Origin of the sequence: Spirillospora sp. NPDC047418, assembly GCF_040643275.1 — a bacterium.
Classification (GTDB): Bacteria; Actinomycetota; Actinomycetes; order Streptosporangiales; family Streptosporangiaceae; genus Spirillospora.
Genome location: NZ_JBEYTW010000058.1, coordinates 1 through 53062 on the forward strand (window position 1 = coordinate 1; position 53062 = coordinate 53062).

Annotated in this window: 48 protein-coding genes; 21 read left to right on the top strand and 27 right to left on the bottom strand. The window is 70.6% G+C overall.

Annotated elements, in window-relative coordinates; all coding sequences use genetic code 11:
- Positions 1 to 447: 447 nt before the first annotated feature.
- The 4 genes from ABZ806_RS29370 to ABZ806_RS29385 form a co-directional block, all read right to left on the bottom strand.
- Positions 448 to 912 (bottom strand): tyrosine-type recombinase/integrase, encoded by a 465-nt coding sequence (locus tag ABZ806_RS29370; protein WP_500220655.1) that lies wholly within the window; start codon positions 910 to 912, stop codon positions 448 to 450.
- A 182-nt stretch (positions 913 to 1094) separates the two neighbouring features.
- Positions 1095 to 1394, bottom strand: a complete 300-nt coding sequence (locus tag ABZ806_RS29375; RefSeq protein WP_500220656.1) for a hypothetical protein — start codon at positions 1392 to 1394, stop codon at positions 1095 to 1097.
- Positions 1395 to 1617: 223 nt separating this feature from the next.
- On the bottom strand, positions 1618 to 2106 hold the full coding sequence (locus tag ABZ806_RS29380; protein ID WP_500220657.1) for a hypothetical protein: 489 nt from the start codon (positions 2104 to 2106) through the stop codon (positions 1618 to 1620).
- A 319-nt stretch (positions 2107 to 2425) separates the two neighbouring features.
- Positions 2426 to 3112: an SDR family NAD(P)-dependent oxidoreductase gene (locus tag ABZ806_RS29385; protein WP_500220658.1), complete on the bottom strand. Its 687-nt coding sequence runs from the start codon at positions 3110 to 3112 to the stop codon at positions 2426 to 2428.
- Between the two features lie 138 nt (positions 3113 to 3250).
- Between ABZ806_RS29385 and ABZ806_RS29390 the strand changes: the two genes are divergently transcribed.
- Complete coding sequence (locus ABZ806_RS29390) at positions 3251 to 4138, top strand: helix-turn-helix domain-containing protein (protein ID WP_500220659.1); 888 nt, start codon at positions 3251 to 3253, stop codon at positions 4136 to 4138.
- 255 nt (positions 4139 to 4393) lie between these two features.
- Here ABZ806_RS29390 and ABZ806_RS29395 read toward each other — a convergent pair whose 3' ends face one another.
- The 3 genes from ABZ806_RS29395 to ABZ806_RS29405 form a co-directional block, all read right to left on the bottom strand.
- Positions 4394 to 4861 carry an IS110 family transposase gene (locus ABZ806_RS29395; protein WP_500220660.1) on the bottom strand — a complete coding sequence of 156 codons (468 nt, stop codon included), beginning with the start codon at positions 4859 to 4861 and terminating at the stop codon, positions 4394 to 4396.
- Between the two features lie 175 nt (positions 4862 to 5036).
- Entirely contained in the window at positions 5037 to 5687 is a 651-nt protein-coding gene (locus tag ABZ806_RS29400) for a DUF998 domain-containing protein (protein ID WP_500220661.1), read from the bottom strand.
- A gap of 140 nt (positions 5688 to 5827) precedes the next feature.
- Positions 5828 to 6397 carry an Imm21 family immunity protein gene (locus tag ABZ806_RS29405; protein WP_500220662.1) on the bottom strand — a complete coding sequence of 190 codons (570 nt, stop codon included), beginning with the start codon at positions 6395 to 6397 and terminating at the stop codon, positions 5828 to 5830.
- 388 nt (positions 6398 to 6785) lie between these two features.
- Between ABZ806_RS29405 and ABZ806_RS29410 the strand changes: the two genes are divergently transcribed.
- From ABZ806_RS29410 to ABZ806_RS29420, 3 genes are all read left to right on the top strand, one after another.
- Entirely contained in the window at positions 6786 to 7037 is a 252-nt protein-coding gene (locus ABZ806_RS29410; RefSeq protein ID WP_500220663.1) for an MmcQ/YjbR family DNA-binding protein, read from the top strand.
- A 37-nt stretch (positions 7038 to 7074) separates the two neighbouring features.
- The gene (locus ABZ806_RS29415) at positions 7075 to 7410 is read left to right on the top strand and encodes an MmcQ/YjbR family DNA-binding protein (protein ID WP_500220664.1); all 336 of its coding nucleotides are present in this window, start codon (positions 7075 to 7077) and stop codon (positions 7408 to 7410) included.
- A 69-nt stretch (positions 7411 to 7479) separates the two neighbouring features.
- Complete coding sequence (locus tag ABZ806_RS29420; RefSeq protein ID WP_500220665.1) at positions 7480 to 7896, top strand: PPOX class F420-dependent oxidoreductase; 417 nt, start codon at positions 7480 to 7482, stop codon at positions 7894 to 7896.
- Between the two features lie 261 nt (positions 7897 to 8157).
- Here the strand turns inward: ABZ806_RS29420 and ABZ806_RS29425 are convergent, their stop codons facing one another.
- Positions 8158 to 8727: a hypothetical protein gene (locus ABZ806_RS29425; RefSeq protein ID WP_500220666.1), complete on the bottom strand. Its 570-nt coding sequence runs from the start codon at positions 8725 to 8727 to the stop codon at positions 8158 to 8160.
- A gap of 198 nt (positions 8728 to 8925) precedes the next feature.
- On the opposite strand from ABZ806_RS29425, the gene ABZ806_RS29430 reads away from it, so the two are divergent.
- Positions 8926 to 9441, top strand: a complete 516-nt coding sequence (locus ABZ806_RS29430; protein ID WP_500220667.1) for an effector-associated constant component EACC1 — start codon at positions 8926 to 8928, stop codon at positions 9439 to 9441.
- 4 nt (positions 9442 to 9445) lie between these two features.
- Entirely contained in the window at positions 9446 to 10819 is a 1374-nt protein-coding gene (locus ABZ806_RS29435; protein WP_500220668.1) for a caspase family protein, read from the top strand.
- A gap of 33 nt (positions 10820 to 10852) precedes the next feature.
- On the opposite strand, the gene ABZ806_RS29440 is transcribed toward ABZ806_RS29435, so the two are convergent.
- On the bottom strand, positions 10853 to 11842 hold the full coding sequence (locus ABZ806_RS29440) for an ArsR/SmtB family transcription factor (RefSeq protein ID WP_500220669.1): 990 nt from the start codon (positions 11840 to 11842) through the stop codon (positions 10853 to 10855).
- Positions 11843 to 12340: 498 nt separating this feature from the next.
- Between ABZ806_RS29440 and ABZ806_RS29445 the strand changes: the two genes are divergently transcribed.
- Together ABZ806_RS29445 and ABZ806_RS29450 are read left to right on the top strand one after the other, a co-directional pair.
- Positions 12341 to 13327, top strand: a complete 987-nt coding sequence (locus ABZ806_RS29445; RefSeq protein ID WP_500220670.1) for an alpha/beta hydrolase — start codon at positions 12341 to 12343, stop codon at positions 13325 to 13327.
- Positions 13328 to 13410: 83 nt separating this feature from the next.
- The gene (locus tag ABZ806_RS29450) at positions 13411 to 14133 is read left to right on the top strand and encodes a C39 family peptidase (protein ID WP_500220671.1); all 723 of its coding nucleotides are present in this window, start codon (positions 13411 to 13413) and stop codon (positions 14131 to 14133) included.
- 372 nt (positions 14134 to 14505) lie between these two features.
- On the opposite strand, the gene ABZ806_RS29455 is transcribed toward ABZ806_RS29450, so the two are convergent.
- The 5 genes from ABZ806_RS29455 to ABZ806_RS29475 form a co-directional block, all read right to left on the bottom strand.
- Complete coding sequence (locus ABZ806_RS29455) at positions 14506 to 16479, bottom strand: DUF6461 domain-containing protein (protein WP_500220672.1); 1974 nt, start codon at positions 16477 to 16479, stop codon at positions 14506 to 14508.
- A gap of 377 nt (positions 16480 to 16856) precedes the next feature.
- On the bottom strand, positions 16857 to 17450 hold the full coding sequence (locus tag ABZ806_RS29460) for an ASCH domain-containing protein (RefSeq protein ID WP_500220673.1): 594 nt from the start codon (positions 17448 to 17450) through the stop codon (positions 16857 to 16859).
- A gap of 42 nt (positions 17451 to 17492) precedes the next feature.
- A complete protein-coding gene (locus tag ABZ806_RS29465; protein WP_500220674.1) occupies positions 17493 to 18464 on the bottom strand; it encodes a hypothetical protein in 972 nt (323 codons plus the stop codon).
- A 36-nt stretch (positions 18465 to 18500) separates the two neighbouring features.
- Entirely contained in the window at positions 18501 to 18920 is a 420-nt protein-coding gene (locus tag ABZ806_RS29470) for a hypothetical protein (RefSeq protein ID WP_500220675.1), read from the bottom strand.
- A gap of 184 nt (positions 18921 to 19104) precedes the next feature.
- Entirely contained in the window at positions 19105 to 19443 is a 339-nt protein-coding gene (locus ABZ806_RS29475) for an ArsR/SmtB family transcription factor (protein ID WP_500220676.1), read from the bottom strand.
- Positions 19444 to 19497: 54 nt separating this feature from the next.
- On the opposite strand from ABZ806_RS29475, the gene ABZ806_RS29480 reads away from it, so the two are divergent.
- From ABZ806_RS29480 to ABZ806_RS29505, 6 genes are all read left to right on the top strand, one after another.
- The gene (locus tag ABZ806_RS29480) at positions 19498 to 20262 is read left to right on the top strand and encodes an SDR family NAD(P)-dependent oxidoreductase (RefSeq protein WP_500220677.1); all 765 of its coding nucleotides are present in this window, start codon (positions 19498 to 19500) and stop codon (positions 20260 to 20262) included.
- 235 nt (positions 20263 to 20497) lie between these two features.
- On the top strand, positions 20498 to 21349 hold the full coding sequence (locus ABZ806_RS29485; RefSeq protein ID WP_500220678.1) for a sigma-70 family RNA polymerase sigma factor: 852 nt from the start codon (positions 20498 to 20500) through the stop codon (positions 21347 to 21349).
- A gap of 2 nt (positions 21350 to 21351) precedes the next feature.
- Positions 21352 to 21702 (top strand): DoxX family protein, encoded by a 351-nt coding sequence (locus tag ABZ806_RS29490; RefSeq protein ID WP_500220679.1) that lies wholly within the window; start codon positions 21352 to 21354, stop codon positions 21700 to 21702.
- A 200-nt stretch (positions 21703 to 21902) separates the two neighbouring features.
- Positions 21903 to 23090 (top strand): RNA-guided endonuclease InsQ/TnpB family protein, encoded by a 1188-nt coding sequence (locus ABZ806_RS29495; RefSeq protein ID WP_500220680.1) that lies wholly within the window; start codon positions 21903 to 21905, stop codon positions 23088 to 23090.
- 98 nt (positions 23091 to 23188) lie between these two features.
- The gene (locus ABZ806_RS29500; RefSeq protein WP_500220681.1) at positions 23189 to 26245 is read left to right on the top strand and encodes an NACHT domain-containing protein; all 3057 of its coding nucleotides are present in this window, start codon (positions 23189 to 23191) and stop codon (positions 26243 to 26245) included.
- 96 nt (positions 26246 to 26341) lie between these two features.
- A complete protein-coding gene (locus tag ABZ806_RS29505; protein WP_500220682.1) occupies positions 26342 to 31102 on the top strand; it encodes a HEAT repeat domain-containing protein in 4761 nt (1586 codons plus the stop codon).
- A gap of 10 nt (positions 31103 to 31112) precedes the next feature.
- Here ABZ806_RS29505 and ABZ806_RS29510 read toward each other — a convergent pair whose 3' ends face one another.
- The 12 genes from ABZ806_RS29510 to ABZ806_RS29565 form a co-directional block, all read right to left on the bottom strand.
- Positions 31113 to 32003, bottom strand: a complete 891-nt coding sequence (locus ABZ806_RS29510) for a formylglycine-generating enzyme family protein (RefSeq protein ID WP_500220683.1) — start codon at positions 32001 to 32003, stop codon at positions 31113 to 31115.
- A 58-nt stretch (positions 32004 to 32061) separates the two neighbouring features.
- Positions 32062 to 34437, bottom strand: a complete 2376-nt coding sequence (locus ABZ806_RS29515; protein ID WP_500220684.1) for a family 20 glycosylhydrolase — start codon at positions 34435 to 34437, stop codon at positions 32062 to 32064.
- 57 nt (positions 34438 to 34494) lie between these two features.
- Positions 34495 to 35487, bottom strand: coding sequence for an aliphatic sulfonate ABC transporter substrate-binding protein (locus ABZ806_RS29520; RefSeq protein WP_500220685.1), 993 nt, complete (start codon positions 35485 to 35487; stop codon positions 34495 to 34497).
- On the bottom strand, positions 35484 to 36260 hold the full coding sequence (locus ABZ806_RS29525) for an ABC transporter ATP-binding protein (RefSeq protein WP_500220686.1): 777 nt from the start codon (positions 36258 to 36260) through the stop codon (positions 35484 to 35486). The genes ABZ806_RS29520 and ABZ806_RS29525 overlap by 4 nt, the downstream gene beginning before the upstream one ends.
- Complete coding sequence (locus ABZ806_RS29530; RefSeq protein WP_500220687.1) at positions 36257 to 37069, bottom strand: ABC transporter permease; 813 nt, start codon at positions 37067 to 37069, stop codon at positions 36257 to 36259. The genes ABZ806_RS29525 and ABZ806_RS29530 overlap by 4 nt, the downstream gene beginning before the upstream one ends.
- Entirely contained in the window at positions 37069 to 38538 is a 1470-nt protein-coding gene (locus tag ABZ806_RS29535) for a sulfatase family protein (protein ID WP_500220688.1), read from the bottom strand. Before ABZ806_RS29535 ends, ABZ806_RS29530 begins: the two co-directional genes overlap by 1 nt.
- Positions 38539 to 38632: 94 nt before the next feature.
- The gene (locus ABZ806_RS29540) at positions 38633 to 39802 is read right to left on the bottom strand and encodes an ROK family transcriptional regulator (protein WP_500220689.1); all 1170 of its coding nucleotides are present in this window, start codon (positions 39800 to 39802) and stop codon (positions 38633 to 38635) included.
- A 74-nt stretch (positions 39803 to 39876) separates the two neighbouring features.
- Positions 39877 to 40998: a serine hydrolase domain-containing protein gene (locus tag ABZ806_RS29545; protein ID WP_500220690.1), complete on the bottom strand. Its 1122-nt coding sequence runs from the start codon at positions 40996 to 40998 to the stop codon at positions 39877 to 39879.
- A 62-nt stretch (positions 40999 to 41060) separates the two neighbouring features.
- A complete protein-coding gene (locus ABZ806_RS29550) occupies positions 41061 to 42314 on the bottom strand; it encodes an MFS transporter (RefSeq protein WP_500220691.1) in 1254 nt (417 codons plus the stop codon).
- Complete coding sequence (locus ABZ806_RS29555; protein ID WP_500220692.1) at positions 42311 to 43762, bottom strand: aldehyde dehydrogenase; 1452 nt, start codon at positions 43760 to 43762, stop codon at positions 42311 to 42313. The genes ABZ806_RS29550 and ABZ806_RS29555 overlap by 4 nt, the downstream gene beginning before the upstream one ends.
- A gap of 13 nt (positions 43763 to 43775) precedes the next feature.
- The gene (locus ABZ806_RS29560) at positions 43776 to 44015 is read right to left on the bottom strand and encodes a tautomerase family protein (protein WP_500220693.1); all 240 of its coding nucleotides are present in this window, start codon (positions 44013 to 44015) and stop codon (positions 43776 to 43778) included.
- A 12-nt stretch (positions 44016 to 44027) separates the two neighbouring features.
- Positions 44028 to 45086, bottom strand: coding sequence for an amidohydrolase family protein (locus ABZ806_RS29565; protein ID WP_500220694.1), 1059 nt, complete (start codon positions 45084 to 45086; stop codon positions 44028 to 44030).
- A gap of 223 nt (positions 45087 to 45309) precedes the next feature.
- Here ABZ806_RS29565 and ABZ806_RS29570 point away from each other — a divergent pair, with 223 nt between their 5' ends.
- From ABZ806_RS29570 to ABZ806_RS29595, 6 genes are read left to right on the top strand one after another with little or no spacing between them, the layout of a single operon-like run.
- Positions 45310 to 45729, top strand: a complete 420-nt coding sequence (locus tag ABZ806_RS29570) for a RidA family protein (protein ID WP_500220695.1) — start codon at positions 45310 to 45312, stop codon at positions 45727 to 45729.
- Between the two features lie 14 nt (positions 45730 to 45743).
- Positions 45744 to 46262, top strand: a complete 519-nt coding sequence (locus ABZ806_RS29575) for a 3-hydroxyanthranilate 3,4-dioxygenase (protein WP_500220696.1) — start codon at positions 45744 to 45746, stop codon at positions 46260 to 46262.
- 51 nt (positions 46263 to 46313) lie between these two features.
- Positions 46314 to 47537, top strand: coding sequence for a 4-hydroxybenzoate 3-monooxygenase (locus ABZ806_RS29580; protein ID WP_500220697.1), 1224 nt, complete (start codon positions 46314 to 46316; stop codon positions 47535 to 47537).
- Positions 47534 to 48313, top strand: coding sequence for a 2-keto-4-pentenoate hydratase (locus ABZ806_RS29585; protein WP_500220698.1), 780 nt, complete (start codon positions 47534 to 47536; stop codon positions 48311 to 48313). The genes ABZ806_RS29580 and ABZ806_RS29585 overlap by 4 nt, the downstream gene beginning before the upstream one ends.
- Positions 48303 to 49283, top strand: a complete 981-nt coding sequence (locus tag ABZ806_RS29590) for an ABC transporter substrate-binding protein (RefSeq protein WP_500220699.1) — start codon at positions 48303 to 48305, stop codon at positions 49281 to 49283. The genes ABZ806_RS29585 and ABZ806_RS29590 overlap by 11 nt, the downstream gene beginning before the upstream one ends.
- Positions 49264 to 50160, top strand: coding sequence for an MBL fold metallo-hydrolase (locus ABZ806_RS29595; protein WP_500220700.1), 897 nt, complete (start codon positions 49264 to 49266; stop codon positions 50158 to 50160). The genes ABZ806_RS29590 and ABZ806_RS29595 overlap by 20 nt, the downstream gene beginning before the upstream one ends.
- A 65-nt stretch (positions 50161 to 50225) precedes the next feature.
- On the opposite strand, the gene ABZ806_RS29600 is transcribed toward ABZ806_RS29595, so the two are convergent.
- Positions 50226 to 51215: an ABC transporter substrate-binding protein gene (locus ABZ806_RS29600; protein WP_500220701.1), complete on the bottom strand. Its 990-nt coding sequence runs from the start codon at positions 51213 to 51215 to the stop codon at positions 50226 to 50228.
- Between the two features lie 124 nt (positions 51216 to 51339).
- On the opposite strand from ABZ806_RS29600, the gene ABZ806_RS29605 reads away from it, so the two are divergent.
- Entirely contained in the window at positions 51340 to 52962 is a 1623-nt protein-coding gene (locus ABZ806_RS29605; protein ID WP_500220702.1) for an amidohydrolase, read from the top strand.
- The last annotated feature ends 100 nt before the right edge of the window (positions 52963 to 53062 follow it).

Sequence of the window (53062 nt, forward strand, 5' to 3'; positions counted from 1 at the left end):
GCAGGCTCCGCTGCAGCCCCGGCAAGGCCGGCCACCTGGTCAAAGCCATTGCCGTCCTTCAGAACTACGAAGCCACCCGAGGATGAAAAAGGCTCCTTGGAGGTCGAAGTAGAGTGCCTGGTATCGGACGTTTCCGGCTTTTGTGACACGTACCCGCGTGCTGCCCATTTTGGATGGCCTCCGATCTGGCTCCCGTGGCAATCTCATGTCAATGGATCAGCTGTGACGCATTGACGTGATCTTGGATCGCATGACATGCGATCAGGTCGCTGACCTGGACTTTAGCCGAGAATGAACCAGAGTGCCAACGTCTAAAATGGACGATAATTGTTTTTCCCAAGCTGACAGCGCGGGTTCGATTCCCGTCACCCGCTCCCACGATGAAGGCCCAGGTCACTGACATGTCAATGACTCTGGGCCTCTTCTGTTCATCGGCCACCGTGCCCGCTACGTGCCCGATCCCTTGGGCTTGCGCCGCTTCTTGTCCTTGTTGCTCTTCTTGAGGTTCCGCTTGGCAATCTTGCCGAGCGAGGAGGCCATCTGCTGGCCCCGATCCTGCCGCGCGTGCAGGTAGACCTGTGTGGTGCGCGTGGACGAGTGCCCCATCCGATTCATCAGCTCGGCCAGCGACGCCCCCGACTCGGCCGCGTAGGTGTTGCCCGTGTGGCGGAGGTCATGGACGTGGATCGCACCGAACTCCAGCTCTGCCTTCTTGGAGAGGTTGCTCCGCCGGAGCTGGCCGCCCCGGATGCCGATGAACATGAAGCCCTTGGGGCTGGGCTGGGCGTACTCGTCCAGGTGCTTGCGCAGGTCGGGAATGATCAGGTCGGGCAGAGCGACCGTGCGCCGGCAAGCCTCCGACTTCGGCGTCCCCTTCACCAGCGGCCCCAGCTCATAGGTGGTTTCGTCCACCCGGACCGTCCCGGCGTCGAGGTCAAGGAGCGGTGGCGCTCGGGCTGCTGCGCGGTCTCGCGCCTGGTCGCCCGGAGTGTGCGGCGTGGGGGCCGGTCGCCGGGCGAGCGCGCCGGGTCGCGCATCGCGACGTGACCGCCGGCCTGCCCCGCACTCGTCACGGGGGCGCACCGCCGCCTATCTCAATCCCCGAAGAAGCAGAGCTGGTTATGTCCGTGCTGGCTTGTGAACTCGCACAGTCGCTTGAGGTCGTCTCGAACCTCGGGGACCAAGGGGCTGTTCTCGGGCAGGCGGTCAAGCTCTGCGAGCAGTGAATGCACCTGGGAGCTGTTGAACATTGTGTCGGCGTATGGCAACAGGTGCCCGAGCGGCGGGACCGAGTCCCGGTCCAGCTCCCAGATCCACGCGATGTCGACGCCGTGACTGCCTTGCGCAACGGCCTCGTCGAGCCGCAAGACACGGTAGTCGATCACGGTCGTCATCGTCCCACGGGGGATCCTGGGGCGGCGAGCGAGAACCAGGGGGCTGCGCCGCCGCTTGGACTCCCGCGGGCCGGAGGGTACGCCCGCGCGAATCTGTCTGCCACGGAGTGTGCGCCGTTCGTGTGGGAGCACCCCCCAGACCGGTGCCTTCATGCTGCTGCTCGCCGAACGGGCCTCCCGAAGCCAGACGACGAGGAGCGTGGGGCGGCGGCAGTCGCGAAGCTCAGGGGGAAGTGTCGCCTCCGAGTGGTCTTCGAGTGTCAGCCGCAATCGTGAAGCCCGACAGCTCATCCCAGGGCACCGCCGCCCAGAGGCTCTCCAGCGCCGTCCATATCCGATCGACCAACGGCCAATCCGGATGTTCACCGCTCAAAGTGACGATCGCCAAGAGATTGCTACCCCACACGCCATGGTCGTCATCCGGGTCCGCTGCGATCACTTGTTCGGCGATGAACCGCACGCCAACATGGATCTCAAGCAAGAGATAGTCAGCTGTAGGCCCCTCCCGCTCGGTCCCTGTGACCAGCCTGAAGCTATGGATGGCATCGGCCTCGGGGCCTAGCCACTCGCCCGGTTGGGGCTCTGGAGGGCCCAGGTGTTCCCCAAGTAGAGGCGGCCCGTTCTCCAGCACAGCATCAAGAACACGGTCCATGGCCGCCGCGCCGGTCTCCTCCTCTGCTCCCTTGCAGAAGAACATGAGCTGGTAGGCCATGCACGCACCTTGATCATCACGCTGTCCGCCAGGTTGGTCTACAGCCTTCCATGCGTTGCCCGGTCGCGGCGGAGCCTTGCTCGGCATGGACGCCCAGTACGGGCACTCGCCGCCGTACCGCTTGTGCTCTACCAGCGCCACGCTCAGGCCGCCGCGAACGGCGCGAACGGCGGGAACGGCGCGTGCGGCTGCGTTCTCCCCAACCGGGCCGCCCCACCGATCACCACAACATCAAATGTCTCTTCTGCCGCGCATTGAGCGCACACCAAGGATCGGCATAACTCAATTTCGCGGGCCCGACCGGCCTGCGTGTCAGCACCTACCAGGGCAGTACGCCGTTCTCATCCTGGAAGGTTCCCGTCGGTCCGTCCGCGTCGAGGGTCGCCAGATTCACTACGGTCTTGGCGCTCTCTTCGGGGGGCCTTCCGATTCCGAAGGCCGCGGTCATGTCCGTGGCGGTGGGGCCGGGCTCCAGCGCGTTGAACTTGATGCCCGGATGGGACTTGGCGTACTGGACCGTCAGCATGGTGGCCGCCGCCTTGGACGCGGAGTAAAGAGCGACCGGGATGTGGAACTCGGGCCGGTCGGGATTGGTCACCGCCCAGAACGACCCGGCACTGCTCGAAACTGTGACGACGGTGGGGTTGGAGGACTTGCGCAGCAGGGGGAGCGCCGCCTCGGTAACCCGCACGATTCCCACCGCGTTGGTGTCGAAGGCTTGCAGTGCCGAGGGGCCGTCGAGGTCTCCGGCCGCCAGGATGCCCGCGTTGTTCACCAGGACGTCGAGCCGGCCCTCGGCCGCACCGATCGTCGCCAGCGCGTTGTTCACCGACGTGTCGTCGGTCACGTCGAGTTGAACGAATCGCGCGCCGATCGCTGCTGCGGCCTTCTCTCCCCGTTGGATGTCGCGCGCGCCGATGTAGACGATGTGGCCCAATTCCAGAAGCTGTTTTGCTGTCTCGAAACCGATGCCCTTGTTGGCCCCGGTGATCAATGTGACGGTCATGGGTCGCCTTCCTTGATTACGTGGCCCGAGTGGCCGTCAGGAACGCTATGCGGGCCTGCTCGCCGGTCCCAGAGCCCTGCCGAGCCTGGGGTGTGACAGGGCCCCCTCACCGGCCGGACGGCGATTTAGGCTGGTCGCATGAGCGAGAAGACGAACGCCCTCGGTGCGTACCTGCGCGCTCGCCGCGAGCTGGTGACGCCTGAGCAGGCGGGCATCCCCGACCTCGGTGGACGGCGCGTGCCCGGTCTGCGGCGGGAGGAGGTCGCCATGCTCGCCGGCATCAGCGCCGACTACTACCTGCGGTTGGAGCGGGGCCGCGACCGCAACCCGTCGGTGCAGGTGCTCGAGGCGATCGCGCGCGTGCTGGAGCTCGACGACGACCACTTCGCCCACCTGCTGACCTTGGTCTCCGAAGCGCCCCGTCAGCGCAGGCGCCGCCCGCGCAGGGAGACCGTCCCGCCCGGCGTGCGCAAGCTCCTGGACGCCCTCGTCCAGCCCGCCTTCATCGAAGGCCGCTACTTCGACGTCCTGGCCTCGAACGCGCTCGCCAGGGCCCTCGATCCCCGCCTCGTCGTGGGCGGCAACCAGCTGAGGGACATGTTCCTGGACACCGGCCAGCAGAGGCTGTACCCGGAGTGGGAGAACGTCACGGAGTGCTTCGTCGCCAACCTGCGGCAGTCCGTGGGCAACGACACCGACGATCCCCGCTTTGCCGACCTCGTCGGAGAGCTATCCCTGGCGAGCCCCCGATTTCGCCGGCTCTGGGCCCGGCATGAAGTGCGCGGACAGTACGGGACGCCGATCCGGCTCGATCATCCGCAGGTCGGAGCACTCACCCTCAACAGGGAGCGGCTGAGCGTGGCCGGGGCCGAGACCTTGAAACTCGTCATCTACCACCCCGACCCCGACTCCGACGACGCGGACAAGCTGGCCCTCCTGGCCTCGGCGGACCTGCCCGCACGCACACCGGACGGCAAGGTTTCCGCCGCCGCGATACGTGAGGCGGACCGCGCCGCGTTCGGGTGAACCCGTCCGGGCGCCGGACGCGACGCACGGCGCGATCGCGGAGCATTTCTCATCAACGCTCTGAGGTGGGGGCACCTGTGGAAACCATCGGCATCGTGGGCGCGGGCGAGGTCGGAAGCCAGATCGCGCGCGGCAACAGCGAACGGATGGGCGTGCGCGAGAGCCTTGCGGCCGCCGTCGGCGTGAGCGCGAGCGCCAGGACGGCGTGGGCGTCGCGTCCGGCCAGGTTGGTGGATCGGTCGCCGGCGAAGGCGGTCAGAAAGGCCGGGAAGGTCGGGAAGTACTCGCGCGGCAGCGACCGCGGCGGGTCGGATGCGCGGGTGCGGCGCCAGATCGCGTCCTGATGAGCACGGGCCAGCGCCGCGATGGCGCGGGCGCTGGCTCGGTGTCGTCGGACATAGGCCGGTGAGCGTGGACGTGGACGTGGGCGTCGGTGCGCAGGATGCCCGCCAGCGTCATCGCGTCGATGTGGTCGGACTTCTTGCGGGCGGCCGAGTGGCGCTCGCGATAGCGGGCCACCGCCATCGGGTTGATGGCGAACACCTTACGGCCCGTGCTCCGCAGCGCCGCCGCCAGCAATCCACGCGGGGTCTCGATCGCCGCCGGGATCGGATCGTCAGGGTCGTCTCCGACGTCGGCGAGTAGCTTCAGCAGCTCCCGGAACCCCTCGGCGCTGTCGTCGATCCGGCGTTTGGCCGGCAGCCAGCCGGCCTCGTCCACCACGGCGACGTCGTGCTGGTCCTCGGCCCAGTCGATTCCGCAGAACGCTTTTCACCCCGGCGCCCCCCTCGATCACCCCTGTGACCTGTCGGTGCAGGTGTGAGCTTCCCCCCGCCGCTCCGCCCGGCAGCCGGGGCGCTCGGAGGCGTTGGCCAGCGGCACGGCGGCGGGTGCTGCGTCATCCGTCTCGTCCTGTTTTGGGGCGTCGTGTGCGAGAGAGAAGGCGCAGCGCCAGTGTGGTCTGCCAGGTCCATGCCGTCGTCAGGGCAATGCGTTGGAACAATCCGGCCACGTCGCCCAGTTTCCCCGTCTGGCCGAAGGCAGCGCTGGAGACGAGCATGGTGACGGCGAAGCCAACGCCGCTGAGAATGCAGTAGAGCTTCCATCGGGCTGAACCCTGGCGGGCGAATGCGAAGCATGCCGCGGTGAGCATGGCGAATCCGGCCAGTGAGACGTAATCGTGAAGAGCGCCATGCGTGGTGGCGCTTGGTATCCGGTCGGGGGTCCCGGCCGGATAGCCCCCGACCGGATCGGTCACGAAGATGCCCGCGCCGAGCAGTGCGGTTCCCCAAAGGCCGATCAGAAGCGGTTTCCAGGTCGAGCGCGTGGACACGTGCTGCACGCCCGCGGAGAACACGATTGTGAGCGCGGCGGCGACAAAGAAGTTGACGGTCTGCGTCCAACCGTACTCGCCGAGAGCAAGTGAACTGACGGGATGGCGCAGCGGGTCGTAACCCGTGCGAAGGGTGCCTTCGGCGAGGTAGGCGAGGGTGAAGAGTGGGCCCGCGATTGCTCCGCAGACCAATGACACCCGTGATCGGATCTGCATGATGTCAACGTACGTTGACGGCGTAATGAGTGTCAACCTGGGTTGACTTTCTGTCGCACCTTGCGCGCCGTTCGCGCGAACGAGCACCCCAGGCCGGTCGGCGCGGAGTGCTCTGGCTTGCTGAGACTCGTAATGAACCGTCAAGGACCTTCTCGACCGGGAGGCTCAGTCGGCCTGCCGCTGAGAAGATCCAGTTGAACCAGCCCGATCATCGTGTCATCGTCAGGTTCGACCGAGGCGTGGCGAACGCTGTAACAACCTGGTGCAAGGTCGATGACCAAGTGCTCATCAGCAAGATGGGCAAAGACATCGGCGCCAGGGTAAGCCGAGTCGAAGAGTACGACCGGTCCCGGGACGTTCCAACGCACTTCGCTTTGCCAACTGGCCATGGACAAGGCCGCATCGACCGAGCCAAGCAGTGCGGCCTCCGAGTTGGCCCCTTCCCAGCGCACAAATACCGATCGCTCCTGTAGGAAGGTCGTCGGATCCGGGACCTCGCCAAAGACCAAGGCCTCTGAGTGTGCGAGCGGCAGGATGCCAAGGTAATCACCGACTTCGCAGGCACGGCCGTAGTCCCCCCAGCCAGATGAGTCATCGGCGTCCGGATCCTCGGGAGCTGAACGCCACAGAGACAGATCTTGCTGCGGGACCGCGACCAGCGGGCCGCCATTCGATTCGACCCACATCTTTGTGTACTCATCACCGCGCACATCGTGGAGAGTAGAGGACGCTCACGCCGAGATGCCTCTACAGTGACCGGTGCTGTCGCTGCGTCCACCTTGAGACCGCGGGTACCGGCGACCCCGCCGTCTCGTCCCGTCCCGCTCCTGGTCGGTCTGGACGAGCGCGTGGAGCCCGTCCGCGATCGCGCGGTCAGCGCCGGACGACCGGTCATCGGTGATCGCCGCCTTGAGAACGGCCCACCGAAGCGAGGGCAGTACGGTCGTGTGGGTGTCTGTGTCACCCGGTCTGAGGGCCAGCGGATCCTTTGCGCACACATGACCGCTTCCCGCGCGGATGCACCAACAGGCGGGTATGGGGTGAGCGGGGATGAATGCCTGTGAAGCGTTCGGTGCCGTAGTTGGGTGACGGTGGGCAGTGAGCGTGCCGGCGTTGCGCGCGGTACTTGCAGCCCCGGAGGAGGCTGGTGACCGAGGTACCCGTCCGGCCGGTGGTGATCTTGAGGTCGCGGGCCACCACATGAACAAGCGGCACTGGATCACGCTCGGGCCGGGCGATGCGATCGACAAGAAGCTGGTGAAGGAGTTGGTCGAGTTGTACCGGTTGGTGGTCGCCAATCTGCCCAAGTCGCGTCGGCCGGTCGACCCGGCGCAGTTCGGCACCGTGTGAGTCGGCCATGGCCATCACCGGCAATCGGCTTCAGCAGTTGGCTCGCAGCACGGCCGGCGAGCTTCCGGGCGTCAGTCACGGACGGCCGTTCACCGACAAGCTGGACGTCTACAAGGTGGCGGGGAAGGTCTTCCTCATCGTCACCGACGACCCGCGCGAGCAGATCATCACCGTGAAGGCCGACCCCGAGTACGCGCGGTCGCTGCGGCAGCGGCACGAATCGATCACAGTGGGCCGGTACCTGAACAAGAGGCACTGGATCTCCCTGGCCGCGGGACGGGAGATCACCGCCACGCTGGTCAAGGACCTGGTTGAGGACTCCTATGAGCTGGTCGCGTCGGTGTCCGCCCGCCGCCGCACCAGGGCTGGGTGAGCGACCACTGAGCGCTCCGCGGGTATCCGCCTCGGGGTGCACCGAAGGAAGGGGAGGCCGATGCACACCATGTCGACACAGGAGTGGCACGAGTTCGTCAGGCGTGGGGCCCGCACGGGGAAGCTCTCCACGGTCGGACTTGACGGCACGCCGCACATCACGCCCGTTTGGTACGTCTTCGACGGTGAGGCGTTCGCGTTCACCACCAACGGTGAAGCGGCGAAGACGCGCAACCTGCGACGTGATCCGCGCGCTGCGCTGTGCGTCGACGACGATGCCCCTCCCTTCGCCTACGTCGAGGCCCGCGGCGAAGTGACCTTGAGCGAGGACCTGGACGAACTGGTCGATGTCGCCACCCGGGCCGGCGCCCGGTACGCGGGCCCGGACCAGGCCGAAGAACTCGGCAAGCGCAACGGGGTGCCCGGCGAGGTCGTCGTCCGGCTGCGTCCCACGAAGGTCATCGCCTACGCCGGGATCACCGAATAAGGGGGCCGGCGAGCACTGCGCACAGGCAGCGTCGGTCCGGCCGACGCCCAGGCGAACTGACCGCCCAGCACTTCCAGGCCTGTCTTTTGGTTCGGTCTTGACCTGAAATGTGGCACCGTCGCCGTAATCGAGGTGCTCGAACGGCTATCTCCTGAGCCCAGCCTCCTGTCGAGAGTTGAACGACAAGTAGTTCGCCTTCCGGGGTGTGCCGGGGGTCGGTTTCTGCCATCCGCTTCACTGGGGAGTTCAGGCCGGGGCTCTCTATCGGGTCACTCGCCTCATGCACTTACTGCCGCACTCGCACACCCAGGAGTGAACGCTGAGCGGAGTCAGGTCGGGCAGTTCTCCGCCGACCAGGTCACCCGAGAACCAGCCAAGGAGGAACTCGGTGACCGTCCCGCCGACCACCCGGTGGTCATGGTGACGCGGCCACAATGCCACCGGCCACTGGTCGGGCTCACCCTCGGTGAGCCAGCCTAGATGGTCGCCATCGATCGTGTTTCCCCATGCCAGAAACCCGCCGGGCTCCGGCCAGGCCGCGAAGGGGTTGTCCTCAGGCCAATTCGAGCGGAACATGCGGTACTGGTCGCCCATCCTTCGCGCTATCGCGCCCGCGAAGAGCCCGTGCCCGTTCCGCCGGGGGTCTGCCACTCCCAACCACTTGGAGAATTCACTGGACCCATAGGTGTCGATGAGCGCCACGTAGTCTGTCGGCAACCTGGTGCCCAGGTCGGTGAACACCTCGTCCCAGGTGCCCAGCGCGAACAACCGGTCAGGCGGTTCGGGAACGAGGGCGATTAGGCGCTCCAGCGCACTCTGATCTGCACTCATGAGCCGGACTTTAACGGGCCTATCCGACAGAGCCGCGGGGCTGTTGGGGCGGAGGACCGGGGGTGATTGTCGGGTTTCTGCGGGGTTTCGGGTTGCGTTTGCGCGGTCGGGCGTCAGGGCGTGGTGGGGGTTGGGGCGTTGGCGATCAGGGTGGCTGCGTGGGGGTCGGCGGCGTAGCGGGCCGCGTGGAGTCTGTCGGTGGCTGCGGCGAGCGCGCTTGAGGGGATTGGCGGCCCGTCGCGGCGTTCACCAGGCGGCAGCGGTGGTGCCGGCCTCTGCCTGCTTGCCGAGATCCGCTTAAGAGTCGGCGCCTCAGCTGGCATGGTGGGTGCCATGGGTGCGACGAATCCGAGGTCTTCCGAGTTGAGGCTGACAGTCGCCGGGGAAGCCTCCCAAGAACACCTACGCGGCCTACGCGATTGGCTGGCCCACGAGGAAGCGCTCCGCGGCCGTCTGGAGTTGCGCGGCGATGCGCCGAGCCCCGGCCATATGGGTGCGGCCCTGGATGTGCTGGTGGTGGCTCTCGGTTCGGGTGGTGCGGGCGCCGTACTGGCTCGTTCCGTGACGACCTGGCTGGTACAGCGTCGAGTCGACGTCAAGGTCACAGTGAAGTCACCGGACGGAGGCCACCTCGAGGTTGACGTCAAGCGGGCGGCCGATCCCGAACGGGTGATCGCCGAGTTGCACACGCTGCTGGCCCGACCGGAAGACTGAGTACATGTCGGACCCCTGGATTCCTGAGGGGCTCTCCTCCCGCGTACTGCTGATAGGCGTACCCGACTACCAGTCCGCCGATCTGCCGGCGATTCCCGCCGTGCGGCGCAATCTCGGCGCACTGAAGGAGGCTTTGTCGGGCGAACGCGGCCTGCTTCTGCCGAGCCATTGCCGCGTCCTGGGTGGGAACGGCGACGCCATCGACCAAGGTTTGATCGGCAGGGAACTCTCCCTCGCCCGACGTGAAGCCGAGGACCTGCTGCTGGTGTACTACGCCGGCCACGGTCTACTCGACGAGGACGGGCTCCTGCATCTGGCGCTCGCGGGCACCGAACCCGAAAACGTCGGCTTTACCGCCCTTTCGTTCAATCTGGTGAAACGAGAGCTGGCCCAGGCTCGGGCCAAGGCCAGGGTCCTCCTACTGGACTGCTGCTTCTCGGGACGAGCTGTGGCCGCGATGAGTGCTCCGCAGAATCTCCTCTCCGGTCAACTCGATCTGAATGGCACGTACACGCTCACGTCCACCACGGCGACCGCACCTTCTCACGCCCCGCCCGGCGCGCCCTACACCGCTTTCACCGGAGCCCTGCTGAATGCTCTGAACACCCCTGAGGCGCTCACCCTGGACGGGATCTACCAGCACGTGGACCGGGAGTTGAGCAGTGGGGGCCTGCCCCGCCCGCAGGCGCGCTCAGTCAACGCGGCCAGCAACCTTGTTCTTGCCCGCGGGCCAATTCGGAGAAGTGCGCCAGTGGCGCCTTCACCCCCGCCCGGCCCAGCGGAAGTGCGCTTCAGCGGCAAACCAGACCGGACCGGCCGAATCGCAAAGAGACTTGCCAGTCTGGTGATCACCGTGTTCGCCATCTGGCTAGGCTATATGAGCTGGACGCGAAGTGAATACGGAGGATTGATCTTCCCGGTCGTCATGCTGCCCATAGCGTTTGTTTTCGTCTGGGTTACGTATGCCAAGTACATGTCCTTGACCATCGACAGTGTCGGCGTAACGATCGAGAGACCCGGATCGCGTCCGAGTCACATTCCTTGGCAGAATGTCTCCTATGTCGGCATGCTGCACAACTATGCCTACGATACAAGAGATAAGGGCGTTGAAACAGCACAGAAAATCTTGATTATCCGGCCGTGGCAGCATTCCGACCTGTCACTTAAGGGAACCGTGGTCTCTTCAAATTTCAACTGGAACAAGGTCGCGCGTTCTCTCCTGAGGATCGGGTATATCGGCTGCGAGCTCGACGACATCGACGCTGATCCGGTCTGGCTCCGACAAGCCGTCGAGCGCCTCGGCGGCCTGGAATACCGAACCGACCACGAACTCCGTGATCTCGACCCGAGACTCAATTTCCCGGTGCCTCTCTGGTAAGACCTGAAGAGGTCGGTTGGCCGGCCGACGTGGTCAGGGAGGCATCAGGAGGTGCCGGCCTCGGCTGGTCAGGCGGTGCCTGACGTGGGTGCCGTCCCGTTCGCTGTGGACCAGGCCGGCGTCCCGCAGCACCTTCAGGTGACCGCTCACGGTGGACGCGGGCATGCCCAGCCGGACGGCGACGGCCCCCGTCGTGAACCTGACGGTCAGGGCGCTGAGCACGCGGGCCCGGCCGCTGCCCAACAGGGCGGCGAGGGCGTCCGCGTGGCGGGTGGCGGTGCCGGACTCCCGCGGCTCGCCGCGGATCGGATAGACCACGACCGGCGGCAGGCTGGGGTCGGCGATGGCGATCGGCGTGGTGTGGCAGAAGAAGGACGGGATCAGCCGGACGCCGCGTCCGTTCAGGCGCAGTTCGGCGTTCACCGGGTACGGCGCCGTGAGGACGGGGTCTCGCCACACGAACGGTGTCAGCGTCTCCAGCATCGCCACCGTTCCGCCCTCCAGCGTCTCCATTCGCCGTTCCCAATCGGTGGCGACGGTGGCCTCGACCTCGCTCCAGTCCGGTGCGATCAGCCGGGTGTGGAAGTGCAGGACGGCGTCCGCGACCTGGTCGAGCAGGGCGCGGTCGCCCGAGGCGAGCCGCCGGGTCCAGCCGGGGAGCGTCCGGTAGCGGGCCGCCTCGCGCAGTTCGCGGGCCAGGCGGGCACCGGGCGTGGCGCGCAGCGTCCGCAGCGCGGACGCCATCCCCTCCTCCGACTCGGTGGGGGTCAGAAAGTCGGGAAAATACGCGGCGTCGGCGGGCGCCAGGTCCCGGAGCAGCCGGGACGCCGCGCGCAGGTCGTCGTCCCGCAGCCGTTCCACCGCCCGGCGCCGCCACGGGTGCAGCCGCCGGGGCAGCCGGGCCAGGGACGTGGTGAGGACGTGGAGCCCGAGGAACGCCTCCCATATCGGATCGGCGGATCTCGCGAGCTGCACGTGCCGAAAATCGCGGTCGGTGAAGTGAATGCGCAGGACGCCGCCCATCGCCCAAGATTAAAGAGCGGCGGTCACGAGGGGATTTCGACTGGGCCCGAATACCTCCGCCGCCTTCCGTTTGCCGGGCACTTACCATCCGCTGCGTGCTGATTCGTCTCCCGAGTGCCGATACGGAACCGCCAGTGAAAGAGCCCCGAGGCGGCGGATCCGCGCGCGTCCTGCCGGGTCGCCGTCTCCGCTGCCCGGGGCACCGCCGCTGCCGAGGTCCGCCGCTCCCGACCGGGGCTCCCGACCGAGGCTCCGCGCATCTGGCGGCGCGTGCCCGCACGCCGGGCGGTGCGTGCCCGCGGGCCGCCGCCATCGTCCGGTCCGCCTCTCATTCTCGGGCCGGACGGCCATTCTCGGGGGCGTGCATGAGCCGTCCGACCGACCTCGGCGGCCACATCCCTGGATTCTTCGCGGTCGCCTCCGGGGCGCGACTTCCGGAGTTCCGCCATACCGATCTTCTTCCGACCGGAGCAAGGAAATCCCCACCAGGAGGTTCGGGTGAGCCAATCGAACATGTCCCGCCGGCAGGTGCTGAAGACCGCGGGCGGCGTGACCGCCGCGGCCGCGCTCGGCGGTGCGGGAGTCATCGGATCCGCCACCGCGGCCCACGCGGCCGGTGACGGGTTCGGCCTGCGGATCGTCGAACGCAACGAGAGCGACCCCCGCATGAAGTACTACCGTTTCGCCACTGACGCGATCGGGTGGAACCCAGGGGTCAACGTCCTCCTCCCCAGTGACTATTCGAGCGGGCGGCGCTACCCCGTCCTGTACCTGTTCCATGGCGGCGGCCTCGACCAGGACTTCATCGCCTTCGACCGATGGGGCATCCGCCCCATCACCGTCGGCAAGCCCGTCATCATCGTCATGCCCGACGGAGGGCACGCCGGCTGGTACAGCAATCCCGTCTCCTCCAACGTCGGTCCCCGCAACTGGGAGACGTTCCACATCGCCCAGCTCCTGCCCTGGATCGACGCGAACTTCCGCACCTACGCCGAGTACAACGGACGCGCGGTCTCCGGCTTCTCCATGGGCGGCTTCGGCGCGCTGAAGTACGCGGCGAAGTACTACGGCCACTTCGCGTCCGTCAGCGCCCACTCCGGACCCGCGAGCCTGCGCCGGGACGCGGGCCTCGTCGTGCACTGGGCGAACGTCAGCTCCGCGGTCGCCGACCTCGCGGGCGGCACCGTGTACGGGGCGCCGCTGTGGGACGAGGCCAGGGTCACCGCCGACAACCCCGTGGAGCGCATCCCCAGCTACCACAACAAGCGGATCTTCCTGGTCGCCGGGACCAGCCCCGACCCGGTGAACTGGGCCGACTACGTCAACGAGACCCAGGTGCTCGCCGGCCAGCGGGAGTTCCGCGCCCGCCTCGGCGAGGCCGGCATCCCGCACGAATGGCACGAGGAGCCCGGCGGTCACGTCCTCCGCGAGGGCATGTTCCGCCGCGACCTCGACGGCATCATCGGCCGGCTCCGCAAGGCGTGACCAGCCGTTCCCGGACGTCCCCGGCCCCTGTTCCCCCCGCCCCTCCTCGTGACGCCCTCACGACGATCGCCCCAGGAGCCCTGATGCGCAGGAGACTCGTCCCACCCGCCCTAGGTACCGCCATCGCGACCGCCGCCGTCCTCACCGGCCTGGCCGGGCCGGCCACCGCGCAGGAGCCCCCGCCCCCCGCCCTGGTGGTCGTGGCCGGCCATGCGACCTCCGCCGGAACGGCCCTGGTCGCCGGCCAGAACAGGCCGGGAACCCGGCTGCACGTCGAGCCCGCGCGGACCACCGCCGTCCACACGCTGGAGATCGACTACCAGGTCCAGGAGACCGGCTACTGGTGCGGGCCCGCGGCCACCCGCATCGCCCTCTCCGCACGTGTCGCGCCGCCGAGCCAGGCGACGCTGGCCGCCGAACTCGGCACCACGCAGAACGGCACGGACCACATCAGCCAGGTGACATGGGTGCTCAACGCCCGCCTCGGCACGGGCTGGTACGAAACCAAGGAGATGCCCAACGACCCGCCCACACAGGCGCAGCGCGACCTGCTGTGGCGGGACGTCGTGCTCGACATCGACAACAACTATCCGATCGTCGCGAACATCGTGGCCCCGCCCGGCAACCAGCCGCCCGGCTACCCGTCCAACCAGACGATCTACCACTACTTCACCGTGATCGGCTACGACGACGTGCAGCGCACCGTCCTCATCGCCGACCCCGCCTCGTTCAGTGGCTACCAGATCTACTGGCTCTCGTTCAACCAACTCGCGACCCTGATCCCACCAAAGGGCTACGCAGCCTGACCCGCTGACCCGCTGATCCACTGACCCGCGGCCTCGCCACCCGGCCTTCCGGCCGCAGACCGGCGAGACCGCGGGTAGCGGGAGAGGCCGTGATCTCCGTCCGCAGAGCCCACCCGGACGGCACCGCTCGACACACCCGACGCGGTAATGACCGGGGTCCGGCGCCCGGTGTTCGCCGCACACAAGCTGCGCCTCCACTACGCGGCCGTGGACGGGGCTCAGAACTGACGCACGGTGGACCCGATCGGACTGGTCACGCTCCGCGGCCAGGGCCCCTGTCGGCCACCAGGTCCAACTCGCCGAACCCGCAGGGGCAGCCGTCCCCTCCCGCCAAGGCCGCGGTGAGAACGGTACGTGGCTCGGCGGTGGTGGTTAGGGCGTGGTGGGGTTGGTGATTTGGGCCTGGGTGTTGGTGATCAGGGTGGCTGCGTGGGGGCCGGCGGTGTAGCGGGCCGCTTCGATGGTGTCGGTGGCTGCGGCGAGCGCGTCGGGGTTGGTCGCGTGGTGCAGGGCCAGCCATGCCCAGCGGTGTTCGCCGTCGTGGAGTTGGGAACGGCGGGCGCGCAGGTGTGCCTCGGGGGTCAGGGTGCGGGCGGCGATGCTGGCGGTGATGTCGGGGTCTTCGTCGAGCCCCGCGTAGTGGGTTGCTTGAGCGGCGGCCCACCAGGCCAGGTCCCGCAGGGCCGGTTCGGGTAGCCCGGTCAGTGCTTCGGCGGCGGGGCCGAGCGGGTTGCCGGGTCTCGGACGGCTCGCGTACAGCGGGGGCAGGTCCGGCACGATCCGGAAGGCTATGTCGGTGGCTTCGATGCGGGCCAGGTCGTCGGCGGTGATGCCGTGGCCGGTGAACCGCTGCACCGCCACCAGGCCCATCATGTCCGTGCCGCGGTGGAAGTCGGCGAAGTCGAGGTCGGCGAGTGTCGCGGCGAGTTGCGGTGGCGCGTCCAGGCCGCCGAGAGGTTCCTCCGACAGCAGGACTTCGCCGTGCTCGGCGAACGACAGACGGGTCAGCGCATTGACGTTCCAGTACATGCTCGCGGCCCGTCCACCGGCGGATGCCCGGGTCAGGACGGGCTCGGTCGAGCCCTGCCAGCCGTCGTACTCCACGGCGAGTACGGCGCCGCCGATGTCCAGCACCGCGACCCAGGGATCAATCGACCGCCGGTGCATGAGGTCTTCGTTGATGCCCCGCAGCGACTCCGGGCGGGCCGGGTCGGCGTTGAAGGCGCGCAGGACGTCCGCGATGTCCGCACCGGTCACCACCGTGACCGTCGCGGCCACGGACAGGGAGCTGCGCTCCAGCCACCGGTACTTGGTTTCGGGCAGTTCGGGACGCACCGGTTCCGGCTCGCCGCGCAGCCGGTGGCCGAGCCGGTCGGTACGGGCGTAGACGGTCTCGGGTGCGGCGGGCGCCTCCCACACCATCAGTTGGTAGCTCTCGGTCCCGTCGGCGTCGTCCCGGCTGCGGGCGTGGACCCGCAGCCGGTAGTCGCCCGGCCAGGGCGGGGTGGCCCTGCGCAGTTGCCACTCGACCGCCTGGGCTCCGACCACCGAGGCGGCGCCGGCGGACGCCCGCCAGCTGACCTCGACGATCTCGTCCCAGTCGGTCGCGACGTCCTGCGGCGGCCCCTTCAGGACGCTCAACAGGATCCGGACGTTTCCGGTCTCGGTACCGGTGCGGATCACCGCGCCGCCCGCAACGACCGCGACCAGGCCGTTGCCGCCGAAGTCGGCGTCCGGGACGGCACCGTCCTCCAGCAGCGCGAACCGGTGCCCCGACACCGGCGCCGACCCGGACGACATCGAGGGCAGCGAGTAGTCCGCCCGCGCCTTGGCGAGCACTGCGGCGGCGTAGCCTGGCGGCATCGACGCTTCGCGCAGCAGCAGTGCCGCGGTGCCCATCGCGACGCCGAGCACCGCCGGAGGTTCGAAGGCCCAGGGCTGGACGCCCACCCGGCGCAGGACGGCGGCGGCAGTGGACACTGCCAGCGCAAGCCGTGCCGTCCCATGCGCCGCGGCTATCCGCTGCTCGTCGGCGATCCCCGGATCGACCTCCAGCAGGACGGCCACGCGGGGGTGGGTGGTCAGCCGACGGGCCAGAGTGGCGACCAGCGGCACCGCGCCCGGCCGGACCTGGTCCAGCATGGCCGCCCCGTTGACCGCCTCGCTCGTCCCGCCCATGGTCATCACAGCGAAGTTGCCGGTGAACGGCTCCCCGAGAAGGCCGGTCAGATCCGGGATGCCGACCAGGTCCAGCTCCGGCACGGTCAGTTCCAGCGCGCCGAGCACGCGTTCGACCAGCAACGGTGGCAACGAGCCGAGCGCGTCCCGGACGGGTGAATCGCCCATTCCGGGCCGACCTCCGGACTGGAACTGACCCACAGCCCCATGCCCGATGGCCGCCCCCCGGATCGGCCACAGGCCATCGGCGGTCGCCCGCAACCGGCCGAACTCGGCCGCCGGCCCCTGCGGAGTACGGGCGACGACCAGCGGAATCGCCGCGGCGACCGGCCCGGCCAACCCGTCGAGCACGGCATCCGGAACCTCGACCACAGCACCCCCGACCGTCAACACGTACAAGACGGACGGAACTCTAACTGCCGCCATCCGTCCGATAGCCCCGTTCGCGGTACCTGGCCGCTTCCGGCGCGGCGTCGTGTCCAGGCCAAGCCGGAGACCTTGTCATCGAAGTGCGCCAAAGCGCTAATAGCCGCGTCCGGAACGGATCATTCGCTCAAAGAGCGTAGGTAAGCCATGAGGGCCTTGCCGCGGGGGGAGAGGCGGTAGCCGGTCTCCATGCTTTCGGTGAGGCCGAGGGCTTTGAGGCGGCGGACGTCGGCCTTGAAAGGGAGTTTGTCGCGGCCCAAGTGTTCGGCCAGGTCCAGGGCGCGCAGGCCGGGGTGTTCTTCGATGAGGCGAAGGACCTCGCGGGTCCAGGGGGCGCGGCGGCTGCGGGCGTCGACGGCGTCCAGGGCGGTTTTGAGATCGGCCAGTTCCTGATCGGTGAGGTCGTCGTTCGCGGCCAGTTCCGATCGTGGATCGGGGCCGCTTAGGTGGAGCATGACCCGGTGGTACGCGCCCTCCTTGCGGCTCTTGGACAGGGCCGTGAGCAGCGCCGCGCGGCTGGTGAAACCCGAACGGAGAGCGTCCTCCTCGGTGATCTCCTCGGGCGTGACGACCGTGACCGAGTCGATGACGATGACCCCCACCCAGGTGCGCTGGGTACTCCCCGCGCGGACCCGGGGCTCGGCCCACACCCGGAACACCCGGTCGACCCGCCCGCCCGCGATCCCCTCAAGAACCTCACGCCTGAACAGCATCGTTCCCTCCCCGGTGCCGTTTTGTGCTTTGGCTAATGGTGCTCACTGGTCGATGAGATAGGACTGGATTTCCGAAAACCAGGTGGGCTTGGCTCCGTTGACGGCCATGAAGTAATGCAGGATGGCGTTGTTCGACGCCAGACATTGTCTGATCTTCGACATCTCTTGGGGGGTGGGGTGGTAGGAATCGTATCGGTTCGGGTGCCGGGTGAATTCTTTAGTGAGGAAAAATTCTTGCCGATATGCTGAGATTGGGCCGGGCAGTGCTATGACCGCCTCGCCTGCGTTGACCTTCTTGCTCTCCCTGTCTCGAACCAGATCCACTCCGATGTGATAAACGAACAGCCTACCTCCGTCCAGGTTGCGGCCTACCTGCATGGCGGCTTTCGGCAGCCTCAGGTCGAGTTTGAATCTGTCGGCTTCGTCCGGCCCTATCTCTTGACTGAGCGGGACTTCCATCTCTTGTCCCGGCGTTGGGTGGACGGGCATGGTGAGGCCGTATGTTGCGGATACGTCGAGTCCGCCGCCCTGGCTGAAGCACACTTCGATGAGCGAGAATTTTCGGATACTGACCAGTGCCCGCTTGATCACGCTTCGCCGACTGCCCGAATTGAGTAACTTTATGTCCAGGGAGACGGGTTCTCCGCCTACCTTCGGTGTGTCGACCAGCATGTCGACGATCTCGATTTTCGGCGCCGGGACGTTCGTCTTCGACGGAGCGGAGATGCCGAGCTCGGGCTGGCTAGGATCGTCGGCCAGCTTTTCCCGCACATAGAATGCACCGGGGATGACAATGGCTACAAGGGCGGCGAAGGCCACTGCGCCCAGAAAGTTCGGATTGGCGAGGAAGGTCAGCCGTCCAGGCGGCGAATGGTTGTGCCCGGTTGACCGCGTGTTGATGTTCACGTCTCCGCCGACGTCCTTGACCTGGAAGACGCTGTCCGCCACATCGCTGCGATAGACGCCCTGAACCGGTGTCGGCTCGTCTTCCGGGGGACTCGGCGGGTCGGTCAACGCGCACCCGCCCGGGTCAGGCTCCCTGGAGCGCCCTCATCGGTCCGCGTCAACGTCACCACCGACTCCTTCTACTTGGGTCACATCGCCGGATACCTGGGACTCGACCACCGATTGCCCGCCAGGGCCCGATGCCGGTGCGACACCGCCGGGAGCACGTGTCGGATGTGGCGATGCGGGCGCGTTGCCGATACGCACGCTCCCACCTACGCCGCGGATCTGGGTGACACTGCCGCCGACCGTCGTTCCCTCGACACGCTGGCCCGACCGCGCGACCTCATCGGTCGCTCTGCTGGACGAGGCGCCATAGATCGCGACGCCCAAGCCCGCCAACCCGACGATAATCCCGGTGACACTGGCCAGCTTGTCAGCCTTGTCCAGGCCCACCGCCGCGAAATGCCACGCCAGCCCCACCGAAGCTGCGGCAGCGACGTTTCCCCCGCTCCACGTCAGCACCCGTCTCCTCATGCAGTAATGGTCGCGCCTCCCCTACTTCGCTTACCTTGCCCCGGCCAGAGTCGGTCACGGAGCTGAACCCGCAAATTCAGCATCACCGTGCTCACTGGCCGCTCGGTGTGGGCGCTGCTCCATCAGTTGCGGCAGCATCCTCGAATCGGCGGTGTGGTCTCTCAGGGGCGTTTCAGCCGTCCGTGTGGACGTGGGCGCCGACGTCGTCGTTGTGGGCCGCGTCGAGGACGGCGGCGAGGAGGCCGGGGAAGCGGACGTCCAGGTCGCCGCGGCGCAGTTCGACAAAGCAGCGGGTGCCCTCTTGGCGGGTGCGGGTGAGGCCGGCGTCGCGCAGCACCCGGAGGTGGTGGCTCAGCGTCGATTTGGCGACCGGAGCGCGCAACTCGCCCCATCCCCGCTCGCGGCCATCGGACAGCACCCGTACCAGGCCGACCCGGATCGGGTCGCTGAGCGCCCCCAGCACCGCGACGAGAGTGATCTCGTCCGGTTCGGGATGCCGTGCCTGCTTCATGGGCACGATGGTAGCTTGTTCGACGTTCTACGAACATCGAACAAAGGAGGGTGCATGACGGGTCGGCCGCATGGCGACTTCACCGGAAGGGTGATCGTCGTCACGGGTGCGGGATCGGGTATCGGCCGCGCCGCCGCACGCGCCTTCGCCGGCGCCGGAGCCCGGGTGCTCGGTGTCGGGCGGCGCCCTGAAGCGCTGGAGGAGACCGCCGCCGGGCACGAGGAGGTCGCCGTCCACGCGGCGGACCTGCGCGCGCCCGAGACGGCTCGGCAGGTGATCGACGCCGCGGTCGGACGGTGGGGCCAGGTGGACGTCCTGGTCAACAATGCCGGCGCCACCAAGGTGATGGCGTTGGCCGACACCACCCACGCCGGCGTCCGGGAACTGTTCGACCTCAACGTCACCGCGCCCAGCCTGCTCGCCCAGGCCGCCCTGCCGCACCTGCGCCGCAGCACCGGCTCGATCGTCAACATCTCCAGCACCTACGGCCACCGGCCCCTGCCGGGCGCCGCGCACTATGCCGCGTCCAAGGCGGCCCTGGAACACCTCACCCGCTGCTGGGCGGTCGAACTGGCCGCCGACCGGGTACGCGTCAACGCCCTCGCCCCCGGCCCCACCGAGAGCGGGGCACTGGCCGCGGCCGGACTCGACGAGCAGGCCATCGCCCAGATCAAGGCCGAGGAGACCGCCCGCATCCCGCTGGGCCGCCGGGGCGAACCCGCCGAGGTCGCAGCGTGGATCCTGCGCTTGGCCGACCCGACCGCGACGTGGCTCACCGGCCAGACCCTCACCATCGACGGCGGCCTCGAACTCGCTTAGATCACGCGCGAGCGCCGGCCGTACCCGGCAGGGGCTCCTAGAGGCGGTCGAGGAGGTCCTTCTTCTGCTGCTCGCGTCGGCATGGTCGGCATGGGAGTGCATCAGTAGCTGCTAGTGGCCCGCTCCGTAACGCCGCGGACGGGGGGTGTGGTGGGCGGCGTGTGTTGCTGCTCGTGGGTCACCTTTTGCGGGTTTGGTGCGTCTGGGGGGTGGACTACCGGAAGGGGGAGGCGGCGTGGCGGCGGATGAGGGTGAGCGGGGTGCGGTTTTTGGGCGGGAGCGGTTGCGTCTGGTGGCGGTGGCGTTTCGCATTCTCGGGTCGGACGCCGACGCGCAGGATGTTGTGCAGGAGGCGTGGACCAGGTATGTCCGTGCCGACGTCGAGGAGATCCGCAATACGCAGGCGTGGCTGACGACCGTGGTGACGCGATTGTGCCTGGATCTGCTGCGGCGGTCCCGTGAATACCCCCGGCAGCCCGAGGATCTTCCGGAGGCCGCCGGTGGGGAGGACCCTGCGGAGGTCGCGCTGCTCGCGGCCGAGCTGACCGCGGCCTTCACGGTGGTGGTCGAGGAGTTGACGCCTCCGCAACGGGTCGCGCTCATCCTGCACGACGTGTTCGGTTCGCCCTTCGAGGAGATCGGCCGCATTCTGGGCACGACCGCGGGGTCGGCCAAGAAACTGGCCAGCCGGGCCCGGGGACGAGTTCGGCATTCCGCATGGCCGGACGTCGAGTCCAGCGAGGCCCATCGAGTTGTGCGCGCTTTCATGAAGGCCGCTCAGCAGGGCGATATCGATGGCCTTGTGGAGGTCCTGCATCCGGATGTGACGAGGACGGCCGACCCGCAGATTCTCCGCCCGGGGGGCTCGCAGCGCGTCCACGGGAGAAGGGCCGTGATCGAGGAGACCGGTGCTATGCGTGCCGCCGCTCGGCGGGCCCGACTGGTCCTTGTTGATGGGCGGCCGGCTATCGCGGTGGGGGCGGGGCCGCTCGCCGTTCTGGTCTTCCACATTGTCGACGGTCTCATCGTCCATTACGACGTCATCGCCGATCCTCGGCGGCTGGCGTTGCTGCATATCGAGGGGTGACAGTGTTCATCGCTTACGTCGTCGTCACCAGCGTTACGGTCGCGATCAATGCCGCGATCGTCGTCGCCGATCTGGCCAAGGCGGAGTTCGTCCTCGCCAACTCGGCCGAGGTGGGTGTGCCGCGTGCGTCGTTGCCGCTGCTGGCCGCGCTGAAGGGGGCCGGTGCGGCAGGGCTCGTCCTGGGGCTGCTCGGACTCGATGTCATCGGCATCGCCGCGGCGGCCGGGCTCGTGGCCTTTTTCGTCATCGCGGTCGCCGCGCATGTACGGGCCCGGGTCTTCTACAACATCGCCTTTCCCGGTGCCTACCTCGCGCTGGCCATCGCCTCCCTCGTGCTTGCCGTGACGGCCTGACCGGCGTCCGGGCCGGCCCGTAGGGTGAGGAACCCCGGGGCGAGTGGAGCGTGGATGCGGTCGCAGTTCAGCAAGCTTCTAGCGAGGAACCACGGTCCTTCAGGGCCGGGAGGAATCGCTTCCCTCGTACGCGGCGCCCCGGCGCCGGCGGGTTCCGCCCTCAAGACAACCTAGATTCTGTAATGATACAGTCACGGATTGTGAAATTGGTGGTGCAGGTCAAGCTGCTGCCGACGCCCGAGCAGGCGGCGGCACTGGCCGACACTCTGCATCGGGTCAACACCGCCGCCGACCAGGTCTCGGCCGTGGCCTTCGCAGAGTTCGGGCTGCGCTGCCGTGAACTGCCCTTGCGGAGGCTGTGTTACGGCGATCTCAAAGCGGCCGGGCTGGGCGCTCAGGCCGCCCAGCACGTGATCAAGCGGGTCGTAGACGCTTACACCGCCCTGCGCGGCACCATCCGCAACGGCCGTCTCGGCGGCCCGGCATCTCGAAGACGCCGCAAGGCCGAGTCCAAACCGATCGCGTTCCGGCCGGACGCCGCGCACACCTTCGACGACCGGTGCCTGTCGTGGCAGTTGGACGCGGGCACGGTCAGCATCTGGACCACGGCGGGGCGGTGCAGGAACCTGCGGTTCGCCTGCTCTCCCGAGCAGGCCACGATGCTGGCTGATCACCGGAGGGGCGAATCGGATCTGGTGTACCGGGACGGGATGTGGTTTCTGCTGGCCACTTGCGAGGTTCCCGAACCGCCGGTGTTCGAGCCGGCCGACTGGGTGGGGGTGGACCGCGGCATCGTCAACCTGGCCACCACCTCCGACGGCGACAACCACCAAGGGCGTCGGCTGGGCCGGTACCGGCGGTGGCAGGCCCGCAAACGCGCCGAACTCCAAGCCACCCGCACCCGATCGGCGGCCCGGCTGCTGAAGAAGCGGGCCCGCCGCGAGGCGCGGCACGCCCGGCATGTCAACCACACGATTTCCAAGCAGGTCGTCGCCGTCGCGGCACGCACCGGACGCGGCATCGCACTCGAGGACTTGAGTGGGATCCGCGGACGGGTCACGGTTCCACGCGACCAGCGGGCACGCCTGTCGTCCTGGCCCTTCCACCAACTCGGGCAGTTCATCGCCTACAAGGCCCGCCGCGCCGGTGTGCCGTTGATCGAGGTGGATGCGGCCTACACCTCGCAGCGCTGCCCGCGCTGCGGACACACCGCCAGGAACAACCGTCCCACGCGGGACCACTTTGAATGTCGCCGGTGCGGTCTCGCTGGGCCCGCCGACGTCGTCGCCGGGGTCAACGTGCGCGACCGCGCACGCTCGGCGTGGGTATTCGTCAACATGCCAAAACCGCCCCCACCTAGTGCGAGGGCTGGTGGATGCGACCCGTGACCGCCCCACCGTAACGGGCAGTCGGGAGCGCAAACAAAGCCCCCAGGACCGAACGAGCAAGCCCGGTCCCTGCAGGGCCGAGTAGTTGACTTACGCGGATGCGGTGCGGTGGCGGTAACGGCAGCCCGGTCGTGGCGGCGCTCGATCGGCTCACCGGCGGGCTGCTGCTGGCGGCGACCGGTGGCGGCAGCGAACTCGCGCTCAGTCTCTTCGACGCCAAAGGGGAACTGGCCCGGCTCAGCGGGCAGCTCGTCAGCGGCCTTTCCGGACGTCTCGGCGGGCTCGGACGCTTCGAGCGCACCGAACGGCTGCAGGCGGCGCACTCGGTGATCGTCATGACGGCGTTCTTCGAGGCGCTGCACGAGGTGCGGCTGCCTTTCGAGATGGACGAGTTGAAGCTCGACCGGGCTTCCCAGATAGCGAGCGTCACCGGGCAGAGTGAGTCGTCGGCGCGTTTGCGGAACCTTGTCGGGATCCTCGCCACCGGGCCTCAGCCGGAATATAACGTCCGAATGCTCGAGGACGTCTATGCGGGTTTCGCAGACGCCCTGATCGACTACTTGGAAGTACTGGCGGTCTGGGACGGATTGGACGAGCCGGGCCGCGACGGCCTCCGGCTGGTACTGCGGGAGCAGGTGCCCGCGCGGGCTATCCGCCGTTATGAGGAACTGCTGCGGCGGCTGGCCGCCGACTTTCCGGAGGTCGCCTTCTGGACGAACCGGCTGCAGCATGACGCGACCCGCGTGCAACTCGAAGACCTTCGGACCGGTCTCGCCGGTCTCGGACGCCTCCTTGACGGCATCGCCTCCGGGAGAGCGCCCGACGACCGGCGCCTCGCCCTCGCGCGCGGGCACCAGCGGGTCCTGGACCGTCCGATCGTGCCGAGCGATCCCGCCGACGGTGTCGTCGTTCCCGTGCTCGGCGCGGCGTACCTGAACCCCCGCTTCCGGTACGGCGGGGTGGTGGCCGGGGCGCCGCTCGACCAGGAGTCGTGGTGGACGGAGGTGCCCGTCCGCACCGATTTCCAGGGGTTCCTCGCCGGGTTCCTGACCTCGCCGCAGGCCGCCGAGCGGCCGCTGCTCGTCCTCGGGCAGCCGGGCTCGGGCAAGTCCCTGCTCACCAAGGTGATGGCGGCCCGCCTGCCCGCCGCGGACTTCCTCACCGTGCGGGTTCCGCTGCGGGAGGTGCCGGCCGACACCGACGTCCAGTCGCAGATCGAGGCGGCGGTGCGGGCGGCGACCGGTGAGCGCCTGAGCTGGCCGGATCTCGCGCGGTCCGCCGGTGGGGCGCTCCCGGTCGTCCTCTTCGACGGGTTCGACGAACTCCTGCAGGCCACGGGCATCGGCCAGAGCGACTACCTGGAGCAGGTCGCGCGGTTCCAGGAGCGGGAGGCCGACCAGGGACGTCCGGTGGCGGTGATCGTGACCAGCCGCACCGCGGTCGCCGACCGCGCCCGCATCCCCTTCTCCAAGCTGGCCGTGGTGAAGCTCGAAAGCTTCGACGACGCACAGGTGGCCGCGTGGCTGGCGGTCTGGAGCGACCACAACGCCGACCGGCTGGCCGCGCGGGGGCTGCGCCCGCTCAGCCCGCACGCGGCGCTCGCCCAGAGCGACCTGGCCAGGCAGCCGCTGCTCCTGCTCCTGCTCGCCCTCTACGACGCCGAGGACAACGGGGTGTCGGGGACGGGGGTGGGCCTGCGGGAGAGCGACCTCTACGAACGCGTCTTCCGCAGGTTCGCGCAGCGGGAGGTCCGCAAGGAGCAGCCCGCGCTCGCGGGCGACCGGCTCGACGCGGCCGTCGAGGCGGAGCTTCTCCGCCTGTCCGTCACCGCGTTCTCGATGTTCGTCCGCGGGCGCCAATGGGTCACCGAGGACGAACTGTCGGCCGATCTCGCGGCGCTGAGCCTGGAGGACGCCGGCCCGTCCGCGGAGGCGGGATTCCAGCAGCCACTGACCTCGGCCCAGATCGTCGCCGGCAGGTTCTTCTTCGTCCACCGGTCGGAGGCGACCGTCGGGGTGCGCCGCCTGACCACCCTGGAGTTCCTGCACGCGACGTTCGGGGAGTTCCTGATCGCCCGGCTGGTCGTCCGCGAGCTGGACGAGCTCGCGGCGGCGAGCGCGGTGCGGAGCCGCCGGACCACCGACGACGGATTCCTGGCGGCGCTGCTGTCGTTCACGCCGCTGACCGGACGCGACAACATCGTCCGGCTGTTCCTCGGCGATCTCGCGGCCGACCTCGGCACGGCGGAGAAGGAGCGGATGTGCCGGGTGGTCATCGACCTCCTGCAGCGGGTGGACACCCGGGACGGCTGGGACCGGGACGGTTTCGGGCCGGAGCGGGTCGGGCTCCCGCACCGCTGCGCGGCGTACTCCGCCAACCTCGTCCTGCTGGCGGCGCTGCTGTGGTCGCCGGTCTCCGCCCGGGAGCTGTTCCCCGCCGCCCGCGAGCCGGTCGCCGAGTGGCGCAGGCACGCCCTGCTCTGGCGGTCGCAGTTCACCGGCGACGGGTGGCCGGGCCTGACCCGCGCGTTGCGGGTCGAACGCATCCGGACGGACGACGCCAGAGACCTGTCGATCAGCGTCACGGACCGCTGGCTCCCCGAGCGCATCGACCCGCTCTGGACGTACGACGACCTCCGCAACTACAGAGAGGTCGGCTGGAGCCAGGAGTACATCGAAGATCTGCATCGGGACTCCTACTTCGTCTGCGATGCGAACACCGATGTCGTCTGGCATGCGCTCACCCCGGTCGTGGAGCACCTGGACGCCGTCGGCCAGGGGGCGACCAGGGCGTTCGGCAGCGCGGACGGGCAGGTCCGGTCGACGACCAACGCGTTCCTCGAACTCTGGTGCGCGTCGAGCGACCCCATCGGACTCCCGCTCGACGACCTCTACCTGTCGCTGCCGGAAGTGATCTTCGCCAGTCGGTCGGTGGGCGACACACTCGGCCGCGACGCGCTCTTCCTGAGGCTGCTCCGGCAGGTCGCCGCCGACCGCTACCGCCTCTCGGCCGAGACCCGCGTCCAACTCGCGCGCTGCTTCCAGAGTCACGTGATGACGATGGCTTGGCGGCGCCACCCGATCGCCCGCACCTGGTACGCAGAGGCGTTCGGCGATCTTGAGGACGTCCCGCCATGGCCTCCGAGCGGCGCGTAGAGCCGCCGAAGGCCCGCTTCGGACCGCGTTCGCCTTCGCCTTTCTCCGTGCTTTTCCGGGCTCGGGTTCGCGGCCCGCTTCGGTAGATTGAGACAGATGACGGGAAGTGCGGCGACCGAGCGCCTGCTGCGCTCAGCCGTCGTCTCACTCGAGGTGCCGAGCACCGGACAGCCGGTGCTGGGCACCGGTTTCCTCGTGGCGCCGCACGTCGTGGCGACCTGCGCGCACGTGGTGGCGAAAACGCTCGCCGAACTGCCCGAAGTCGTCTTCGGCACCGTTCCCGGGAATGCGGAGAAGATCGAACTGGTCCCCGTCCCGGCGTGGTACATCGGCAAAGACGCGGGCGGGCCGGACCTGGCCTTTCTCTGGTCCGCCAAGGCCCTTGACAATGCGCACGCGATGCTCGCTCCGGCGGTCGAAACGGGCGATCCCCTTCTCACCTACGGCCATCCGGCGGGCCGGTTCCGGGGCGGGCAGTCCGCCACGCTTCATTACGCCGGGGCATCGCGGCTCGAAGGCGATCAAGAGGACTGGGAGCCGGAGCGCGTCGTCGGGACCCCGGTCTCGGGCGGCTACAGCGGCAGCCCCGTCCTCAACCTGCGTACCGGTGCGGTCTGCGGGCTGATGTGCATGTCGAACGACCGCGGCAGCGCCCACATGGCGGGGGCGGCGGACATCCTCCGCCATCTCCCGGAGGAGGCGGCCGCCGCCCAGGACCGGACGCCCGGGCCCGGCGGCGCCGCGTGGCTGGCCACGCTGACCGACGACCAGATCACCGCCGGCGGGTGGCGGTATGCCGGGCCGCGGCTCCGCGACTACCTGGAGACCGCCGTCCGCGCGGCGCTGCTCCCCGCCCGCTCCGACGCGGACGGTACCGCCCGGCTCCCCGACCTCGCCGACGTGTACATGGAACAGGCGGCGATGCCGGACGAGACCATGCCGGAGGGCCACACCGCGATCCCCGCCGCCGAGATCTTCCAGCGCGATGCGCACGCGATCATCTTCGGCGGCCCGGGTCTCGGGAAGTCCAGCCTCCTCCGCATGGGGTTGACAGAGCTGGCGCGGGCCTGGCTGGACGACGATCCCCGGACCGGGATCCCGGTGCGCGTCCAGGCGACCGACCTGGCGGACGCACGGCCGCTCCCGCAGTTGATCGCCGCGAGCGTCGAGGCCGACCTCAGCGCGGCCGGGATCGTCAGTTCCTGGCCGCCGGAGTTCTTCGCGGCCGAACCCGTGCCCGGGGCGCGGTGGCTGGTGTTCATCGACGGGCTCGACGACATCGTCGACCTGGCGACGCGGCGGAGCGTCCTGGCGAAGCTCGCCGGCGTCGCGAACGGCCCGCACGCGTCCCTCTACCGGTTCGTTCTCGCGTCCAGGCCGCTGTCGCTCCAGGAGCTGGAGCAGGACGACGCGTGGATCAGCGGACGGTACGAGCTCCAGCCCTTCACCATCGGGCAGCTGCGGCGGTTCGCCGAGCACATGCTCGGCGAACTGGGCACGGACGATCCGGCGGCGGTCGCGCAGCGGCTGGTCGACGAGGTCGACCGGGCGAAGCTGGCGGGCATCGCGGTCGTGCCGCTGATGGCGACGATGCTGTGCCAGCTGCTCGCCCTCGATCTCGACCGTCCGCTGCCGACCGGCCTCACCGGCATCTACGAGGACTTCACCCAGGCCCTGGCCGCGCCCCAGTACGTGGACGGCAAGCGCGGCATCTTCCAGCAGGCCGAGGCCGCCTTCCGGCCGTACGGCCCGCGGGCGGTCCGGGCCGCGACCGACGTGCTCGACCGCTCGGCGGACCTGCTCGGCCGGCTCGCCCTGGCCAGGCACGACGGCTCGGCCGAGCCCGCGCTGGAGCTGCTGGTCGGCTGGGAGCGGGGCTCGCGGCCGCAGCCGATCCCGGAGAAGCGCTGGCGCGAGTTCCTGAAGGGGATCCTGCGGCGCAGCGGGCTCCTGACGGAACGCCTCGGCGACTTCGTCTTCGTACACGACACGATCTGCGACTACCTGGCGGCCCGCGCCCTCGTAGCCGACGAGGACCGTTCGTTCGCGGCCTTCCACCAGCTCTTCTACGAGTGGCAGCGGCCCTGGCCGGGCGTCGCCGAGGTGTGGCGGCAGCCGAGCTGGCGCTACTCGCTCATGAGGTTCCTGATCGCCCTCTGGCCGGGCCGGGACCGCATGTTCAACGCGCTGCGCGGCGTCGCCGAGAAGGGCGGGCTCGCCGGCTGCGCGTTCGTCGTGTCGCTCCTCCAGGACGGCGTGGTCACCGACGAGCGCCTGGCCGCCGCGGCGGCGCCGACCCTGGAGCGGATCGCGTCCACCCCGGTCGACCGCGGGTTCGCGGCCCGGCAGGCGCTGGATCTGCTGGCCTGGATCGGGGCGAGGGACCAGCTCCGGCGGGTGGCGACGGCCGACTCGGCGACCCGGGAGACCCGCCGCCGCGCGACCGTCGTCCTGGCGGAACTCGGCGACGGCTGGGGGACCGCCCGGCTCGCCGCGCTGGCCGGTGACGGCGAGCGCGACGCCCACGACCGCCTCCACGCCTTCGGCGCGCTGGACCGCCTCGGGGACGAGCGGGCCGCCGACCTGCTCGAAGGCGTCGTCGACGCGCTGGTGGCCCGGATGGGGGTCCGCCGGACCACCGAGCGCATCGTGCTGGAACTGGGCAGGGGGCAGGGCGCCGGCGTCCTCGCGCGGATCGCGGAGTCGGAGGAGCTGACCCAGGCCGTCCGGGAGGCTTCCGCGCGCGCACTCGTCCGGCACGGCGACCCCCGCGGCCCGAGCCTGCTCGGCGCGGTGCTCGGCGATGACGGCTTCGACGCGGACGTGCCCGCCGCCCTGCCGGCCGACGTGGACCTGGCGCGCTATCCGCTGGCGCCGGACATGCTGCGTCTCATCGCGGCGGACACGGCGCTGAACGTCCAGATTCGGCTGCGGGCCTTCGAGGCGCTGACGCGGCACGGCGAGCAGAGTTTTCCCGGCCTGCTCGCCGCCCTCACCAAGGATCCGAGCACCGGACCGGACACCCGCAAGCAGGTGCTGGCCCTGTTCGCCGGGATGAGGACCAGGGCGGGGCTGGCGGCACTGGCGGCGCCCAAGACCGCAGACCCGGACGCGCGCATTGAGGACGGCCGGGCGGACGGGCCCACCGGGGACGACCACGTGAACGTGCTCGGTTCCATCGTCCTGGACCGGCATGTCGAACCGCACATGAGGATCGCGGCGGCGGAGTCGCTGGAGCTGTTCGGCGTGCCGGATGCCGCCGACTACTTCCAGGCGATCGTCGACGACGTCTCCGTTCCCGAGGTCCTGCGGCGCCGGGTGGCGAACATGATGGCCGCGGCGGAGCGGGATCCCGTGCGCAATCCCGACCTGTCGTCCGACGTGGTGCCGGCCGTTGAGAAAGGCCCTGCCCCCACGGGTAAGGGGCGGCAGGCGGCCTGGCAGGAACTCTTCGTCACGCTGTCGCGATGGCCGGCCCGGTGGCTGGACGAGGAGGGCGGCGGCTCGGACGGCCTCGTCCCGCTGCCCCGGTGCCTGGACGCGATGGCCGACTTCGCCCGGAACGCCCCCGCGTCGAAGAGCCCGCGGCTGGCCGCGGCGAAGGCGCTGGAATCCCTGGGGGACCCAAGGGGCACGTCGCTGCACGCCGGGGTGCAGTGGAACAGGGTGCGGAGTTCACCGAAAGGCGATGCCAACGGTGCGCAACTGTGCCTGACGCTTCTCGCCGAGGCGGCGGCCGCGGGAGAGCGAGCCCAGGGTGGCGATGGAGGGCATCTGCCCGTGGTCGCCGAACGCCTGCACCTCCTGCACGCGCTGGCCGATGACTCCGGCACGGACATCAACGTCCGCTGCCATGCCGCCGAAGTGATCGCCCGCTCTGGGGACGACCGCGGCAACGACGTCCTCCTGCTGCTCCTGGGCGACGCCGCGCAGAGCAGGAATGTGCGCGGCCGGATAGCGGAGACGCTGCATCGGCTGGGGGATCCCCGCGGCGTGAACCTGCTGCGGGGCATGGCCGTCGACGTGCGCAGATCCGTCTCGGAGCGGCAGGCCGCCAAACGGTGGCTCAGCTCGATCGGGCAGGCCGAGAAGGGCTACGCCGACGCCGTCGGACGGCAGCGGAGATGGCTGCGCGAAGCGCGGCAACTGCCCGATCCCGCGCTCAGCGCCCGCCTCCAGCTCAAGGAGTCCGCGACGGTGCCGGAGGTCGAGACGCGGGCGGCGATCCGGTACGTGCTGGCCCAGTTCGGCGACCCGGAGAAGGTGCGCGACCTGCTGGCCACCGCGACCGACCCCGGGGTCGCCTTCGACCGGCGCCGGGAGGCGATCGGCTCGCTCGCCCTGCAGGGGGCCGCGGGCGAGCTGGCGGAGCTGGCCGAGAACCCCGGATACGACGACACGGTGCGCTGCTGGGCGGCCGAGGAGGCGTCCTGGCTCGGCGAGCCGCGCGGGACGGAGACGCTGGTGTCCCTCGTCGAGGACCGCTCCGTCGACTCCTACACGCGGCGCGGGGCCGCGCACTTCCTGGTCTGGCTGGACGATCCGCGCGGGACGCGGCTGCTCGCCGGGCTCGCCACGGACCCGGCGACGACGATCGACGCGCGCCGCACCGCCACCGAGCTGCTCATCCAGCTCGAGTTCACCGGTGACCTGCTGGCGCTGGTCCTCGCCCCCGAGACCGCGGACGGCACCCGGCTCAACGCGGTCGACATCATCGCCTCGCACGGGGACGAGCCGGAGTACGTCCTCGCCCGGATCCGTGCGGAACCCGCGCTCTCCTCCGCGGTGCGGCATCGGGCCGCGCAGGCGCTGACCGCGCTGCAGGCAGGCCGGCCACCGGCCGCGGCGGGCGGCTGACCGTCCGGTCTCAGGCGTCGGCGGCGCAGCGGAAGCCGGTGTTGCCGGTGCTGGAGTCGGGGGTGTTGCCGGTGCGGGCGGCGACCCGGTAGCGGTTGCAGTACGAGTCGTGGCACAGGTAGGAGCCGCCGCGCATCGCCCGCGCGCCGCCGGACGAGGCGAACGGGTCGGCGCACCATTCCCAGACGTTGCCGACGGTGTTGTAGAGGCCGTAGGCGTTCGGTTCATAGGTGTCGACGGCGACAGGGCCGGGGCGGTCGTCGTGGTGGTCGGGGAAGGTGCCGCGCCAGATATTGCAGCGGGTCTTGCCGTCCGGGTCGAGGTCGTCGCCCCACGGGTAGGTGGCCTGGTCGAGGCCGCCGCGTGCGGCGTACTCCCATTCGGCCTCGGTGGGCAGGCGCTTGCCCGCCCAGGCGGCGTACGCGGCGGCGTCGTTCCAGGACACGTGGACGACGGGGTGCGCCCCCCGGTCGCGGACGTCGCTGCCGGGGCCTTCCGGACGGTTCCAGGCGGCGCCTTCGATGGCGCGCCACCAGGGGGTTCCGGCGGGGGACGGGGCCGCGTCCGCTACGTCCCGGGTCAGCAGGCCCTTGAAGACGTAGGACCAGCCGTAGTGTTCGGCCTCGGTCCGGTAGCCGGTGTCCTCGGCGAAGGCGGCGAACTCGGCGTTGGTGACGGTGTGCGGGTCGATCTTGAAGGGGCCCACGTGGACGTCGCGGACCGGGCCCTCGCCGTCGTGGGGGTTGGCGTTGGCGTCCTCGTTGCCCATGCGGAAGGTGCCGCCCGGCAGGGCGATCATCGCCGTGAGGGGCCGGGTCGCCCGGCGGGTGAGGACGGGTTGAGGCAGTGGCGTCGCGTTCCGAGAGGCGGCGCAGCAGGCGGGGGTTTCGGTCGGGTTCATGGGTTCCCAGCGTGCGCGGGGACGGGCCGGGCGACGGTTTCCGTCCCCGCGCACAGGTTCAGGAGACGGTCAGGGTCAGTGGCGCTTCCACGGGCGCCTGGCCGGACGAAGGCCGGATCGTGAGGGTCGCGGTGTAGGTCCCGGGCGCACCGAACGTGCGGTTGGAGACGGCGGTGAAGGTGCCGTTGCCGCGCATGTCCGGGATGCTGGCGGTACGGGACGTGGTGAGCGTGACGTCCTCCTCGACGCCGTCGCTCCACCGGACGGTGCCGGTCGGCCCGCTCGCGGCGGGGGCCGTGACCGTCCAGGTGGCGCCGGCCGGTGAGCCGGTGGGGACGGTGCGGTCGGCGCCGAGCGCGGTCACCGGCCACGGGACGCCGGCGGCCGGGAAGAAGTTGACGCCCTGGAGCGTCAGCCGCCCGCCGACCGCGGCGAGCCGGTCGGTGAAGCCGGTGTAGTCGCGCTTGGCCTGCGGAGTCCAGCCGACCTCGGCGGTCGCGATGAGCCGGGGATAGCTGTAGTACTGCGCCTGCGGGAGGCGCCGGATGAACTCGCCCCACAGCGCCGACTCGACACCGAGCACGCTGTCCTCGGGGATCCCGGGGATGTAGGTGCCGGGGTCCCAGCCGTAGTGCCGGTCGAGGCCGCACGGCCCGCCGCACGCCCAGGTGCCGCCCTGCGGCTGCCGCGAGTCCTGCTTCTGCGGGACGTAGGCGTTGCCCGCCGGGGACAGGATCACCTTCGCGCCCCTCGACGTGACCGCGTTGGCGACGGCGTTCCGGTTGCCGTTCCAGAACTGGACGACCGCGTTGCCCTGCGGCAGCGAGGTCCCGGCGGTCTCGTTCCAGCCGACGACCGTCTTGCCGAGCGCGTCCACCTGGCCGGTGAAGGCGTCCACCATCGTCGTGTAGTCGGCGTGGCTGGTGCTGTGCGACTCGTCCCCGCCGATGTGCAGGTAGGGGCCGGGCGTCAGCTCCGCGATCTGGGTGAGGACCTGCTTCGTGAACTCGTACGTCGCCGGGTTCGCGGCGTCGAAGGACGAGTAGCCGACGTTCGGGGTGCCGTTCGCCGGGACGGTCGTCTCGCCGGGCTCGCGCGCGGGCTTGGACCCGGCGCTGTTGAGCTGCGGGATCGCGTGCAGCGCGGCGTTGGTGTGGCCGGGCATGTCGATCTCGGGGACGACGGTCATGCCGCTGGCGCCCGCATACCGGACGATCTCGCGGTAGTCGGCCTTGGTGTAGAATCCGGTCACGCCGAGTTCCGTGCCCATCTGCTGCCCGGCGTCGTTGCGGGTCATCGCGGTGCCGCCGGACACAGAGGTCAGCTTCGGATAGTCGATCCCGGACGGGTTGTCCGCCGGGTTGTCGAGCGCGATGCGCCAGCCCTGGTCGTCGCTCAGATGCAGGTGCAGCCGGTTGATCTTGAACTGGGCGGCGGCGTCGATGTACTTCTTGACCTCGTCCACCGGGTAGAAGCTGCGGGCGACGTCGAGCATCATGCCCCGGTACGCCAGGCGCGGGTAGTCGCTGATCGCGACCTGCGGCACCGTCCAGGCCGTGCGCACCCTCGCCGGCGACTCGACCCACTGCGGGAAGAGCTGCCGGAGCGTCTGGACGCCGTTGAGCGCGCCGTTCGCCGTGGCCGCCTCGATGGTGACCTTCGCCGGGTTCGTCCTGAGGTCGTAGCCCTCGGGGCGTCCGGACGGACCGAGCCCCGAGCCGACCTTGACGACGATCTGCCCCTGGCCGCGCCGCTTCGGCACGACCGGCAGCCGGTATCCGGTGGACGGCCGCAGCACCTTCGCCAGGTAGGCGGCGGGCGCCTGCGCGCCGTCGCCGATCGCGGCGATGGACGCCTCCGGGCCGAGCCGGTAGCCGGGCCCGCCCGTCTCGGCGACCGACACCGGCCGCGGCACGAGCCCGAGCGACCGGACGGCGGGACGGTCCCAGATCTGGAACTCCGAGATCGAGTAACCGTACGAAGCCCAGCGCTCGTACCCCTGCATCCGGACGAACTTCGCGGTCGCGCCGACGTCGATCGTGTCGGTGCGGGGGCAGGTGTCGCGCTGCGACCGGGTCACGGTCGTCCAGGTGACACCGTCCGTGGACGTCTGGAGTGCGAAGTCGCGGGCGCAGGCGTTCGGCCAGACGAGCGTGACGTGGTCGACCTTCGCCTCGGCGGCGAGTTCGACCTGGACCCAGTTGTCGTCGGCGTACTTCGACGACCACCGGGTGCCGGTGTCGCCGTCGTTGACCTGGGACGCCGCGAACGAGTCCCGGTCGAGTTCGACGCTGGACGCGGACGCCGTCCCGTCCAGCGCGAGGTTGACGGGGTCGCGGGGCGCTTCGGCCGAGGCCGGCGCGCCGAGGGGGGTGAGGGCGGTGAGGGTGAGGGCGGCCGCGGCGGCGGCCGCGGCGGTGCGTCGACGGGGCATGGGGGGTGGTGCCTCCTCATCGGCGGCCCGGCCGGCGGGCGCCGGCCGGGAACCGGGTCACTTTCCGGCGGCGGCGTTCGTGTAGAGGTCGGCGGTGTAGTAGGTCGCGGGGTCGGGCGAGGACGGCAGCTTGCCCATCGCGACGAAGATGTCCGACAGGCCCTTGAACCAGCCGTTCACCGTCCCGTCGCCGGAGTAGGTGGCGAGCTGGGCGGAGGTGAAGGTCTTGGTGACGGCGGACGAGCCCTTGAACTGGGCGACCGGCACCTTGAGGAACTTCGCGGCCGTCGTCTCGGCCTCCGTGGTGTGCCCGTTCACCCAGTCGTTGGCCTGCTTGAGCACCCCGATGACCTTGCGGGTGGTCGCGGAGTCGTCCTTCACGATCTCGTTGCGGGCGACGAACGAGCTGGGGAACGACATGGCCGGGAAGAAGTCGGCGTTCTTCGACAGCTCGACCAGGTCGGGGGTGCGCTTCTTGATGGTGTCGATCAGCGGGTACCAGATCGCGGCGGCGTCCACCTTGCCGGACGAGAAGGCCGTGACGACGGTGCTCGGGTCCATCGGCACGCGCTCGACGTCATCGGCCTTCATCCCGGCCTTCTTCAGCGCGAGCTGGAGCAGCATGTCGCCGGACGTCCCCTCGGGCACGGCGACCTTCTTGCCGCGCAGCCCGGCGATGTCCTTGATGCCCGACTTCGGAGTGGCGATGATCCGGTCGGCCTGGCCGAGCATGTTCACCGCGATGATCTTCGCCTTGCCGGACGCGGGGAGCCACGTCGCGCCGGGGCCGATGTAGCCGAAGTCGAGGTCGCCCGCGCCGAGCGCCTGGATCTGCAGCGGGCCGTTGGTGAACACCTTCAGATCGGGCTTCAGCCCGGCCTTCTTCCATAGGCCGAGCTTGTCGGCGGCGGCGAGGGCGGCGGCGCCCGCGAAGTCGGCGGTGTAGCCGAACTTGACGGTCTTCGTCGCGCCGCCGTCGTCGTCCCCGCCGCAGGCGGCGGCGAGCGGTACCAGCAGCAGCGACACGGCCAGCAGTCGCAGTGATCTCATCGGGGGGTCCCTTCGGGGGTCGGGGCGGGGGGCTGGTGGTACACGGCCCTCCAGACCTGCCTGCGGAGCTCGTCGAACTCGGCGGACAGGCGGATCTCCTCGGTGCGGGGATAGGGCAGGTCGACGTCGATGACCCGGTGGACGCGGCCGGGGCGGGCGGCCATGACGATGACCCGTCCGGCCAGGTAGACGGCCTCGTCCACGTCGTGGGTGATGAACATGACGGTGCGCCGCTCGCGGGTCCAGGTGTCGAGCAGGCCGTCCTGGAGCTGGACGCGGGTGAGCGCGTCGAGGGCGCCGAACGGCTCGTCCATCAGCAGCACCGACGGGTCGACCGCGTAGGCGCGGGCGATCGCGCAGCGCTGCTTCATCCCGCCGGACAGCGTCTTCGGGAGCGCGTCGGCGAAGTCGGCGAGCCCGACGAGGTCGAGGTAGTGCTCGGCCTTCGCGCGGCGCTCCCGCTTCGGCACCCCGGCGATCTTCAGACCGAACTCGACGTTCTTGCGGGTGCTCATCCAGGGGAACAGGGCGTACTGCTGGAAGATCACCCCGCGCTCGGGGCCGGGGCCCGCGACCTGCCTGCCGTCCACCTCGACGGTGCCGGCGCCCGGTTCGAGCAGGCCCGCGGCCAGGTTGAGCAGGGTGCTCTTGCCGCAGCCGGACGGGCCGACGACCGTGACGAACTCGCCGTCGGCGATGTCGAGCGAGACGTGGTCGAGCGCGGTGAACGCCTCGAACCGGTGGGTGACGTCCCGGAAGGAGATCTTGGTCATCGGCGCTCCTGCCATCCGGTGAGCCGCCGCTCGGCGAGCAGCAGCAGGCGGTCCATCGCGAGCCCGACGAGCCCGATCACGATCAGCGACACGAAGATGGTGGGCAGCTCGTAGTAGAGCTGCGCCTGCTGCATCCGGTAGCCGAGCCCGCCCTGCGCGGCGATCAGCTCGGCCGCCACGACCGTGGCCCAGGACGCGCCGAGCCCGATCCGCATGCCGACGAGGATGAACGGGGTGGACGCCGGCACCACGACGTCGGTGAACAGCGTCCGGTCGCCGGCGCCGAGCACCCGCGCCGCGTTGATCAGGGTCTTGTCGACCGAGATGACGCCCTGGTAGGTGGACACGACCGACGACAGGAACGAGGCCAGGAAGATCACGAAGACCTTCGGCGTCTCGTCGATGCCCATCAGCACGACGGCCAGCGGGATGATCGCGAGCGGCGGGATCATCCGGAAGAACTGCAGCCACGGGTCGAACAGGCCGCGCACCACCGGGTACCAGCCCATCGCGAAGCCGACGGGGACCGCGAGCGCGACGCCGAGCACGAAGCCGAGCAGCACGCGGCGGAGGCTGGCGAAGAGGTCGCTGAACAGCGTGCCCTCCCGCATCAGCTCCCAGGCGCGCTCGGCCACCGGCACCGGGCCGGGGAACCCGTCGATCCCGCTCTTGGAGAGCCCGACCCAGACCGCGAAGCCCAGTACGCCGGACGCGGCCGTCAGCGAGGCGGCGCGCACCTTCTCCTTGCGCGCTTTCGCCTTGGCCGTGTCGGGCACCGCCGCGGGTGCCTTCGTCGTCGGGGCGGCCATCACGCGACCTCGTCCGCGACGCCGTCGACGTCGGGCGCGCGACCGGTGCCGATGTCGGACATGTAGCTCATCCAGGTGTAGGCCGGGTCGCCGCGGCGCACCAGTTCGCGGTAGAGCCGGAGGGTCATGTCGCGCCGCACGTCCGCGTAGGCCGGTGCCGTGTAGACGTTGCGCAGCTCGTGCGGGTCGGCCTCCAGGTCGTACAGCTCGTGGACGCTCTCGGGGTTGAACACGAACTTGTGGCGGCGGTCCCGGATCATGCGCTGCGAGTACGGGAAGTGGTGGCCGTGGAACTCGGCGACGACCTCGGGGCGCGGGTCGTCCTCGCCCTTGATGAGCGGCAGCACGCTCCTGCCGTCGCAGGGTGTGCCGGTGGGCAGCCCGGCCAGGTCGAGGATCGTCGCGTGCAGGTCGATGAGCGTCGCGAACTCGTCCACGGTGCGGACCGGGGCGCCCGGCACCCGGATGATCCCCGGGATCCGGTAGATGTCCTCGTACATCGCCGGGCCCTTGTCGTTCAGCCGGTGCGACCCGGTGAACTCGCCGTGGTCGGCGGTGAACACGACCGCGGTGTCGTCCCAGAGGCCGTGCTCGCGGAGTCGGTCGAGGATGCGCCCCGCCTGCTCGTCGATCATCGTGACGTAGCCCCAGTAGACGGCGATGAGCTTGCGCCAGGCGTCGGCGTCGAAATGGTCGGCCGACCAGTACTCGGCGTAGCGGCGCTGGACGTCGGGCTTGCCGTCGAAGGTCTCGGCCATCGAGGCCGGCAGCGGGACGTCCGCCGGGTCGTACAGGTCGTAGTAGGCGTCGGGCAGCAGGTAGGGCAGGTGCGGGCCGTACCAGCTGCACGTCAGGACGAAGGGCTTGCCGTCGGCGGCGTACCGGTCGATCAGCTCGATCGTGCGGTCGGCGAGGAACGTCTCGATCGTCGCCTCGGCCGGCTGCTCCAGCCGCCCGGCGATGAGGTGGCCGCGCCCGGAGTCGTTGGGCGCCTTGCCGAACACCGCGTCGCGGACCTTGAACGGCGGGTGCCCGTTCTCCTTGAGCCACGCCTGGTAGGACGGGTGGTGGAACGGGTTCAGCGCGCCCGGCAGGTGCTCGCCGTCCATGCCGTAGTGCTCGGGGCCGCGCTCGCGCCCGATGTGCCACTTGCCGACGTGGCCCACGTTGTAGCCGCCGGCGAGCAGCGGCCGGACGAAGTTGGGAAAGTCGTCGTCCACCTCGTCCTTGGCGCCGCCGTTGCGCTCGGGGTTGACGAGCAGGCCGTGCCGGAACGGGTGCGTGCCGGTGAACAGGGAGGCGCGGGCCGGGGTGCAGATCGCGGTCGGCGTGTAGAACCGGTCGAACCTGGTGCCCTCGGCCGCCACCCCGTCCAGCGCCGGCGTGCGCACCACCGGGTTGCCGTAGCAGCCCAGCGTGTCGACCCGGTGCTGGTCGGTCATGAGGATCAGGACGTTGCGAGAGGACACGACACTCCGTTCATTAATTCCCAAGGGTTTACAGAAATAGGTGTTAATTGTCGGCAATCGGCAGGCAGTCGGCGGGACGTCGGGTGTGCGGGCCCTACAGGTCGTCGGCGGGGTTCGGGTCGGGCGGGCGGCGCTCCTGGTCCCTGAGCACCAGGGCGATCGCCCCCATCGCGGACGCGGCCGGCCCGAGGTCGGCCGGGACGATGTCGAGGGTGCGGTGCGTGTCCGGCAGGGCGAGCCCGCCGATCGCCGACCTGATCGGATCGAGGACGAGCCCGCCGAGCTGGGCGAGGTCCCCGCCCACGACGACGCGCTCGGGGTCGAGCTGGGCGACCGTCCCGGCCAGGACCGTGCCCAGCGTCCGGGCGGCGTCGACGACCACGTCCGTCACGGCGGGCGTCCGCGCCTGCGCCGCCTCCAGCAGGTCGTCGGTGCCGGTCAGCCGGACGCCGCGCGCCGCGACGGCCCGCAGCAGCGCCGGTATGCCGATCAGCTCCTCCAGGCAGCCGCGCCCGCCGCAGTGGCAGCGCGGCCCGGCCGGGTCGACCGACACGTGCCCGAGCTCGCCGGACGCGCCGTGCGCCCCGCGCAGCAGCCGCCCGCCCGAGATGAAGCCGCCGCCGACGCCGACCGACCACCGCACGTACACGATGTCCTCGGCGGAGCGCGCGGAACCCCAGGTCTGCTCGGCCAGCGCCGCGAGGCGGGCGTTGTTGTCGGCCTCGACGCGGGTGTCGAACGCGGCCGCCAGCCGCTCCGCCGCCCGCCACCGCCGGTTGGAGGCGTCCATGACGCCGACCAGGCCGACGCCGATCGCCTCCAGGGCGCGGAGCCCGATGTTGCGGTCCGCGCAGATCTTGTGGATGAGCGCGACGGCCAGGTCGGCCTGCTCGGCCTCGTCCGCGTCCGGGGCCGAGTCGTCCACGGCGGTCGCGACGACCTGCCGGGCGACGTTGGCGATCGCGACCCGGATGCGGCGGCGGCCGAGGTCGACGCCGATCAGCAGGCCCGCGTCCGGGTTGAGCGACACCCGGGTCGCGGGCCGCCCCCGCCCGCGCGGCCGGCCGTCGTCCTCGGCGCCCGACTCGATCACGGCGCCGCGCGCCATCAGCTCGGAGATGATCGCGAACAGGGTGGTGCGGGACAGGCCGGTCCGGGCGGTGAGCTTGGTCCGGCTCATCGGCCCCTCGCTGCGCAGCGCCGCCAGCACGACCTCCTCGTGCGCCTGCCGGAGCCGCTGCAGCGCGTCCGCCCGTCGTTCCATGTCCGGCAGCATGGACGACGGGACGGATTAATGTCAATGCTCCGGAATAAGTAATCCGGCGGGCCGGCCGGCGGCTAGCCGCAGAGCGCCGCGGGGAGGGCGTCCTTCATGGCGGCGTCGAGGGCCGGGCCGCCGCCGGGGTTGAGGTTGACCATGACGGTGGCGCGCCTGCCGTCCATCGTGGCGCCCGTCCGGACGCTGAAGCCGAGAATGTCGCCGTCGTGTCCCCAGAAGCCGCAGCGGTCCTTGGTGGGAGGCAGCCACTGCAGGCCGAGGCCGTACCGGGCCCCGGACGAGCGTCCCGTGGGGACGGTGTGCAGCATCTCCCTCAGCTGCGCCGGCTTCAGCAGGCGGCCGTGCAGCAGCGCGCCGATGAACCGGTCGAGGTCGGACGCGCTGGAGATCATCCCGCCGGCGGCCCCGGCGACGGTCGGGTTGAAACGGGTGATGTCCACCAGCTCCGAGCCCGGCCGCACGTACCCGCGCGGGTTCGGGCCGGGGATGCCGGATGCGTCGCCCGGCACGAACGTGTCGCGCAGGTGGAGCGGCCGGATCACGCGCCGGCGGATCTCCTGGCCGTAGGGGTGCCCGGTGACGCTTTCGATGATCATCCCGGCCAGCAGGTAATTGGTGTTGGAATAGCCCCACCCCTTGCCGGGGGTGAATTCGCGGCGATGCGGCAGGGCGATGTCGACCAGTTCACGTGCGTCCCAGTGCCGCAGCGGGTCGTTGAGGATGCTGAGCGGGTTCAGGTAGTCCAGGACGTCCGGCAGCCCGCTGGTGTGCTGGAGCAGCTGCCGGACGGTGATCTCCCGCCCGTCGTTGTCGGCCCCGCGCACCACCCCGGGCAGGTACCGCTCGACCGGGGCGTCCAGGTCGATGCGTCCCTCGCCGGCGAGCTGGAGCACGACGGTCGCGGTGAACGGCTTGGTCAGGCTGCCGATCCGGAAGCGGCTGCGGGGACTCACCGGCGCGCCCGTCCGGACATCGGCGACACCGGCGGTGGCGACCGTCCGGCGGCCTCGATCGTCGACCTGCACGAGCGCTCCGGGAGCCCCGTCCGGCCCGGTCAGCCGGTCGGCGACCGGCTGCAGCCCGCCGTGGTCGGCCGCCATCGCCGGGGCGGCCGAGGCCAGCAGCGCCGCGCCCAGGACCACGGCCGCCGTCCGCCCGAACATGCTGTTTCTTGTGATCATGTTCAGTCACGATAAGGAGCGGCGGATCGGCCGCACATCGGTCACGTGAGCCATTCGCGGCCTCACTCCCGATGTGGGAATCCGACGCCCGATTCATCAGACCGCGGTACTACACGGGCGCCATCCGGGGACGGCTGCACCTGTTCGGCACCAAGGGAGCGGAGGCCGAAGAGCAGCACGACGGCGACGGCCGGGACCAGGGCGGCCGCGGCGAAGGCCGGGTCGCCGTGGGCGACGTACAGCGGGACGCACAGCACCGGGGCGAGCGCGCCGCCGAAGAACTGGGCGGACAGCGCGAGCGAGGTCGCGCCCGCGCGGTTGGACGGGGCGCTTCCGGCCGCGAGCGCGTTGACGGTGTTGCGCAGTCCGGGCACGGCGACGCCGGCGAGCAGGACGCCGCACAGCAGGAGGGGAAGGGACGGGCCCAGCGCCGCCGTCAGCAGGCCGGCGGCGAGCAGGACGAACAGGGCGATGCCGAGGCGCCGCGCGCCCAGCCGGTCGAGGCCGCGGCCGAGCGCGCTGGCCGACAGCAGCCCGGCGACGCCGAACGCCGCGCTGACCAGGCCCCGCCCGGCCGGGCCGAGCCCGAACTGCTCGTCCGCGCGCAGCACGGTGAGGACGGTGAGCGCGATCGCCGGCAGGTAGCACAGGAACGACAGGGCCGAGGCGGCCGCGAGCTGCCGGTTGGCGAGGACGCGCCAGGACGCCCGCCCGGTGGCCCTGCGGGCGGCGACGGCCTCCGACGGCGGGAGCAGCGCGAGCGCGAGCGCGACGGCGGACGGGAAAACGAACGCCAGCCGCCAGTCCACGGCCGCCGAGAGTCCGCTGATGAGGGGGCTGGAGGTCTGCCCTGCGGCCTGCAGGGCGGCGAACAGGCCGAGCGCCCGGCCGAGCCGTTCGCGCGGTGTGAGGTCGCTGATCGCGGCGACCAGGAGCGGGGTGGTGAAGGCGTTGGTGGCGCCCTGCAGGACGCGTCCCGCCAGGAACGTCCCGATGGTCGGGGCGAGGGCGCACAGCGCGGACGCCAGGATGAAGAACAGCAGCGACAGGCGCATGGTGCGGCGCCGCCCCCAGCGCTCCGACCAGGTGCCCGAGACCAGCAGCAGCGCGGCGTAGGGGACCATGTACGCGGTCACGGCGGCGGCGGTGGTCTCGGGCGTGGTGTCCAGGCCGCCCGCGACCTCGTGCAGGATCGGGGTGACCATCGTGCCCGCGTACGGGCCGAGGAAGCCGCCCGCGTACAGCGGCCAGACGCGTGGCGAGCGCGCCGCGCGCTCGCCACGCGCCCGGAACCGCGAGCGGGACGGGACGTTCACACCGCGGCGTGCCGGTCCGGGTCGATCTGCATGACGACGGCCTTCGGCTCGGTGAAGAAGTCCCGGCTGAAGTCGCCGCCCTCGCGGCCGACGCCGGACGCCCCGACCCCGCCGAACGGGGCGCGCAGGTCGCGGATGAAGAAGCAGTTCACCCAGACCGTCCCGGCGCGGAGCGCCGCCGACACCCGGTGCGCCCTGCTGAGGTTCTCGGTGAAGACCATGGCGTTCAGGCCGTACGGCGTGTCGTTGGCCAGCGCGACCGCCTCGGCCTCGGTGTCGAACGGGCTCACGACGACCAGCGGGCCGAAGATCTCCTCCCGCCAGTGCGCCGCGTCCTGCGGCATGTCCGTGACGACCGTGGGCCGGACGGCCCAGCCGGAGCCGAGCCCCCCGGTGCGGATGCGGCCGCCCTCCGCCTCGATGGTCTCCACGTACCCGCGCACCTTCTTGAAGTGCTCCTGCGAGGCGAGCGGGCCGAGCCGGGTGCCCTCGTCGGACGGGTCGCCGACCGCCATCGCCTCGGCGGCGGCGGTGAACCGGTCGAGGAACTCGCCGTACACCTCGCGCTGCACGTAGAGGCGGCTGCCGGCGAGGCAGACCTGGCCCGCGTTCGTGAAGATCGCCCGGATGGACCAGTCCACCGCGTTGTCGAGGTCGGCGTCCGCGAACACGAGGTTGGCGCCCTTGCCGCCGAGCTCCAGGCTCACCGGGACGAGGTTGCCGCCCGCGATCCGCGCGATGGCCCGGCCGGTGCTGGACGCGCCGGTGAACGTGATCCGGTCGATGCCGGTGCTCTCGGTCAGCGCCTCCCCGGCCGACCGCGGGCCGTAGCCGTGCACGACGTTGAGGACGCCGGGCGGCAGCCCCGCCTCGGTCGCGAGCCGGGCCAGGATCGTCGCCGACGCGGGGGTGTCTTCGGCCGGCTTGAGGACGACGGTGTTGCCCCAGGCCAGCGCGGGCGCGATCTTCCAGGTCTCCAGCATCAGCGGGAAGTTCCACGGCGCGATCGCGGCGACGACGCCGGCCGGCCCGTACACGCTGTAGGCGTGGTGGCCGCTGTCCATCGGCAGCGTGTCCGCCGCCGTGATGTGCGCGTGGTCGGCGAAGAACCTCAGGTTGTGGGCCGACCGGCCGACGTCGTTGCCGATGCTCTGCGCGACCGGCTTGCCCATGTCGCGGGTGTCGGCCATGCCGAGCTCCCGCTTGTGCTCCTCGACGAGGTCGGCGAGCCGGTGCAGGATGCGGCCGCGCTCGGCGAAGCCCATGCGCGGCCACGGTCCGTCGTCGAACGCCCGCCGGGCGGCCGCGACGGCCCGCTCGACATCGCCGGGGGAGGCGAGGGCCACCTGCGCCCAGGGCTGCCGGGTCCAGGGATCGACGTCGTCGAACTTTGCGCCGTCCCGCGACTCGACTTCCTCGCCGTCGATGACGTGCCCGAAGAACTCCATGTGCTGCTGACCCTCACTTCTCTGTTGTGCCGGGAGGCGGTGTATGGGGCGTGGGTGCGCCGGGGGTGTCGCGTTCGGCGAGCGTGACGCCGCCGGCGGCCCAGTGCGTCGGCGGGATCTCCTGGACGAGCACCCGCACGCGCGCCGGGTCGGTGCCGGTGGCGCGCACGACCGCGTCGTGCACCTCGGCGATCAGCGCGCGGATCTGGTCGGGTGGCCGTCCCGCGGCCAGGCTGATCTGGACGAGCGGCATGCCGGGTCCTCCTTACTTCCAGGCGTGCAGGGACGGGATCAGCCGCAGCGCGTTCCCGGCGAGGACCGCGTGCTCGGCCGCCGCGTCCAGGCCCTGCCGCCGGACCGCGGCGACCGCCTCGACGTCGGCGAGGTCGAACGGCAGGTCCGTGCCGAGCAGGACGCGGTCGTGCCCGGCGTCCTCGATCAGGCGGCGGAGCGCGGTGTCGTCGAAGACGGCGGTGTCGAAGTACAGCCGGCGCAGGTGCTCGCGCGGCGGCCGCGGGATCGTCCGCGCCTCGGCCTTGCGCGTCCAGCCGAGGTCGAGCCGGGGCACCAGCGCGGGGAGGCAGCCGCCGCCGTGGACGAGGCAGAGCACCGGGTCGTGCCGGTCCAGCACGCCGCCGAAGATCAGGCGGGCGGCGGCGAGCGCCGTCTCCGCCGGGTAGCCGAGCAGCTGCACCAGGTGGAAGTCGCGGAGCCGGGCCGGGGACGAGGCGCGGCTCGGATGCACCAGGCAGAAGGCGCGGCGCTCGGTCAGCAGCGCCCACACGTCCTCGTTGACCGGGTCGTCCAGCTCGCGGCCCCCGCCGAACGTGCCGGCCGTCAGCCCGGCCATGCCGAGGTCGTCCAGGCAGCGGGCCGCCTCGCGGGCCGCGCCGGGCAGGCCCACCGGCACCGTGCCGAGCGCCGCGAGCCGTCCGCCGCCCTGCGCGGTGTACTCGGCGAGCGCGTCGTTGGACCGGCGGGTGACCTCCATGACGAGGTCGTCGTCCTCGGAGGTCGAGCCGAACACGAACGGCGGCGCCGCCACCAGCTGCAGGTCGATGCCGGCCGCGTCCAGCGAGGCCAGGCGGCGCGGGACGTCGTACTGGTCGGCGGGCAGCGGGATGCGGGCGCCCTTGGCGACGCCGGACACGGCCGGGTCCAGCAGCAGCGTGCCGGCGTCGATCCGCGACAGGTCCGCGAGCCCGCGGTCGGCCAGGTACCGGAGCAGCGGCATGGGCATCGCGTGCGCGTGGACGTCCACGGCCGCCGGCCCGCCCGCTCCGCGAGAGGCCCCCGAGGCGGCGGGCCGGTGCGTCGGTGTCATGCCTGTGTCATGCCTTCCTCCGAGCCTAGTTTCAGATAACCATTATGATGGATTAGGTCGCGCCTGACAATCTTCCGGATGGTCGCGCAGGTCGGCGCCGGGTAGATGATCAAGAGGCATTGACTCTAACCAATATGGTCGTTAGAGTCGCGCCGAACGGCGGGCCCCGGGGGGCCCGCGCACGGTTTCCGCTGGTCGGATGCAGCGTCGAGCAAGGAGTGCCATGTCGAAGATCTCGATCAGTTCGAGCAACGCGCCCAAGGTCGGCTTCTCCGCGGGCACCGTCCCGCCCCTGTCGCAGGCGATCGTCCACGGCGACCTCATCTTCTGCTCGGGGTCGGGCCCGCTGGACCCCGCGACCCGGGAGATCGTCTCCGACGACATCGCCGAGCAGGTGAAGCAGACGCTCACCAACCTGCTCGCGGTCGTGGAGGCCGCCGGCGGCACCAAGGACTCGATCCTCAAGTGCAACTGCTACCTCCGCGACGCCGCGCAGTTCCCCGAGTTCAACCAGGCGTACCGGGAGTTCTTCGCCGACTGCGAGAGCTTCCCGGCGCGCACGACCGTCAACGCCCCGCCGCACCGCGCCGGCGTGCGCGTCGAGGTCGAGTGCGTCGCCGCCGTCGTCACCGAGCAGAGCTGAGTGGAGGAGCGGCCATGACCGTGCCGTACCGCATGCCGGTCGTCGATCTCGACGCGATCGCCGAGCGCCTCGGCAAGAGCGGCAAGCGCGTCGAGGTGCTGTGGCAGGAGAGCGAGTCCCTCGCCTTCGTCGCGCGCGGACGCGAGTACCGCAGCGAGTTCCACCTCAATCCGAGCGATGAGGTCATGTACACGATCCGCGGCGAGCTGCGGCTGCACAGCCGGCAGCCGGACGGCACCGAGGTCGTCGACGTGATCCCGGAGGGGTCGGCGATCTTCACGCCGTCCCGGCTCCCGCACTCGCCCCGGTTCGACCCGGACGCCTTCATCATCGTGATCGAACGGCTCCGCCGCCCCGGCGAACTCGACCGGTTCCAGTGGTACTGCCAGAACTGCGGGGAGTTCCTGCACGAGGAGTCGTGCCACGTCGCCGACTACTCGACCGACCCGGTCGGCGAGGCGTACCAGCGCTTCTTCGACGACGTCGAGGCCCGCACCTGCAAGAGCTGCGGCGAAGTACTGAAGCCCTACTGAACCCGTACCGACCCCCGCCTCGCGCTACCGCCCGGTGCCTCAGGGAGAGACATGGAACGAACACAGGTCGCCATCATCGGGGCGGGTCCGGCGGGCCTGCTCCTCGGCCGGATGCTGGAGCTCGCCGGGGTCGACGCGGTGATCCTGGAGCACCGGACCCGGGCCTACGTGGAGGGCCGGATCCGGGCGGGCATGCTGGAGGACCGCACCGCCCGGCTCCTGGACGAGCTGGGCCTCGCCGACCGGATGAACCGGGAGGCGGCCGTCCACCACGCCTTCGAGATGCGCTTCGACGGGCAGCGCCACCGGATCCCGATGGCGGAGCTGACCGGCGGCTGCACCGCCGTCATGTACAGCCAGCAGGAGATCGTCCGGGACGCGATCGAGGCGCGGGTCGCGTCCGGGCTGCCGCTGGAGTTCGACGTCGACGACGTCCGCCTCGACGGCGTCGACACCGATGCGCCGACGGTCCGCTACCGCGCGGCGGACGGCACCGAGCACGTCCTGGCCTGCGACTTCATCGCGGGCTGCGACGGCTTCCACGGGGTGTCGCGCACGTCGGTCCCGGCCGGCGTGCTGACGACGTACGAGCACGACTACCCGTTCGCCTGGCTCGGCGTGCTCGCGAACGTCCCGCCGTCCACGTTCGAGCTGATCTACGCGTGCCACGAGCGCGGGTTCGCCCTGCACAGCATGCGGTCGACCGAGGTCAGCCGCTTCTACCTGCAGGTTCCGCCGGACGAGGACCTGGCCGCCTGGCCCGAGGACCGGATCTGGAGCGAGCTGCGGACCCGCCTCGGCACCGACGACGGCTGGACGCTCGCCGAGGGCACCGTCACGAAGAAGAGCATCACCGCGATGCGCAGCTTCGTGGTGGAGCCGATGCAGTACGGGCGGCTCTTCCTCGCCGGGGACGCCGCGCACATCGTCCCGCCGACCGCCGCGAAGGGCCTCAACCTCGCCGCCGCCGACGTCCGGCTGCTCGCCGACGCGGTGTGCACCTGGTACGAGTCCGGCGACGACGCCGCCCTCGACCGCTACTCGGACGACGCGCTCCAGGGCGTCTGGCGCGCCCAGCAGTTCTCCCGCTCCATGACGTCGCTGCTGCACCACGACCCGCGCAGCCGGATGGAGTGGCGGCTGCAGCACGCCGAGCTGAAGCACGTCTGCACGTCCGAGTCGGCGATGAAGAACTTCTGTGAGAACTACGTGGGATACCCGCCGGCCGGACGCATCCACCGGCGCGGTCCCCGGACGGAGAAGGCCACCACATGACGACCGACACCGGCGCACTCGACCGGGCCGCGGAACGCCTGGACACTGCCCAGCACACCGCCACCGCGGTCGAGCAACTCCCCGCCGGGCTGACCCCCGCCGACGCGTACGCGATCCAGGACGCGGTGATCGCCCGCCGGCTCGCCCGGGGCGAGCGTCCGGCGGGGCTGAAGCTCGGCTTCACCAGCAAGGCGAAGATGGCGCAGATGGGCGTGTCCGAGGTGATCGTCGGACGGCTCACCGACGCCATGCGCGTCCCGGACGGCGGCGAGGTCCCCCTCGCCCGCTTCATCCACCCGCGCGTCGAGCCCGAGGTCGCCTACCGCATCGCCCGCGACGTGACCCCCGAGGACGACGAGCTGCCCGTGGACGCCGTCGCGCCCGCACTGGAGATCATCGACTCCCGGTACCGCGACTTCCGGTTCAGCCTGCCCGACGTGATCGCCGACAACGCCTCGTCCGCCGGGTTCGTCATCGGGCCCTGGCAGCCGCTCGGCGCCGACCTCGCCGACCTCGGCGACCTCGCCGTCCGGCTCACCGTCGGCGGCGAGGTGGTCGAGACCGGCTCCACGTCCGCCATCCTCGGGCACCCGGACCGGGCCCTGCCCGCGCTGCTGGCGATCGCCCGCCGCGAGGGCATGGCGCTGCGCGCCGGGGACGTCGTCCTCGCCGGCGGCGCCACCGCCGCGGCCCCGTTCCCGCCGGGCCGGGTCGAGGTGGACGTCGCCGGACTCGGCACCGCCTCCGTGACGGGAGTGGGGACAGATGCTCACTAGGCGTAAGGCCCTGCCGGCCATCGCCGGGCTCGTGGCGTTGTCGGCGGCGATCGCCGGCTGCGGGTCCGGCTCGTCCGGGCCGAGTGCGGACGCGTCCGGGATCACCACCGTCAAGGTCGGCGTGATGCCGATCGCGGCCCTCGCCCCGCTGTACCTCGGGGTGCGGAAGGGCACGTTCGAGCGGCACGGACTCAAGCTCGAACCGCAGGTGACGCAGTCCGGGGCGGCGATCGTGCCGGCGGTCGTCAGCGGGCAGCAGCAGTTCGGCTTCGGCAACCCGGTGACGCTGATGACGGCCCGCGACAAGGGCCTGCCCATCAAGATCGTCGCGCAGGGGTCGGAGGCCGGCCCCGGGGAGTCCAAGGACTTCGAGGGCGTCATCGTCGGCAAGGACAGCCCGATCCGCGAGCCCGCCGACCTCGCCGGGAAGACGGTCGCGGTGAACGCGCTCAACAACATCGGCGGCCTGCTGATCTCCGGCGCGCTGCGCAAGCAGGGCGTCGACCCGAAGACGATCAAGTTCATGGAGATCGGCTTCCCCGACGTCAACGCGGCACTGTCCGCCGGCCGGGTCGACGCGGCCTACCAGACCGAGCCGTTCCTGTACCAGGCGAAGCAGTCCGGGGACCGGGTCGTCCTGCAGCAGTACCCGGCGCTCGCCGACCGGATCACGATCGCGAACTACTTCACCGCCGAGCCGTTCGCCAAGCAGAACCCGAAGGTCGTGAAGGACTTCCAGGCCGCGATGAACGAGTCGCTGGAGTACGCGTCCGCGCACCCGGACGAGGTCCGCGCGATCGTCACGACGTTCACGAAGATCCCGGCGGAGGCCGCCGCCAAGATGACGCTGCCCGGCTGGAGCGCCACCCTGGACCCGAAGGCCAACGGCCTCGACCTGGTCGGACGCCTGGCGCTCGACGCCGGCCTCATCAAGAAGCAGCCCGATTTCGGTGAGCTCATTGCGTCGTGACCCCGAGGCCGCGGCGGACCGGCTGGACGGGCGCGCGCTCGCGCACGCCCGCGTCCGCAGGCTGAGCACCCGGGTGCTGGCCGTGGAGAGCGAGGCGGCCGGCGCCGCCAACGCCGGCATCGTGATCGGCGACGAGCGCGTGCTGCTGTTCGACACCCGCGTCACCCCGGCGTACGGGGCGGAGTTCGCGCGCACCGTCGTCGAGGCGACCGGCGCGCGGGTGGAAGAGCTCATCGTCGTCAACTCGCACTTCCACGGCGACCACGTCTTCGGCAACGGCGCCTTCCGCGGCGCGACGATCGTCGCGACCGCGTCCACGCAGGCCGCCGAGCAGCGCGAATGGGCGCGCCAGGTCGAGATCTTCGAGAAGCTGCGGCCGCACCAGGCGCAGGACATCCGGGGCGGCGCCAAGGTGACCCCGGCGATCGGGCTGACCGGGCCGGCGCGCATCGAACTGGGCGGCGCCGACGTGGAGCTGACCCCGATGGGCCCGGCGCACACCGAGGGCGACCTGGTGCTGACCGTCCCGGACGACGGGGTGTCCTTCGTCGCGGACCTCGCGTTCAACGGGCACTGGCCGTCGATGTGGAACGCCGACGTGCGGGGGTGGCTGCGGGCGCTGCGCGACCTCGGCCGCACCGCGGCGCCGATCGTGGTGCCGGGCCACGGCCCCGCCGGCGGTCCGGGCATGTTCGGCGACATGGCCGCGTGCCTGCGGTTCCTGATCGCGCTCGAAGCGGCGGGCGGCGAGGACGAGGAGGCGGCCGTCGCCGCGTCCCCGTTCGCCGAGTACCTGCATCCGGCGCGTGTGGCGGAGGGGCGGGCGCGCGTCCGGGAGCAGATGTCGGCGGAGCTGCGCCGCGCGGCGGCCGTGTAGATCACCGCACCATGCGGAAGGTGGGCCGGACGTCGCCGTCCGGCCCACCTTCCTTGCGCGTCAGGTCAGCCCTTCGGCTCCTGGATGAGATCGTCCAGGTTCACCGGCTTCTCGATGAGCTTGTACTTCTGGGTGAGCCGCACGAGCTCCTCGATCGAGTCCCGCTGGAACGTGGTCGGCCAGGCGATCATGTTGATCTTGGTTGCCTGCTCGGCGGGGATCTTGGCGTAGGACGGCAGGATCTTGCGGACCTCCTCGGGGTGGGCGTTGGCGTACTCCAGCGACTGCCGCACCGCCGCGTCGAACCGCCGCACGACGTCCGGGTTGCTCTTGGCGTAGGCCGTCGAGGTGAAGTAGGAGGCCACCGCCAGGTTCGGGTGGGTCTCGGCGTAGTTGTTGAGGACGGACCGGGCACCGCGCTCCTGCAGCGAGGTGACGAACGGCTCGCACTCCCAGGCCGCGTCGATGCGGCCCGTCTCGACCGCCGTGACCATGTCGGGGAAGCCGATCTCGGTGAACTTCACGCCCGCCGGGTCGACGCCCTTCTTCTCCAGCGCGGCGCGGATCGTGACGTCGCCGATGTTGTTGAGCGTGTTGACCGCGAGCGTCTTGCCGGTCAGGCCCTTGGCGTCGCGGATCTCGCTGTCCTTGGGGACGAGCACCTGGCACGCCTTGTTGTTGTCCGGCGCGATGCCGACGCCCGGCGTGATCGCCTGCAGCGGCACGCCCTTGCTCTTGGCGATGATCAGCGACACGTTGTTGGAGAACCCGAACTGGTTGCTGTTGCTGACGACGGCGGGCACGATCGCCGCGCCGCCCGCGGCCAGCTGCGGCTCGACCTTGAGTTTCTGGGCGCTGAAGAACCCCTGCCGGACGCCGAGGTACAGCGGGGCGACATCGGTGATCGGGATCAGGCCGACCTTCACCGTGGTCACGCCGCCGGCGTCGGTCGAGCCGGCCGAGCCGTCCCCGGAGCCGCACCCGGCGGCGGCCAGGCCGACGGCGAGCGCCGCGAGGCCCACCCGGAGCCGACGCCGTCGAATCGTTCCCATCATGGCTTCACTCCTCTGAGCGGAGACGCGGCATCGGTCGCCGCTTAAGGTCGAACGATTATCATCATTATGATTCACCGGTCAACGGTGTCGCCAGGCCGAACCGCCCTGATAACGTACAATCGTTATGAGGAATCATGCAGACGACCACATCGTCCGGGCCGCCTCCGTCATCACCATGGACGCCCGCCGGCCGCGTGCGCAGGCGCTCGCGGTCCGCGGTGGGCGCATCGTCGCGGCGGGCTCGTTCGACGAGGCCCGCGCCGCGCTCGGCGAGCACGTGCCGGTGCTGGACCTCGGTGACGCGACCGTCCTGCCGGGGCTGATCGACACCCACATGCACCTGCTGTGGACGGGGCTCGCGCACGTGCTGCTCGACCTGGCGGGCGAGCGCAGCATCGACGGCGTCGTCCGGGCGACGCGCGCATGGGCCGACGCCCACCCCGAGGCCCCGTGGGTGGTGTCGTCCGACGGGTGGGAGATCGAGGACATCGCCGAACGGCGCCTGCCGACCCGCGACGAGCTCGACCGCGCCTGCCCCGACCGTCCGGTGCTGATCCTGCGCTGCGGCCACGAGGGCGCGGCGAACTCGGCCGCGCTGGCCATCGCCGGCCTCGCCGACGGCACGCCCGACCCGCCCGGCGGCCGCCTCGGCCGCGACGACGCCGGCCGGCTGACCGGGGTGCTGATCGAGCCCCCGGCGATCGAGCTGGTGCGCCGGCACATGCCGCCGCAGGACGACCGGACCCGGCGGATCGGCATCGCCGCCGCCGCCGAGCAGGCCCTGGCCGCCGGCCTCACGTCGGTGATCGAGCCGGGCCTGCGCACCGAGGAACTCGCCACCTACCAGGGCATGCACGAGGACGGCGAGCTACCGCTGCGGGTCACCGCGATGCCGCTGCTCGTCGCCGGCGCGTCCGTCGAGGACGAGATCGCGCGGCTGTCGGGCGTCGGCGTCCGGTCCGGCTTCGGCGACGACCGGCTGCGCCTCGGCCCGGTGAAGGTGTTCCTGGACGGCGGCGGCTCGCTCGGCACCGCCTACCTGCGCGAGCCGTGGCCCGGCCGCTGCGGCGACCACGGCCAGCTGCTGCTCGACCCGGACTCGATGCGCACGCTCGCGGCCGGGCTCGTCCGGCACGGCTGGTCGCTCGGGGTGCACGCCGTCGGCGGCGGGGCCCTCGACCTGCTGTTCGACGTCCTCGACCACGCCGACCGCGTGGCCCCGGTGAAGCCGCTGCGCTGCCAGGCGATCCACGCCTACCTGACGCCGTCCGAGCGCAACATGGCCGATGCCCGCAGGCTCGGCGTGGTCGTGGCGACCCAGCCGACGATGCAGGAGCAGTTCGCCGACCGCCTCATCTCGCAGCTCGACCGCGAGACCGCCGCGTCCGCGACGCCGCTGGCCACCTGGCACCGCGCGGGCGTCCGGCTTGCGGGCGGCTCGGACTCGCCGGTCACCCCGTTCCAGCCGCTGCGCGGCATCTGGCAGGCGGTGACCCGCCACCACGCGCCGAGCGGCGGGCCGCTGGGCCCCGACCAGCGCCTGGACGTGGACACCGCCCTGCGCATGTACACGTCCGACGCCGCCTACGCGGCCTTCAACGACCACGCGGTAGGCACACTGCGCGAAGGCATGCGCGCCGACTGGACAGCCCTAGCCGCAGACCCAACGAAGTGCCCCCCGAACGACCTACGCGACCTACCAGTACGAGCCACCGCAGTAAACGGCACCCTCCGCCACCAAACCTGACCCCTTCTCCGTTGACCTGCGGCGTGTTGTTGTTATGAGCACCTCCATAACAACAACTAGGGCGTGAGCTCGTCCGCGCAGCCACTTGTCGGCGTTGGTG

Coding starts and splice junctions, on each gene's coding strand:
- ABZ806_RS29505 (WP_500220682.1), top strand. CDS start 26,342: ATGACGGGAAGTGCGGCGACCGAGCGCCTGCTGCGCTCAGCCGTCGTC.
- ABZ806_RS29480 (WP_500220677.1), top strand. CDS start 19,498: ATGACGGGTCGGCCGCATGGCGACTTCACCGGAAGGGTGATCGTCGTC.
- ABZ806_RS29605 (WP_500220702.1), top strand. CDS start 51,340: ATGAGGAATCATGCAGACGACCACATCGTCCGGGCCGCCTCCGTCATC.
- ABZ806_RS29375 (WP_500220656.1), bottom strand. CDS start 1,394: ATGACGACCGTGATCGACTACCGTGTCTTGCGGCTCGACGAGGCCGTT.
- ABZ806_RS29425 (WP_500220666.1), bottom strand. CDS start 8,727: ATGAGTGCAGATCAGAGTGCGCTGGAGCGCCTAATCGCCCTCGTTCCC.
- ABZ806_RS29510 (WP_500220683.1), bottom strand. CDS start 32,003: ATGAACCCGACCGAAACCCCCGCCTGCTGCGCCGCCTCTCGGAACGCG.
- ABZ806_RS29580 (WP_500220697.1), top strand. CDS start 46,314: ATGGAACGAACACAGGTCGCCATCATCGGGGCGGGTCCGGCGGGCCTG.
- ABZ806_RS29420 (WP_500220665.1), top strand. CDS start 7,480: ATGTCGACACAGGAGTGGCACGAGTTCGTCAGGCGTGGGGCCCGCACG.
- ABZ806_RS29570 (WP_500220695.1), top strand. CDS start 45,310: ATGTCGAAGATCTCGATCAGTTCGAGCAACGCGCCCAAGGTCGGCTTC.
- ABZ806_RS29455 (WP_500220672.1), bottom strand. CDS start 16,479: ATGGGCGATTCACCCGTCCGGGACGCGCTCGGCTCGTTGCCACCGTTG.
- ABZ806_RS29385 (WP_500220658.1), bottom strand. CDS start 3,112: ATGACCGTCACATTGATCACCGGGGCCAACAAGGGCATCGGTTTCGAG.
- ABZ806_RS29585 (WP_500220698.1), top strand. CDS start 47,534: ATGACGACCGACACCGGCGCACTCGACCGGGCCGCGGAACGCCTGGAC.
- ABZ806_RS29530 (WP_500220687.1), bottom strand. CDS start 37,069: ATGGCCGCCCCGACGACGAAGGCACCCGCGGCGGTGCCCGACACGGCC.
- ABZ806_RS29400 (WP_500220661.1), bottom strand. CDS start 5,687: ATGCAGATCCGATCACGGGTGTCATTGGTCTGCGGAGCAATCGCGGGC.
- ABZ806_RS29390 (WP_500220659.1), top strand. CDS start 3,251: ATGAGCGAGAAGACGAACGCCCTCGGTGCGTACCTGCGCGCTCGCCGC.
- ABZ806_RS29515 (WP_500220684.1), bottom strand. CDS start 34,437: ATGCCCCGTCGACGCACCGCCGCGGCCGCCGCCGCGGCCGCCCTCACC.
- ABZ806_RS29520 (WP_500220685.1), bottom strand. CDS start 35,487: ATGAGATCACTGCGACTGCTGGCCGTGTCGCTGCTGCTGGTACCGCTC.
- ABZ806_RS29590 (WP_500220699.1), top strand. CDS start 48,303: ATGCTCACTAGGCGTAAGGCCCTGCCGGCCATCGCCGGGCTCGTGGCG.
- ABZ806_RS29540 (WP_500220689.1), bottom strand. CDS start 39,802: ATGGAACGACGGGCGGACGCGCTGCAGCGGCTCCGGCAGGCGCACGAG.
- ABZ806_RS29435 (WP_500220668.1), top strand. CDS start 9,446: ATGTCGGACCCCTGGATTCCTGAGGGGCTCTCCTCCCGCGTACTGCTG.
- ABZ806_RS29545 (WP_500220690.1), bottom strand. CDS start 40,998: ATGATCACAAGAAACAGCATGTTCGGGCGGACGGCGGCCGTGGTCCTG.
- ABZ806_RS29555 (WP_500220692.1), bottom strand. CDS start 43,762: ATGGAGTTCTTCGGGCACGTCATCGACGGCGAGGAAGTCGAGTCGCGG.
- ABZ806_RS29575 (WP_500220696.1), top strand. CDS start 45,744: ATGACCGTGCCGTACCGCATGCCGGTCGTCGATCTCGACGCGATCGCC.
- ABZ806_RS29525 (WP_500220686.1), bottom strand. CDS start 36,260: ATGACCAAGATCTCCTTCCGGGACGTCACCCACCGGTTCGAGGCGTTC.
- ABZ806_RS29600 (WP_500220701.1), bottom strand. CDS start 51,215: ATGATGGGAACGATTCGACGGCGTCGGCTCCGGGTGGGCCTCGCGGCG.
- ABZ806_RS29565 (WP_500220694.1), bottom strand. CDS start 45,086: ATGACACCGACGCACCGGCCCGCCGCCTCGGGGGCCTCTCGCGGAGCG.
- ABZ806_RS29450 (WP_500220671.1), top strand. CDS start 13,411: ATGCGCAGGAGACTCGTCCCACCCGCCCTAGGTACCGCCATCGCGACC.
- ABZ806_RS29460 (WP_500220673.1), bottom strand. CDS start 17,450: ATGCTGTTCAGGCGTGAGGTTCTTGAGGGGATCGCGGGCGGGCGGGTC.
- ABZ806_RS29440 (WP_500220669.1), bottom strand. CDS start 11,842: ATGGGCGGCGTCCTGCGCATTCACTTCACCGACCGCGATTTTCGGCAC.
- ABZ806_RS29475 (WP_500220676.1), bottom strand. CDS start 19,443: ATGAAGCAGGCACGGCATCCCGAACCGGACGAGATCACTCTCGTCGCG.
- ABZ806_RS29380 (WP_500220657.1), bottom strand. CDS start 2,106: ATGGCCTACCAGCTCATGTTCTTCTGCAAGGGAGCAGAGGAGGAGACC.
- ABZ806_RS29560 (WP_500220693.1), bottom strand. CDS start 44,015: ATGCCGCTCGTCCAGATCAGCCTGGCCGCGGGACGGCCACCCGACCAG.
- ABZ806_RS29500 (WP_500220681.1), top strand. CDS start 23,189: ATGCGGTGCGGTGGCGGTAACGGCAGCCCGGTCGTGGCGGCGCTCGAT.